The 55,331-nt window shown below is 60.3% G+C and carries 58 protein-coding genes (2 of these 58 only partly in view); 32 read left to right on the top strand and 26 right to left on the bottom strand.

The annotated features are described in order from the left end of the window. A protein-coding gene (locus tag M0412_RS14555; protein ID WP_142841474.1) for an acyl-CoA carboxylase subunit beta crosses the window boundary here: on the bottom strand, positions 1–683 show its 5' end (the start). Its footprint begins 850 nt before the window's first position; only the first 683 of its 1,533 coding nucleotides appear in the window; it begins with the start codon at positions 681–683; its stop codon lies off the left edge, out of view. A gap of 119 nt (positions 684–802) precedes the next feature. On the opposite strand from M0412_RS14555, the gene M0412_RS14550 reads away from it, so the two are divergent. After that, complete coding sequence (locus M0412_RS14550; RefSeq protein WP_142841475.1) at positions 803–2,221, top strand: short-chain fatty acyl-CoA regulator family protein; 1,419 nt, start codon at positions 803–805, stop codon at positions 2,219–2,221. A 14-nt stretch (positions 2,222–2,235) separates the two neighbouring features. Here M0412_RS14550 and M0412_RS14545 read toward each other — a convergent pair whose 3' ends face one another. Continuing rightward, positions 2,236–2,883 (bottom strand): DNA-3-methyladenine glycosylase, encoded by a 648-nt coding sequence (locus M0412_RS14545; RefSeq protein ID WP_142841476.1) that lies wholly within the window; start codon positions 2,881–2,883, stop codon positions 2,236–2,238. A gap of 54 nt (positions 2,884–2,937) precedes the next feature. On the opposite strand from M0412_RS14545, the gene gluQRS reads away from it, so the two are divergent. Next, positions 2,938–3,837, top strand: coding sequence for a tRNA glutamyl-Q(34) synthetase GluQRS (gluQRS, locus tag M0412_RS14540; protein ID WP_269699096.1), 900 nt, complete (start codon positions 2,938–2,940; stop codon positions 3,835–3,837). On the opposite strand, the gene M0412_RS14535 is transcribed toward gluQRS, so the two are convergent. After that, positions 3,805–4,722 (bottom strand): YihY/virulence factor BrkB family protein, encoded by a 918-nt coding sequence (locus M0412_RS14535; RefSeq protein WP_269699095.1) that lies wholly within the window; start codon positions 4,720–4,722, stop codon positions 3,805–3,807. The two genes, gluQRS and M0412_RS14535, sit on opposite strands and share 33 nt — an antisense overlap. A 181-nt stretch (positions 4,723–4,903) precedes the next feature. On the opposite strand from M0412_RS14535, the gene M0412_RS14530 reads away from it, so the two are divergent. From M0412_RS14530 to M0412_RS14500, 7 genes are all read left to right on the top strand, one after another. Next, positions 4,904–5,737 (top strand): SDR family oxidoreductase, encoded by an 834-nt coding sequence (locus M0412_RS14530; RefSeq protein ID WP_269699093.1) that lies wholly within the window; start codon positions 4,904–4,906, stop codon positions 5,735–5,737. A 17-nt stretch (positions 5,738–5,754) separates the two neighbouring features. After that, positions 5,755–5,952, top strand: a complete 198-nt coding sequence (locus M0412_RS14525) for a twin transmembrane helix small protein (RefSeq protein WP_142856156.1) — start codon at positions 5,755–5,757, stop codon at positions 5,950–5,952. A 1-nt stretch (position 5,953) separates the two neighbouring features. Then, entirely contained in the window at positions 5,954–6,532 is a 579-nt protein-coding gene (locus M0412_RS14520; RefSeq protein ID WP_269699091.1) for a cob(I)yrinic acid a,c-diamide adenosyltransferase, read from the top strand. A gap of 35 nt (positions 6,533–6,567) precedes the next feature. Continuing rightward, positions 6,568–7,341 (top strand): rhomboid family intramembrane serine protease, encoded by a 774-nt coding sequence (locus tag M0412_RS14515; RefSeq protein ID WP_269699089.1) that lies wholly within the window; start codon positions 6,568–6,570, stop codon positions 7,339–7,341. A 183-nt stretch (positions 7,342–7,524) separates the two neighbouring features. Then, on the top strand, positions 7,525–8,271 hold the full coding sequence (locus M0412_RS14510) for an electron transfer flavoprotein subunit beta/FixA family protein (RefSeq protein WP_035222604.1): 747 nt from the start codon (positions 7,525–7,527) through the stop codon (positions 8,269–8,271). Between the two features lie 25 nt (positions 8,272–8,296). Then, positions 8,297–9,226, top strand: coding sequence for an electron transfer flavoprotein subunit alpha/FixB family protein (locus tag M0412_RS14505; RefSeq protein WP_142841482.1), 930 nt, complete (start codon positions 8,297–8,299; stop codon positions 9,224–9,226). Between the two features lie 112 nt (positions 9,227–9,338). Then, positions 9,339–10,220, top strand: a complete 882-nt coding sequence (locus M0412_RS14500; protein ID WP_142841483.1) for a 3-hydroxybutyryl-CoA dehydrogenase — start codon at positions 9,339–9,341, stop codon at positions 10,218–10,220. A 51-nt stretch (positions 10,221–10,271) separates the two neighbouring features. Here the strand turns inward: M0412_RS14500 and M0412_RS14495 are convergent, their stop codons facing one another. Continuing rightward, complete coding sequence (locus tag M0412_RS14495; RefSeq protein WP_269699088.1) at positions 10,272–10,940, bottom strand: TlpA disulfide reductase family protein; 669 nt, start codon at positions 10,938–10,940, stop codon at positions 10,272–10,274. A 24-nt stretch (positions 10,941–10,964) separates the two neighbouring features. Between M0412_RS14495 and argH the strand changes: the two genes are divergently transcribed. From argH to M0412_RS14475, 4 genes are all read left to right on the top strand, one after another. After that, on the top strand, positions 10,965–12,365 hold the full coding sequence (argH, locus tag M0412_RS14490) for an argininosuccinate lyase (protein WP_269699087.1): 1,401 nt from the start codon (positions 10,965–10,967) through the stop codon (positions 12,363–12,365). A 223-nt stretch (positions 12,366–12,588) separates the two neighbouring features. Further along, a complete protein-coding gene (locus tag M0412_RS14485; protein ID WP_003497438.1) occupies positions 12,589–12,792 on the top strand; it encodes a lipoprotein in 204 nt (67 codons plus the stop codon). 13 nt (positions 12,793–12,805) lie between these two features. Continuing rightward, a complete protein-coding gene (lysA, locus tag M0412_RS14480) occupies positions 12,806–14,074 on the top strand; it encodes a diaminopimelate decarboxylase (protein WP_269699085.1) in 1,269 nt (422 codons plus the stop codon). Between the two features lie 175 nt (positions 14,075–14,249). Beyond that, positions 14,250–16,958, top strand: coding sequence for a TIGR02302 family protein (locus M0412_RS14475; protein ID WP_269699084.1), 2,709 nt, complete (start codon positions 14,250–14,252; stop codon positions 16,956–16,958). Positions 16,959–17,215: 257 nt separating this feature from the next. Here the strand turns inward: M0412_RS14475 and M0412_RS14470 are convergent, their stop codons facing one another. From M0412_RS14470 to M0412_RS14460, 3 genes are all read right to left on the bottom strand, one after another. Then, complete coding sequence (locus M0412_RS14470) at positions 17,216–17,575, bottom strand: response regulator (protein ID WP_006310388.1); 360 nt, start codon at positions 17,573–17,575, stop codon at positions 17,216–17,218. Positions 17,576–17,715: 140 nt separating this feature from the next. After that, entirely contained in the window at positions 17,716–18,258 is a 543-nt protein-coding gene (gene hpt / locus M0412_RS14465; RefSeq protein WP_003497442.1) for a hypoxanthine phosphoribosyltransferase, read from the bottom strand. Between the two features lie 70 nt (positions 18,259–18,328). Then, positions 18,329–18,997: a hypothetical protein gene (locus M0412_RS14460; RefSeq protein WP_269699080.1), complete on the bottom strand. Its 669-nt coding sequence runs from the start codon at positions 18,995–18,997 to the stop codon at positions 18,329–18,331. A gap of 201 nt (positions 18,998–19,198) precedes the next feature. Here M0412_RS14460 and ftsE point away from each other — a divergent pair, with 201 nt between their 5' ends. The 4 genes from ftsE (at position 19,199) to M0412_RS14440 (ending at position 22,618) form a co-directional block, all read left to right on the top strand. Next, a complete protein-coding gene (ftsE, locus tag M0412_RS14455; protein ID WP_046799830.1) occupies positions 19,199–19,858 on the top strand; it encodes a cell division ATP-binding protein FtsE in 660 nt (219 codons plus the stop codon). Next, positions 19,851–20,858, top strand: a complete 1,008-nt coding sequence (locus M0412_RS14450) for an ABC transporter permease (RefSeq protein ID WP_142841489.1) — start codon at positions 19,851–19,853, stop codon at positions 20,856–20,858. The genes ftsE and M0412_RS14450 overlap by 8 nt, the downstream gene beginning before the upstream one ends. Positions 20,859–20,985: 127 nt before the next feature. Further along, entirely contained in the window at positions 20,986–21,702 is a 717-nt protein-coding gene (locus M0412_RS14445; RefSeq protein WP_161991357.1) for a YdcF family protein, read from the top strand. Positions 21,703–21,817: 115 nt separating this feature from the next. Beyond that, positions 21,818–22,618: a 1-acyl-sn-glycerol-3-phosphate acyltransferase gene (locus M0412_RS14440; protein WP_269699078.1), complete on the top strand. Its 801-nt coding sequence runs from the start codon at positions 21,818–21,820 to the stop codon at positions 22,616–22,618. Here M0412_RS14440 and M0412_RS14435 read toward each other — a convergent pair. Next, a complete protein-coding gene (locus M0412_RS14435; RefSeq protein ID WP_269699077.1) occupies positions 22,588–23,142 on the bottom strand; it encodes a gamma-glutamylcyclotransferase in 555 nt (184 codons plus the stop codon). The two genes, M0412_RS14440 and M0412_RS14435, sit on opposite strands and share 31 nt — an antisense overlap. Before the next feature lie 49 nt (positions 23,143–23,191). Between M0412_RS14435 and M0412_RS14430 the strand changes: the two genes are divergently transcribed. Continuing rightward, the gene (locus tag M0412_RS14430) at positions 23,192–24,193 is read left to right on the top strand and encodes a DUF2125 domain-containing protein (RefSeq protein WP_269699076.1); all 1,002 of its coding nucleotides are present in this window, start codon (positions 23,192–23,194) and stop codon (positions 24,191–24,193) included. Here M0412_RS14430 and M0412_RS14425 read toward each other — a convergent pair. The 4 genes from M0412_RS14425 to M0412_RS14410 all read right to left on the bottom strand — a co-directional run bounded on the left by M0412_RS14425 (position 24,190) and on the right by M0412_RS14410 (position 27,500). Continuing rightward, positions 24,190–24,609 carry a GNAT family N-acetyltransferase gene (locus M0412_RS14425; protein ID WP_269699075.1) on the bottom strand — a complete coding sequence of 140 codons (420 nt, stop codon included), beginning with the start codon at positions 24,607–24,609 and terminating at the stop codon, positions 24,190–24,192. The two genes, M0412_RS14430 and M0412_RS14425, sit on opposite strands and share 4 nt — an antisense overlap. 9 nt (positions 24,610–24,618) lie before the next feature. Then, entirely contained in the window at positions 24,619–25,548 is a 930-nt protein-coding gene (locus tag M0412_RS14420; RefSeq protein ID WP_269699074.1) for a prephenate/arogenate dehydrogenase family protein, read from the bottom strand. Next, a complete protein-coding gene (gene hisC, locus M0412_RS14415) occupies positions 25,548–26,654 on the bottom strand; it encodes a histidinol-phosphate transaminase (RefSeq protein ID WP_135855556.1) in 1,107 nt (368 codons plus the stop codon). Before hisC ends, M0412_RS14420 begins: the two co-directional genes overlap by 1 nt. 84 nt (positions 26,655–26,738) lie before the next feature. Further along, positions 26,739–27,500 (bottom strand): class I SAM-dependent methyltransferase, encoded by a 762-nt coding sequence (locus M0412_RS14410; RefSeq protein ID WP_142841496.1) that lies wholly within the window; start codon positions 27,498–27,500, stop codon positions 26,739–26,741. A 119-nt stretch (positions 27,501–27,619) separates the two neighbouring features. On the opposite strand from M0412_RS14410, the gene gloB reads away from it, so the two are divergent. Continuing rightward, complete coding sequence (gene gloB, locus M0412_RS14405) at positions 27,620–28,390, top strand: hydroxyacylglutathione hydrolase (protein WP_269699072.1); 771 nt, start codon at positions 27,620–27,622, stop codon at positions 28,388–28,390. Beyond that, positions 28,390–28,830, top strand: a complete 441-nt coding sequence (locus M0412_RS14400; protein WP_269699071.1) for a cupin domain-containing protein — start codon at positions 28,390–28,392, stop codon at positions 28,828–28,830. The genes gloB and M0412_RS14400 overlap by 1 nt, the downstream gene beginning before the upstream one ends. Before the next feature lie 209 nt (positions 28,831–29,039). Here M0412_RS14400 and M0412_RS14395 read toward each other — a convergent pair whose 3' ends face one another. Next, a complete protein-coding gene (locus M0412_RS14395) occupies positions 29,040–29,813 on the bottom strand; it encodes a DUF3108 domain-containing protein (protein ID WP_046799841.1) in 774 nt (257 codons plus the stop codon). Between the two features lie 252 nt (positions 29,814–30,065). Here M0412_RS14395 and rpmB point away from each other — a divergent pair, with 252 nt between their 5' ends. The 3 genes from rpmB (at position 30,066) to M0412_RS14380 (ending at position 31,556) form a co-directional block, all read left to right on the top strand. Further along, complete coding sequence (rpmB, locus tag M0412_RS14390; protein WP_003509888.1) at positions 30,066–30,356, top strand: 50S ribosomal protein L28; 291 nt, start codon at positions 30,066–30,068, stop codon at positions 30,354–30,356. 111 nt (positions 30,357–30,467) lie between these two features. Further along, positions 30,468–31,106 (top strand): queuosine precursor transporter, encoded by a 639-nt coding sequence (locus M0412_RS14385; RefSeq protein ID WP_269699066.1) that lies wholly within the window; start codon positions 30,468–30,470, stop codon positions 31,104–31,106. 114 nt (positions 31,107–31,220) lie between these two features. Then, positions 31,221–31,556 carry a pentapeptide repeat-containing protein gene (locus M0412_RS14380; RefSeq protein ID WP_142841499.1) on the top strand — a complete coding sequence of 112 codons (336 nt, stop codon included), beginning with the start codon at positions 31,221–31,223 and terminating at the stop codon, positions 31,554–31,556. A gap of 3 nt (positions 31,557–31,559) precedes the next feature. Here M0412_RS14380 and M0412_RS14375 read toward each other — a convergent pair whose 3' ends face one another. The 4 genes from M0412_RS14375 to M0412_RS14360 form a co-directional block, all read right to left on the bottom strand. Next, positions 31,560–32,585 (bottom strand): esterase-like activity of phytase family protein, encoded by a 1,026-nt coding sequence (locus tag M0412_RS14375; RefSeq protein ID WP_269699064.1) that lies wholly within the window; start codon positions 32,583–32,585, stop codon positions 31,560–31,562. Next, the gene (cobT, locus tag M0412_RS14370; RefSeq protein WP_142841501.1) at positions 32,575–34,479 is read right to left on the bottom strand and encodes a cobaltochelatase subunit CobT; all 1,905 of its coding nucleotides are present in this window, start codon (positions 34,477–34,479) and stop codon (positions 32,575–32,577) included. Before cobT ends, M0412_RS14375 begins: the two co-directional genes overlap by 11 nt. 105 nt (positions 34,480–34,584) lie before the next feature. Next, a complete protein-coding gene (gene cobS / locus M0412_RS14365) occupies positions 34,585–35,574 on the bottom strand; it encodes a cobaltochelatase subunit CobS (RefSeq protein ID WP_003509875.1) in 990 nt (329 codons plus the stop codon). Positions 35,575–35,642: 68 nt separating this feature from the next. Next, the gene (locus tag M0412_RS14360) at positions 35,643–36,278 is read right to left on the bottom strand and encodes a J domain-containing protein (protein WP_142841502.1); all 636 of its coding nucleotides are present in this window, start codon (positions 36,276–36,278) and stop codon (positions 35,643–35,645) included. A gap of 114 nt (positions 36,279–36,392) precedes the next feature. On the opposite strand from M0412_RS14360, the gene M0412_RS14355 reads away from it, so the two are divergent. Then, positions 36,393–36,674, top strand: coding sequence for a BolA family transcriptional regulator (locus M0412_RS14355; protein WP_269699062.1), 282 nt, complete (start codon positions 36,393–36,395; stop codon positions 36,672–36,674). Positions 36,675–36,807: 133 nt separating this feature from the next. Here M0412_RS14355 and aroB read toward each other — a convergent pair whose 3' ends face one another. Further along, positions 36,808–37,941: a 3-dehydroquinate synthase gene (aroB, locus tag M0412_RS14350; RefSeq protein ID WP_269699061.1), complete on the bottom strand. Its 1,134-nt coding sequence runs from the start codon at positions 37,939–37,941 to the stop codon at positions 36,808–36,810. A 5-nt stretch (positions 37,942–37,946) separates the two neighbouring features. After that, entirely contained in the window at positions 37,947–38,528 is a 582-nt protein-coding gene (locus tag M0412_RS14345; RefSeq protein WP_080838076.1) for a shikimate kinase, read from the bottom strand. Positions 38,529–38,717: 189 nt separating this feature from the next. Here M0412_RS14345 and M0412_RS14340 point away from each other — a divergent pair, with 189 nt between their 5' ends. From M0412_RS14340 to M0412_RS14320, 5 genes are all read left to right on the top strand, one after another. Continuing rightward, complete coding sequence (locus M0412_RS14340) at positions 38,718–38,891, top strand: histidine kinase (RefSeq protein WP_082185432.1); 174 nt, start codon at positions 38,718–38,720, stop codon at positions 38,889–38,891. Next, positions 38,888–39,883: a site-specific tyrosine recombinase XerD gene (gene xerD, locus M0412_RS14335; RefSeq protein ID WP_269699060.1), complete on the top strand. Its 996-nt coding sequence runs from the start codon at positions 38,888–38,890 to the stop codon at positions 39,881–39,883. The genes M0412_RS14340 and xerD overlap by 4 nt, the downstream gene beginning before the upstream one ends. 62 nt (positions 39,884–39,945) lie before the next feature. Further along, positions 39,946–40,899, top strand: coding sequence for an acetyl-CoA carboxylase carboxyltransferase subunit alpha (locus tag M0412_RS14330; RefSeq protein WP_035222548.1), 954 nt, complete (start codon positions 39,946–39,948; stop codon positions 40,897–40,899). A 191-nt stretch (positions 40,900–41,090) separates the two neighbouring features. Next, positions 41,091–42,389 carry a L,D-transpeptidase family protein gene (locus M0412_RS14325; protein ID WP_269699055.1) on the top strand — a complete coding sequence of 433 codons (1,299 nt, stop codon included), beginning with the start codon at positions 41,091–41,093 and terminating at the stop codon, positions 42,387–42,389. Next, on the top strand, positions 42,386–42,622 hold the full coding sequence (locus tag M0412_RS14320; RefSeq protein WP_269699053.1) for a sulfurtransferase TusA family protein: 237 nt from the start codon (positions 42,386–42,388) through the stop codon (positions 42,620–42,622). The genes M0412_RS14325 and M0412_RS14320 overlap by 4 nt, the downstream gene beginning before the upstream one ends. Before the next feature lie 227 nt (positions 42,623–42,849). Here the strand turns inward: M0412_RS14320 and M0412_RS14315 are convergent, their stop codons facing one another. After that, on the bottom strand, positions 42,850–44,013 hold the full coding sequence (locus tag M0412_RS14315) for a GTP-binding protein (RefSeq protein ID WP_269699051.1): 1,164 nt from the start codon (positions 44,011–44,013) through the stop codon (positions 42,850–42,852). Between the two features lie 193 nt (positions 44,014–44,206). Beyond that, entirely contained in the window at positions 44,207–45,265 is a 1,059-nt protein-coding gene (locus M0412_RS14310) for a D-alanyl-D-alanine carboxypeptidase family protein (RefSeq protein ID WP_269699523.1), read from the bottom strand. A gap of 224 nt (positions 45,266–45,489) precedes the next feature. Between M0412_RS14310 and M0412_RS14305 the strand changes: the two genes are divergently transcribed. Then, positions 45,490–46,653 carry a M20 aminoacylase family protein gene (locus M0412_RS14305; protein WP_269699050.1) on the top strand — a complete coding sequence of 388 codons (1,164 nt, stop codon included), beginning with the start codon at positions 45,490–45,492 and terminating at the stop codon, positions 46,651–46,653. Between the two features lie 532 nt (positions 46,654–47,185). Here the strand turns inward: M0412_RS14305 and M0412_RS14300 are convergent. The 5 genes from M0412_RS14300 to iolD are packed head-to-tail and all read right to left on the bottom strand — an operon-like array spanning position 47,186 to position 52,987. Beyond that, complete coding sequence (locus M0412_RS14300) at positions 47,186–48,349, bottom strand: Gfo/Idh/MocA family protein (RefSeq protein ID WP_269699049.1); 1,164 nt, start codon at positions 48,347–48,349, stop codon at positions 47,186–47,188. After that, the gene (locus tag M0412_RS14295) at positions 48,346–49,407 is read right to left on the bottom strand and encodes a sugar phosphate isomerase/epimerase (RefSeq protein WP_269699048.1); all 1,062 of its coding nucleotides are present in this window, start codon (positions 49,405–49,407) and stop codon (positions 48,346–48,348) included. Before M0412_RS14295 ends, M0412_RS14300 begins: the two co-directional genes overlap by 4 nt. 4 nt (positions 49,408–49,411) lie before the next feature. Then, positions 49,412–50,224, bottom strand: a complete 813-nt coding sequence (locus M0412_RS14290; protein WP_269699047.1) for an SDR family oxidoreductase — start codon at positions 50,222–50,224, stop codon at positions 49,412–49,414. Beyond that, on the bottom strand, positions 50,221–51,114 hold the full coding sequence (gene iolE / locus M0412_RS14285; RefSeq protein WP_269699046.1) for a myo-inosose-2 dehydratase: 894 nt from the start codon (positions 51,112–51,114) through the stop codon (positions 50,221–50,223). Before iolE ends, M0412_RS14290 begins: the two co-directional genes overlap by 4 nt. 1 nt (position 51,115) lies before the next feature. Next, positions 51,116–52,987, bottom strand: a complete 1,872-nt coding sequence (iolD, locus tag M0412_RS14280; RefSeq protein WP_269699045.1) for a 3D-(3,5/4)-trihydroxycyclohexane-1,2-dione acylhydrolase (decyclizing) — start codon at positions 52,985–52,987, stop codon at positions 51,116–51,118. A gap of 105 nt (positions 52,988–53,092) precedes the next feature. Between iolD and iolG the strand changes: the two genes are divergently transcribed. Together iolG and M0412_RS14270 are read left to right on the top strand one after the other, a co-directional pair. Next, positions 53,093–54,094 (top strand): inositol 2-dehydrogenase, encoded by a 1,002-nt coding sequence (iolG, locus tag M0412_RS14275; protein WP_269699044.1) that lies wholly within the window; start codon positions 53,093–53,095, stop codon positions 54,092–54,094. A 3-nt stretch (positions 54,095–54,097) separates the two neighbouring features. After that, positions 54,098–55,331 carry the 5' portion of an NAD-dependent succinate-semialdehyde dehydrogenase gene (locus M0412_RS14270; RefSeq protein WP_269699043.1) on the top strand. Its footprint extends 197 nt past the window's final position, so the window shows 1,234 of its 1,431 coding nt (coding positions 1–1,234); it begins with the start codon at positions 54,098–54,100; its stop codon lies off the right edge, out of view.

Raw genomic sequence — 55,331 nt, 5'->3', positions numbered from 1 at the left:
TAAGCGCCATCGGCGACAGAGGATTTTTTCGTATGGGTGGAGGCCCCGCCAAGTTCTTCGGCCGTGACGATTTCGTTCGTTACCGTCTTCACCACATCCGGCCCGGTGACGAACATGTAGGAGGTGTCGCGCACCATGAAGATGAAATCTGTCATGGCGGGCGAATAAACGGCACCACCGGCACATGGCCCCATGATGACGGAGATTTGCGGAACGACGCCGGAGGCGACGACATTGCGCTTGAAGACGTCGGCATAACCGCCAAGCGAGGCGACACCCTCCTGAATGCGCGCGCCGCCGCTGTCGTTGAGCCCAATCACCGGCGCGCCGTTCCTGACCGCCATATCCATGATCTTGCAGATTTTCTGGGCGTGGGTTTCCGAGAGCGAACCGCCAAGCACGGTGAAATCCTGGGAAAACACATAGACCTGCCGGCCATTGATGGTGCCCCAGCCGGTAACGACGCCATCGCCGGCGATCTTCTGCCCCGCCATGCCGAAATCCACCGCCCGGTGGGTGACATACATGTCGTATTCTTCGAAGGAACCTTCATCCAAAAGCACGTCGATACGCTCGCGCGCGGTCAGCTTGCCCTTGGCATGCTGCGCCTCGATGCGCTTGACGCCACCGCCGAGCCTTGCCTCTTCCCGCCGCGTTTCCAACTGCTCCAGAATGCCGGGCATGTTTCCTCCATGCGTTGTCATTACGATCCATAGCCCAGAAAATAGTCGTCCAGAAGCCTTGATCGTGCGCGTATGCGTGCCATAAATATTTGCAATATTAAATTTTGCAAAGTTGCAACATGGCGACGGAAAAACTCTTCATCGGCCGCAAGGTTCGCGGCCTTCGCGAAAATGCCCGCGCCACGCAGGCGCAATTTGCCGAACGGCTGGGCATCTCCGCAAGTTACCTGAACCAGATCGAGAACAACCAGCGTCCGGTTTCGGCCAGCGTTCTGGTGACGCTGGTGGAGAAATTTCAGCTCGACATGGCGGAACTGGCGACCGGCGAAAACGACCGGCTGGTTTCCGCCGTGCGCGAGGCGCTGAAAGATCCGCTGTTCATGAATTACGAACCGGGGCTTCAGGAATTGAAGCTGATTGCCCAGAACGCTCCCGGTTTTGCCCATGCACTGCTGCGCGCCCATCAGGCTTACCGGCAGAACAGCGAACAGCTGGTGCAGCTGGACGACCGGCTGGGCCGCGGCACCGCGCAGGTGGAAAGAACCCCCTATGAAGAGGTGCGTGACTTCTTCCACTTCGTCGACAATTACGTCGCCGAAATCGACCTTCTGGCCGAGGAGCTGGCGCAGGAACTGGAGATAGAAGGCGGCGAGACCTACGGCATTCTGGCGGCGCATCTGCGCGGCCGCTACGGCATCCACATCACAAGAACCGAGGCGGCGGGCGGCCTGATACGGCATTTCGACCCTGCCGGCAAAACGCTCGCCCTCAGCTCCTACATGGCAGCGCCGACCCGCAGCTTTCAGCTGGCATTGCAGATCGCCCAGCTTCACGCCGGCGCTTCCGTAGACAGGCTGCTGGCCAGCGCCGGTTTCCGCAATGCCGAAGCCGCGGAAATCTGTCGTATCGGGCTGCACAATTATTTCGCCGCAGCCCTCATCCTGCCCTATGGCCGCTTTCACCGCGCGGCGCAGGAGCTGCGGCATGATCTCGAGCTTCTGGCCGTGCGTTTCGGCGCGAGCCTAGAACAGGTGGCGCATAGGCTCAGCACGCTGCAACGGCCGGGCTTGAAGGGCGTGCCGATCTTCTTTGCCAAGATCGACCGCGCCGGCAACATCACCAAACGCCACAGCGCTACACGACTGCAATTTGCCCGTTTCGGCGCGGCCTGTCCGCTGTGGAACATCCATCAGGCTTTCGAAAGTTCCGACAGGATCGTGCGGCAGCTGGCGGAAACGCCTGACGGCGTGCGCTATCTTTCCATCGCCACCCAGATCGAGAAGGCCGGTGCCGGTTTCAATACCGAGAGGCCGCGTTACGCCATCGCGCTTGGCTGCGAAATTTCCCATGCGCAGAATTTCGTTTATGCCGATACGCTCGATCTCGGCAATTCAGCCTCCTTCAAACCGATCGGCATTTCCTGTCGGGTCTGCGAAAGGGTGGATTGCGTGCAGCGCGCCGTACCGCCGCTGAAACGCAAACTGCAATTCGACCACCTTTCGCGTGGAGCATTGCCCTACAGCATCGCAGATTTTTAGCCTTTGGAGCCCGCTTATGGCAGCGGCACCATGGCGCGACGCATGATATTGGCATAATAACCCCAGAAAAGCCGGGCGGCCACCGAGCGCCACGGCGACCAGAGTGTCGCCCGCTCCGCCAGCCATTTCGCCTCCGGCCTCACTTCCAGATCAAGCGCATGCGCCACTGCCGATCTCAGCGCCACATCGCCGACCGGAAAAATATCCGGATGTCCGCCGCAGAACATCAGATAGACCTCCGCCGTCCATGGGCCGATACCACGAAGCGCGACCAGCTCGGAAAGGGCAGTTCCCGGCTCCTTGCGCACTACGCCGTCCAGATCGACCTGCCCTTCCGTGACGGCACGCGCCAGCCCTTCCAGCGTCGTTGCCTTGGCACGGGAAAGGCCAAAGGTGGCGCGTAACTCCTCCGGTGCGGCGAGATAATTTTCCGCCGTAACCACGCCATCGGTGCCGGCAAGGATTCGCGCCCAGATGGCATTGGCGCTGGCGCGCGACACCATCTGCGAGACGATGATGTGGGCAAGGCCGGCAAAGCCGGGCTCATGAATGCGCAGTTCCAGCGGGCCGGCTTTTTCGATGACGAGGCTGAGCGCGGGATCGAGGCGGGCGAGATGCTCCAGCCCTTCGTTGATATCATCCATTCTGGTAATGATTTTCATCTTCGCATTCCGTATCCGTCCCACACGCAGCCGGCTGGCGGGGTGCTTTAAAACATGGCAGAAGAAACCATGCCTTCGCCTCTCCGTCAAAAACCGGTTTACCGATTTGCGCCAAGCCCTAACGGCCTGTTGCATCTCGGCCATGCGCTTTCCGCCTTCCTGAACCATGATATGGCGCGGGACAATGGCGGCCGCTTTCTGCTGCGTATCGAAGATATCGACCAGACGCGCTGCACACCGGAATTGGAGCAGGCGATCTATGACGATCTCGGCTGGCTGGAGCTAGCCTGGGAAAACCCTGTCCGGCGTCAATCGGATCATTTCGATGCGTATCGCGTGGCGCTGGACAGGCTGATCGACGCGGGCCTTGCCTATCCTGCCTTTCTGAGCCGTGGAGAAACCAAGGCGATCGTCAAAGCCTTCGAGGCCGATGGCGGGCTCTGGCCGCGCGATCCGGATGGCGCGCCGCTCTATCCATCGGTGGACCGCGAAAGGCCCGAGGCGGAACGGGCAATACTCCTCGCCGCCGGTCAGCAACATGCCTGGCGGCTTGATATGGAAAAAGCGATCCGCGCCGCCGGCAGCCCCCTGTTGTGGCAGGAGAGCGGCGATGGCGAGACGGGGAAAATCGAGGCCCAGCCGGCACTCTGGGGTGATGTGGTGCTGTCGCGTTCCGACGCGCCTTCGAGCTATCATCTTTCCGTTGTGGTGGATGATGCGCTGCAGGGCATAACCCATGTGGTGCGCGGCATGGATCTGTTCCACGCAACCACCATTCACCGGCTGCTGCAACACCTGCTGGACCTGCCGCAACCCGTCTATCACCATCACCGGCTGATTTTGGGCGCGGACGGGCGCAAGCTTTCGAAAAGCGAAGGCAGCACCGGGCTTGCCGCCCTTCGCGCCGAAGGGGCGACGCCCTCAGATATCCGCCGGCTTGTCGGCCTCCTCTAGCGCCCGCTCGCGGCGAGCGCCGTTGCCGCCGATATTGCGGCGGATGATCTGCCGCACCTTGTATTTCATGAGTGCGGCATTGACCTCCGCACCCAGCATGAAGATGACGCCGACCATATAAAGAAAAACCAGCACCACCATGACAGAGGCGAGACCCGCATAGGTCGCGGCATAATTGGCGAAGGTGGAGAGGTAGTAGGCAAAGATTGCCGCACCGATGACCCAGAAGATCATCGTCAGCAAAATGCCGGGCCAGACGTCCCAGATGCGCCGCTTGCCGGCAGGAAGCCACAGATGCGCGGCCACCAGCCCCGCCGTCAGCACGACGATGGTGCCGTAAAGACCGAGGTTGGAAATGGTGTTCAGCACATCCGTCAGCCATGGAAACCGCGCTTCGGCAAAGGAGGTGGCGACCGGCACGGCGACGAGCACGATGCTGATGCCGGTAAAGACCACCACCGCGATCAGCACATAAAGCAGGCTGAGCAGACGGGTAATGTACCACCAGCGTGTTTCGGTGACGCGATAGGCGCGGTTCAGCGAAATTCTCAGCGCCTCGACGCCATTGGAGGCAAAATAGGCGGCGGCCAGCACCGAGATCGTCAGCAGTCCGCCGCGCGGAATGGTGAGCACCTGCTGCACCTGCGCCGCAAGCGGCCCGGCAATCGCTTCCGGCCAGGTGTCGAAAATCAGATGCACCGCCGTTTCGGAAAACTGGTCGGCGCCCAGAAAACCGGCCAGAGCCGTGCCGAAGATCAGGAACGGGAAAAGCGCCAGAAGAATGGACAGCGCCATATGGCTCGCCATCGCCCAGCCGTCGTCCTCGGCGAAATGGGAATAGGCATCGAAGGCAACCTTGCCTGCCAGGCGCACTGCGGCAACCATGTCACCTCCATTCATCGGCATTTCATTTGTAACTTCGAGCCGAATATGGGAAATCAGCTTTGCTTTGTACAGCGCGCAAACCCGTCTTTCGGTTCCCGCCGGGGGCACGAATTTTGCGCAATTCAATTTTCGCGGGCCAGACCATCGGGCCAGAACACCATTCGGCTTTCCGGAGCGGCAGATGTCTGAAAAACCCGTCATCATCATCACTGGATGTTCCTCGGGCATCGGCGCTTATTGCGCCGGCGCACTCCAGCGGGACGGCTGGCGGGTCTTTGCCACCGTGCGCCGCATCGTCGACATGGCCGCGCTTGAAAATCAGGGTATCGAAACCCTGATCATGGACTACACCAAACCCGAGACCATTGCCGCGCTGGTGGATACCGTCGCAGCCCGGACCGGCGGCCGCATCGACGCCCTGTTCAACAACGGCGCCTATGGCCAGCCCGGTGCGGTGGAAGATCTGCCGGTGGAGGCGCTGCGGGCACAGTTCGAAACCAATGTCTTCGGCTGGCACGATCTCACACGACGGGTCATTCCCTTCATGCGCAAGCGTGGTTCGGGCCGTATCGTGCATTGCTCCTCCATTCTCGGCCTCGTACCCTATCGGTATCGTGGCGCCTACACCGCGTCGAAATTCGCGATCGAGGGGCTGGGCGTGACCCTGCGCATGGAACTTCAGGGCAGTGGCATCCATGTGAGCCTGATCGAACCCGGTCCGATCACCTCGAAATTCACGGCGACGGCGCTTGCCCATGTCAGGGACAAGATCGATCTCGAAAATTCAGCCCATGCGGTGGAATATAAACGTCAGCTGGCGCGCATGGATGGCTCAGGCCCCGTCAACCGCCACAAGCTTGGCCCCGAGGCCGTTTATGCCGTGCTGAAACACGCCCTGACCGCCGCGAAACCAAAACCGCATTATCCCGTCACCGTTCCAGCCAAACAGGGTCTGTTGCTGAAACGGCTCTTGCCTGCCGGACTGTTCTATCGTCTGCTGCGCAGATTCGATTGAGGAGGAGTAACCCCTAAATGTCCGGCTTCACCAGTGTTCTGGCCCTTATCGTCATGGGCCTTGTCGTCATCGTGCTGATACGTGGCCTTTTCAACATGCTGAAGGGACAGGACGCCAACCGTTCCAACAAGCTGATGCAGCTTCGTCTGCTTTTACAGGCCATCGCCATCGCACTGATCATGCTGACACTCTGGCTCACCGGCGGCGGCCGCTGACATGGTGAAACTGAACAAGATCTACACGCGCACTGGCGACAAGGGCACGACGGCGCTGGTTTCCGGCCCGCGCCGCCTGAAGCACGATCTGCGCGTCGAGGCCTATGGCACGGTGGACGAGACCAATTCGGCCATAGGCATGGTGCGGCTGCACACGAGCGGGCTGGAAAAGCTTGATGCCATGCTGTTCCGCATCCAGAACGACCTCTTCGATCTCGGCGCCGACCTCGCCACGCCTGACAGCGGCGAGCCGCTGTCCTACGAACCACTGCGTATCGTCGAAAGCCAGGTTACCCGGCTCGAAAACGAAATCGATGAACTCAACGCGACGCTCGAACCGCTGACATCTTTCGTGCTGCCGGGTGGCAGTGCCGCAGCGGCCAATCTGCATATGGCGCGCACGATCTGCCGCCGGGCGGAAAGGCTGATGGTGGCCCTTTCAGTCACCGAGAACGAGACCGTCAGCCCAGCGGCCATCAAATACGCCAACCGCCTGTCCGACTTCCTGTTCGTCGCAGCGCGTTTCGCCAATGAAACGGGCAAGGCCGACATTTTATGGGTTCCCGGCAAGAACCGCTAAAAACCTGAGACAATCGCGCAATCAAAGGGCATTCGATGTTCATACCGCTGCACGACGCGAATTCCCTGAAACACATCCGGCTGCAATATGTCACGATCGGCCTGATCGTCGTCAATGTGCTGGTCTGGCTGTTTACCGGCGTGCTTGCCAGCGACACGGAGGCCAATGCCGCCGCACTTGGCCTCGGCTTCATTCCGGCAGTGGTGTTCGATTATGCCTATCTGGAACCGGCCCTGCAGGTGGTGCCTGATGACCTGACTGTCGTCACCTATGCGTTCCTGCACCTCGATTTCTGGCATCTGGCCGGTAACATGCTGTTTCTCTGGGTCTTCGGCGACAATGTCGAGGACGCGCTTGGCCATTTCCAGTTCCTGATCTTCTATCTCGCCTGCGCCATCGCCGGTGCGCTGCTGCACGGTTTTGTCGGCCCGACGTCGGAAGGACCGTTGATCGGCGCGTCGGGTGCGGTTTCCGGTGTCGTCGCGGCGTATTTCCTGCTGCATCCGAAAGTGCGCGTCTGGGTGCTGGTCTTCATGCGTATTCCGCTGCCCCTGCCCGCCTTCATTCCGCTGGCGCTGTGGATTGGCCAGCAGTTCCTGATGCTGGCGCTCGGGCTGGAAGAAAATGTCTCCTGGGGCGCCCATGTGGGCGGCATATTGGCAGGCGCCGTCCTGGTGCTTTTCATGCGCAGGCCGGATGTTCCGCTGTTCGACCGCACCATTGTTCCGCCGAGGGCGGCGCAGTTCAAGAATCCGTCGCAAACGGCAGGGTTGTCGCAAATCGAACGGGGCTATGACGGGGGCGGATAAGCCCGTTCGGAAGAGATAAAGTATTTACGTTAACGTCAACGTAAGATATGCCTTACGTGCATGTGATAATGAACATTGCTCCGTTGTATTTGCGGGAAAAATGCTTATCCATGTCGCCAACCTGTTTTTGGAGGTCCGCGCGGTCTATTCACCAAGCGGACAGGAGTTTGAGGAAAGCCGCCGATGAAAATCCTTGTCCCCGTTAAACGAGTCGTCGATTACAACGTGAAGATCCGCGTGAAATCGGATGGTTCTGGCGTTGAGCTTGCCAATGTGAAGATGTCGATGAACCCGTTCGACGAAATCTCGGTGGAAGAGGCGCTTCGTCTGAAGGAAGCCGGCAAGGCCGAAGAGGTTGTGGTCGTGTCCATCGGCCCGGCCAAAGCGGAAGAAACGCTGCGCACCGCGCTTGCCATGGGTGCTGACCGCGCCATTCTGATCGAGACCGACGAAACGGTCGAGCCGCTTGCCGTTGCCAAGCTTCTGAAGGGCGTGGCAGAGGCTGAACAGCCCGGTCTCGTCATCGTCGGCAAGCAGGCGATCGACGACGATTCGAACCAGACCGGCCAGATGCTCGCAGCGCTTCTCGGCTGGGGCCAGGGCACGTTTGCCTCGAAGGTCGAGCCTTCTGACGGCAAGGTTGCGGTCACCCGCGAAGTTGATGGCGGCCTGCAGACCGTTGAGCTGAAGCTTCCCGCCGTTGTCACCACCGATCTTCGCCTGAACGAGCCGCGTTATGCCTCGCTGCCGAACATCATGAAGGCCAAGAAGAAGCCGCTCGATAAAAAGGCTCCGGCCGATTTCGGCGTCGATGTTTCGCCGCGCCTCAAGGTGCTGAAGACCGAGGAGCCGGCAGGCCGCAAGGCCGGCATCAAGGTCGGCTCGGTTGCCGAGCTGGTCGAAAAGCTCAAAGCCGACGGCGTCCTCTAAGGTTTAGGAAAAGGGAGATATTCTCATGGCCATTCTTCTTCTGGCAGAACACGACAACGCAACCCTTTCCGACCTGACGGCAAAGACGCTGACGGCAGCCACCCAGATCGGCGGCGATGTCCACGTGCTGGTCGCCGGCTCCGGTGCGAAGGGCGCTGCCGATGCGGCTGCGAAACTGTCCGGCGTTTCCAAGGTGCTCCTTGCCGACGACGCCTCCTATGCCAATTCGCTGGCAGAGCCGCTGGCGGCGCTGATCATCTCGCTCGCACCGTCCTATGATGTGATCCTCGCACCAGCCACCGCATCTGCCAAAAACGTGTTGCCGCGTGTGGCAGCGCTTCTCGACGTCGCGCAGGTTTCGGAAATCATCGAGGTCGTCAGCCCGGACACCTTCAAGCGTCCGATCTATGCCGGCAACGCCATCCAGACCGTGCAGGCAACCGACGCCAAGAAGGTCATCACCGTGCGCCCGACTGCTTTTGCGGCAGCAGCGGAAGGCGGTTCGGCAGCGGTTGAAACCATCGGTGCTGCCGAAAACCCCGGCCTCTCCAGCTTCGTTTCCGATGCACTGGCCTCGTCCGACCGTCCGGAACTGACATCTGCGAAGATCATCATCTCGGGTGGCCGCGCACTTGGCTCCTCGGAAAAGTTCAAGGAAGTCATTCTTCCCGTTGCCGACAAGCTGGGGGCCGCCGTCGGCGCAAGCCGCGCCGCAGTGGATGCCGGTTATGCACCCAACGACTGGCAGGTCGGCCAGACCGGCAAGGTGGTTGCTCCGCAGCTTTACATCGCCGCGGGCATTTCGGGCGCCATCCAGCATCTGGCCGGCATGAAGGACTCGAAGGTCATCGTCGCCATCAACAAGGACGAAGAGGCACCGATCTTCCAGGTTGCCGATTACGGCCTCGTCGCCGATCTGTTCGAGGCGCTTCCAGAATTGCAAAAGGCGCTTTGATTTTAACCAGCCAAGCAAGGCGGCGCGTTTTTTGAACGCGCCGCCTTCTCTTTTCCGGCGATATGCGTAACATCGCCGACAATAACGCAGACCAGCCACAGGAGAACAGCATATGACCGCCCCCTTTAAGAATATCGGTGTCATCGGAGCCGGTCAGATGGGGTGCGGCATCGCGCATGTTTCCGCCTTGGCAGGCTACAAGGTTCATATCTACGATCTGTCCAAGGATGGCATCGAAGCCGGCCTTGCCACGATCAATGGCAACCTTGCCCGCCAGGTCACCAACGGCAAGCTTTCCGACGATGCCCGCAAACAGGCACTGGCCCTGATCAGCGGATCGACGGATATAAACGATCTCGCACCGATGGATATCGTCATTGAGGCCGCGACCGAGAACGAGGAGATCAAGCGCAAGATTTATGCGCAGGTCTGCCCGGTCCTGAAACCGGAAGCGCTGCTCGCCACGAATACCTCGTCGCTTTCCATCACCCGTCTTGCATCTGCGACCGACCGTCCCGAACAGTTCATGGGCATTCACTTCATGAACCCGGTGCCCGTAATGAAGCTCGTGGAACTGGTGCGCGGCATCGCCACCAACGAAAAGACCTTCGACGCGGCCAAGGATTATGTGCGCACGCTGGAAAAGGCGATCACCGTCGCCGAGGATTTCCCGGCCTTCATCGTCAACCGCATCCTGCTGCCGATGATCAACGAGGCGATCTATACGCTTTACGAAGGCGTCGGTTCGGTGGAAGCCATCGACACCGCCATGCGGCTTGGCGCAAACCACCCGATGGGACCGCTGCAACTTGCCGACTTCATCGGTCTCGACACCTGTTTGTCGATCATGCAGGTGCTGCATGACGGTCTGGCCGACAGCAAATACCGCCCCTGCCCGCTGCTGGTGAAATATGTCGAGGCCGGCTGGCTCGGCCGCAAATCCGGCCGTGGTTTTTACGACTATCGCGGCGAGACACCGGTTCCGACGCGCTGAGGCGTAAGGATCAGCTGCGGGAGGAAGCACCCTCCCGCGCGACCGGAAAAATTATCTGGCCTTCACCGCCGATACCAGCGCCTTGGCATCTTCGCTATCCCACGCCGCCGGACCATTCATCGCCGCGAGCAGACAGCCGTTTTCGTCAAGCAGCATGGTTGCCGGCAGGCCGAAGGCGAGGCCTTCCTTTTTCAGCGTGTTGAAAACGCCCATGGAACTGTCGCGGTAAAGCTTCAGCGCATCGATCTTGTATTCGTCCATGAAAGCTTTCGGCTTTTCGTCCGCGCCGATGTCGATATTGACGGTGACCACCTCGAAATCATCGCCGCCCTTTTCCTTCTCCAGCGCATTCAGCGCCGGCATTTCCTCCCGGCATGGTACACACCATGTGGCCCATAGGTTGAGAAGGACCGCCTTGCCCTTGAGATCGGTGAGCGTCATATCCTGCGCTTCCGGCCCCTTGAAGGACAGCGGGACGACACGCGGTCTATCCGCGGCCGACATGGCGGCCACCTGGCCCTTCAGAAAGGGTTTCAGCGAGGCGATGCGGTTTGCGGCACCCTCACATAAACCGGCGTCAGCGACCGCTGCCCCTTGAACCGGGCTCTCAGACCCAATATGCCTGAACCAAACCGCGCCCGCGCCGCACAAGACACCGGCAACGGCAGCAATTGCAACCAATTTGGCGGAAGGAAGCCTGAACGGCCTTTTTTCTGTCATCGAATACTCCAGGGCACTGCGAACATGGCTGACGGCACAGATCAGAAATCCTCCAACCAGATGTGGGGCGGGCGTTTTGCCTCCGGTCCATCAGCCATCATGGAAGAAATAAATGCCTCCATCGGCTTCGACAAGAAGCTTTATGCCCAGGACATCCGCGGCTCTATGGCGCATGCCACCATGCTGGCATCTAAAGGCATTATTTCAACGGAAGATAAAGACAAGATCATCGAGGGTCTGAACACGATCCTGTCAGAAATCGAAGCCGGCACCTTCGAATTTTCGCGCAAGCTCGAAGATATTCACATGAACATCGAAGCGCGCCTTGCGACCCTCATCGGCACGGCAGCCGGCCGCTTGCACACCGCACGTTCGCGCAACGACCAGGTGGCGCTCGATTTCCGCCTGTGGGTGAAGGAAGAACTGCAGAAGACAGAAGGCATGTTGACCGCTCTCATCGCCGCCTTCCTCGATCGCGCCGAAGAAAATGCCGATACCGTGATGCCCGGCTTCACCCATTTGCAGACGGCGCAGCCTGTTACTTTCGGCCATCATTGCATGGCTTATGTGGAAATGTTCGGCCGTGACCGCGCCCGCGTGCGCCATGCCATCGAACATCTGGACGAAAGCCCGATCGGCGCCGCAGCACTTGCCGGCACCGGCTACCCGATCGACCGTCATATGACGGCGAAGGCGCTTGGTTTCCGCGAGCCGACCCGCAACTCCATCGATACCGTATCCGACCGCGATTTCGCGCTGGAATTCCTGTCGATCGCTTCCATCTGCGCCACGCATCTGTCGCGTCTCGCCGAAGAAATCGTCATCTGGTCGACGCCGCAATTCGGCTTCATCCGGCTGTCGGATGCCTTCTCGACTGGCTCGTCGATCATGCCGCAGAAGAAGAACCCCGACGCCGCCGAACTGGTGCGCGCCAAGACCGGCCGCATCAACGGTTCGCTGGTAGCGCTTCTGACGGTTATGAAGGGCCTGCCGCTTGCCTATTCCAAGGACATGCAGGAAGACAAGGAACAGGTTTTCGATGCCGCCGAGAGCCTGGAACTGGCGATTGCCGCCATGACCGGCATGATCCGCGACCTTGAAGTGCGCAAGGACCGCATGCGCGCCGCCGCCGGTTCGGGTTACTCCACCGCCACCGATCTTGCCGACTGGCTGGTGCGCGAGGCGGGCCTGCCCTTTCGCGATGCCCACCATGTGACCGGCAATGCCGTGGCGCTGGCGGAAAAGAAGGGCTGCGATCTTGCCGATCTGTCGCTGGAAGAGTTGCAGGCCATCCACCCTGATATCACCAAGGGTGTTTTCGACGTTCTTTCGGTGGAAGCATCGGTCGCCAGCCGCACCAGCTTCGGCGGCACGGCGCCTTCCGAAGTGAAGAAACAGATTGCCTGGTGGCGCGGACGCAACTGATAAGCCGATTTGACGTCGTCACCCCGGACTTGATCCGGGGTCCAGTGCGATCAAGTCTTTGATCGCAGAAGAGTCTTTTCACGTCGCAGACGCGCCGTGGCTGGATGCCGGATCAAGTCCGGCATGACGGAGGAGAGATTTTCGCGCTTTGCCCCAGTCTGAGGGTGCACAAGCGCCCTGTTTTTCGTTATCAGAGAGGCACATATTTCCTTTGGACAGGCTCATGCTTTCAAAAACCGCGCGTAAACTCATCGTTCCCATCGGCATGACACTCGCTGTCAGCCTTGTTCTCAGCGCCTGCGGGCGTAAGGGCGACATCGATCCCCCGAGCACGCCGGTCGAAATGCGCAACAAGCGCAATGCCGACGGAACGGAGACGAAGCCGGCAACGGCGGAACGCCCGTTCATCCTCGACAAGCTTCTCTGACGGGTAAAAAGCCGTGAACCATTTTGGCTATATCGACGGCGTACTGCACGCCGAAAACGTGCCCGTGCCCGAGATCGCCAAGGCGGTCGGCACGCCGTTCTATGTATATTCGACCGCGACGCTGGAGCGCCACTACAAGGTGTTCTCAGGCGCGTTTGCTGATGTGGACGCCATGGTCTGTTATGCCATGAAGGCCAATTCCAACCAGGCGGTGCTGAAAACGCTGGCAAAGCTCGGCGCCGGTATCGACGTCGTTTCCGGCGGCGAATTGCGCCGCGCGCTCGCAGCCGGCGTGCCGGCAAGCCGCATCATGTTCTCCGGCGTCGGCAAAACGGTGGCGGAGATGGATTACGCGCTGGAAGCGGGCATCTACTGTTTCAACATCGAATCCGAGCCGGAACTGGAAGTCCTCAACCTGCGCGCGGTCAAGGCGGGCAAGCGGGCGCATGTCTCCTTCCGCATCAACCCGGATGTGGATGCGCGCACCCACGCGAAGATTTCCACCGGCAAGAAGGAAAACAAGTTCGGCATTTCCTATGAGCGGGCACGGGCGGTCTATGCTCATGCCGCCACTTTGCCCGGCATCGAAGTCACCGGCATCGACATGCATATCGGCAGCCAGATCACCGAATTGCAGCCCTTCGAGGATGCCTTCCGCTTGCTGCGCGAACTCGTGGAAGTGCTGCGCGGGGATGGCCATGCTATCAGCCACGTCGATATTGGCGGTGGTCTTGGCATTCCCTATCGCGAGGATAACAATCCGCCACCGCTGCCGGATGCCTATGCGCATATCGTCAAAAACGAGTTGAAAAGCCTCAACTGCAAGATCGTCACCGAGCCCGGACGCCTGATCGTCGGCAATGCCGGCATTCTGGTGACGGAAGTCATCTATGTAAAGGATGGCGGTGACAAGACCTTCGTCATCGTCGACGGCGCCATGAACGATCTCATCCGCCCCACGCTTTACGAGGCCTATCACGGCATCCGCCCGGTGGTGCAGCCGGCCGAGGACACGCCACGCATCAAGGCCGATATTGTCGGCCCGGTCTGTGAGACCGGCGATTATCTGGCGCTGGATCGCGAGATGGCGACACCTCAGCCGGGCGATCTCATCGCCGTCAGTTCCGCCGGCGCCTATGGTGCCGTACAGGCCGGCACCTATAATTCGCGCCTGCTGGTGCCGGAAGTGCTTGTCAAGGGTGACAAGTTCCACGTCATCCGTCCGCGTGGCACCTATGAGGAGCTGATCGCGCTCGATTCCGTACCTGACTGGCTCGACTGACCGTCTGTCATACGGCTGGTTGATCACAATTGAGCGAAGCTGCCTAAAAAATGGGGGTGAGGGCTGAGGCGCCCTCGTCTTCGCCACAAAGAATGTTATCCTTGCCCCAGTGATATGAACAGCTCGCCGTTCCGGGAATGGCGTTCGACGTGGCCAGAACCGGGAGAACGGATTGATGACCACAGCCGGAGAGGACAGGACAGGCAGAAAGCGCCCGACCGGCGCATTCGCGCAGCGGCCGGACCTTGCACGCCGGGTTGCGGCCAAGCGCTTCTTCGCAAAAATTGTGCTGTTTTCCGAAAAAATGGCCCCGAAGACGTTGTGGCCGCTGTCCATCGCCGCCGTGTTTCTGGCGCTCGCCTGGTTCGGCCTTTACCGGCACATGCCGGATTTTCTGCGCCTCGGCATTGTTTTCGTACTTGTTTTTGGCTTCATCGCCACACTCCTGCCAATCCTGCGGCTGAAATGGCCAACCGACAATGACGCCTCCCGTCTGCTTGAAGACCGCAACGGCATGGCGCACCAGCCGGTCGGCGTTCAGGAAGACGAACCGGCCTTCGATACGCCTTTTTCCCGCACGCTCTGGAAAGAACACCAGATCCGCATGGCCGAGCGCATTGCCGCGCTCAATGCCGGCCTGCCGAAACCCGATATCGCCCGTTATGACCGCCTGGCGCTGCGCGCCGTTCCGGCACTGCTTCTGGTCACCGCCTTCGGTTTTTCCTATTCGAACGGCGCGGGCACGGTTGCAGATGCATTCCGCAGCCGGCCGGCCGTTGGTCCGCTCAACCCCGATATCCGTCTCGATGCCTGGGTCACACCGCCCGCCTATACCGGCCGCGCGCCGATTTTCCTGACCGGACGTGATGCGAGCGGCCGCGACGCGGTTTCAGTACCGCAATCCTCCAGGCTGACGATCCGCATGACCGGCGGCGATGGCGGTGAGGAAGTGACCTTCGAGCCGGAAATGGCCGGCGCATTGCAGAAGCTTGCACCCGAAGCTGTACGCGCCGACAGCGCCAGCGGCGATGTCGCGGTTCAGACGCCGGCACGCTCGACGGATCAGCCCATTGCGCCGCGCACCTTTGCCATGGATGTCACCGAAAGCGGCATGATCAGTGCCAATGGCGAACAATGGGTGTTCAACGTCATTCCTGACCAGCCGCCCAGCATCGCCTTCGACAACATGCCGCGCCGCGCCGTCAACGGTGCGCTGGAAATCGGCTTCACCGCCAAGGACGATTATGGGCTGAAGGAAGCCCATGCCATCATCGAGCCACTCGGTGTAGCGGAAGGCGCGACGGCACTTTACCCACCGCCGGAATTCAAGCTGGATCTGCCGCGGCAGAATAATCGCGAGATCAAGGGCCTGACCAGCCGCAACCTGACCGAACATCCGATGGCCGGCAAACGCGTGCGCATCACGCTGGTGGCAACCGACGGTGCGGGCCAAACGGGCCGCAGCCCTGCGCATGAAATGGTGCTGCCGGGCCGCAATTTCTCCGAACCGCTGGCAGCTTCCATTGCCGAACAGCGGCAGATTTTCTCGCTTGATACACGCCAGATGCCGAAGGCAATCGCCTATAACGAGGCGGTGGGCCTGCGGCCGGAAGAGACCATTCCCAACACCACGCACTATCTGCTGCTGCAATCGGCGCAGACCCGCATGCGGCTTGCCTATAATGACGAAATGCTGAAGAACACGGCGGATTACCTCTGGGAAATCGCGCTCGGCATTGAGGATGGCGATCTTTCGCAGGCGGAAAAGCGTCTGCGCGATGCGCAGACCGCGCTTTCCGAGGCGCTGCAGCGCAATGCCTCGGATGAGGAAGTTGCCAGGCTGATGCAGGATCTGCGCGAGGCGATGCAGCAATTCATGAGCGAGCTTGCGCAGCGCATGCAGAATGCGCCGCAGACCAACATGAATCAACAGGCGCAGAACGTATTGCGCCAGCGCGATCTGGAAAACATGATGAACCAGATCGAGAACCTTGCCCGCTCCGGCAATCGCGACGCGGCGCAGGAAATGCTTTCGCAGCTGCAGCGCATGATGAACAATCTGCAGGCTGGCCGCCCGCAACGTCAGGGCCAGCAGGGGCAGCAGCAGAGCAGCAAGATGCGCCAGCAGATCGACAAGCTGGGCGAAATTCTCCAACAGCAGCAGAAGCTGATGGACGAGACCTTCAAGCTCGACCAGGCTCTTCGAGACCGCATGCAGCGCGGCGACCCCCAGCAGGGCGGCGAAGGCGAAGATGACCAGCAGATGGGCGAAAACGGCCAGCCGCCGCAGCAGGGTCAGCAAGGCCAGCAAGGCGAACAGGGTCAAAATGGTCAGCAGGGTGGACAACAGCCGAGCGACCAGATGACCGCCGAACAGCTGCGCGAGGCGCTGAAAAACCTGCGGGCGCAGCAGGATGCGCTCGGCAAGCAGCTCGGCGAGCTGCAGCAGGGCCTTCGTGATCTCGGCATGGAACCGGGCGAAAACTTCGGCAAGGCGCAGCAGGAAATGCAGGGCGCCGGTGAAGCGCTCGGCAAGGGCCAGGGCGAACAGGCCGTCGAAGGACAGGGCAATGCGCTGAACGCGCTGCGCCAGGGCGCACAGGACATGATGGGCCAGATCATGCAGGCCATGCGCCAGCAGGGCCAGCAACCGGGTCAAGGGCAGGAAGGCATGGCCGGTCAGGGCGGCCAGAACGGCCGCGACCCGCTCGGCCGCCCACGCAGCACCACCGGCCCGGATTTCGGCGATCAGGTGAAGGTGCCTGACGAGATCGACGTGCAGCGCGCCCGCGAAATCCTCGAGGCCATCCGCGAGAAACTCGGCAACAACCCGCCGGGTGAGATCGAGCGGCGTTATCTGGAGCGGTTGCTGGATATTCGGTGAGGGTTGCGCACGGGTAATGGTGCGCCTCGTTACATCCTGTTTCAGAAGCTAAAGTTTCCGTCATGCCGGACTTGATCCGGCATCCAGTTGGCGCGCGTCTGCGCGGCGGAAAGAGTTCCATCAGCCCAAGGACTTGGGCTGGCTGGATTCCGGCTCAAGGCCGGAATGACGGAGGTAGGGAGCTACGCTGAGCCAGGAGCTGACCAACAAAAAGGGCGGCCTAACAGCCACCCTCCCAATCCCTGCGATCCTGTCACTCAGGCCGCCAGCGCCCGCGCCACGGCTTTGCGAATATCCGGAAGCGCAAAGGGTTTGGACACCACGTCCACGATCTTCGTCGCCAGATCATCGGCCCGTTCACGCTGCTCGGCATAACCCGTCATCAGCAAAATGCGCATGGCCGGGAAGCTCTCGGCGGCGCGGTGCGCCAGCTCGATGCCATCCATGACCGGCATGCGGATATCCGAAAGAAGAAGATCGAAACTGGTCTCCTGAAGCTTCTCCAGCCCCTGCTCGCCGTCAGCCGCCTCATGGGTCTCGTGACCGTCGAGACGCAGCGCGCGGGCAACGAAAGCCCGCAATGCATCCTCGTCTTCGGTAATCAGAATTTTCGCCATTAATCATTGCTCCTGGGGCATCTCCAGCCATGAGCAACATCGCAGGCTCCTCTTTTCAAGAGGTAAACACCCAGGCCCTGGCTGGGTGAATGGTTAATGAGGCGTCTCCGCCCTGTGCCGTTCCGGCACGGCAAATATGCTCAGGCGTCGCCTGTGACCACGCCGACGAAAGGCAGTTCGCGGAAAGCATAGGCAACATCCATGCCGTAACCCACGACGAAATAGTCCGGACATTCGAAACCGACATAGTCGGCCTCCAGATCTTCCTTGCGCTTGACCTTCTTGTCGAGCAGCACGGCAATGGTGACGTTGCGCGCGCCGCGCTCATAAAGCAGTTCCTTGGCGAAACGCAGCGTGCGGCCGGATTCGAGAATATCGTCGATGAGAAGGACATCGCGGTCCTTCACGTCGCTGTCGATATCCTTGACGATCCTCACACCTTGCGAGACCGTGCCGGCGCCATAGCTCGACAGCGTGATGAATTCGACTTCGGGAGCAAGACCACTGTCATGCAGCGCCCGGATAAGATCGGCTGCGAAAATAAACGATCCCTTGAGCACGGCAATGACCAGCAAATCCTTGGTCGGGCCACCGGCAATGTGCTTGGCCATATCGCGATTGCGCTCGGCGATCTGCTCGGCGGTGTAGAGCGGCTCGATGTTTTTTCCACGGACGACGGGCATTCTTTCTCCTGTGCTGCGCCTTGCCGATTTTACCTTTCAGTAAAAATACGAAGATCACGCGTTAGCACAGTCAACGTTCGGACGCACCCGCCTCGACGAAGGAAAGCTTGATCTCTGGCGTTTTTCCACCGGGATGGCGCAACTTTGCCGAAAAACCGTGGCTGAAACCGGGCTGCATCTCTCGCACCGGCGGTTCAATGACCATGCTGGCCACCAATTGCCCCTTGGCGGCAAAGAGATCGGCGCGAAGGGCCGGCACCTCTTCCAGATTGCCGCCATTATTCTCCACGATGCCACTGATGAGCAGGATATCCATGCCGCCCGCCTCCTGCGGCGTAACCGTCACGTGAGAAATCGCGAGCGGGTTTGCCGCGGCGACGGCCTGCTTTTCCGGCACGACCACCGAAAGGCCACCGGAGCAGACGAAAACGAAAATGGCGAGCCCCGCAACCAGCGCTGAATAGGCATCCGCCGAGAGGCGCGACAATCTGCGATCCAGCCAGCCGATGAAGGCAAGGCCAAGCGTACCGATGGTGACGGGTGGTTTTGCCATCTGCCGGCGTGCCGCGCCGCGATTGTCGTTTCCGGGCTGACGTGCACGGTTTTCCTTGATGGTGACAAATTCCGCGTCTACCACGTCGTGGATCGGATTTGCCGTCCGCGCCGTGCGGCGCACCGGCGTTTCCGGCATCAGGAGGTCGAAATCGAATGCCGCTTGCCGGCGAGATGAACGGAACATAGCCATAGAATTCCTTGGATGAGGTTTTCCGGCCCGCAAAACTGGGCATTGCAACGAATCCTGCCAAGTTTTAAATTTAATTGGTTAATGCTTCGCAAAAACGGCTCGCGCAGGCCACCGGAACCGGGTTACACCGCGACATCCGGCCCCCAAGCGCCAGCGGTTTGCGAACCACCACGAAACGAAGAGACTGGAAGTCCGTTGATCCATTTCGAAAATGTCGGGTTGCGTTACGGCATGGGACCCGAGATCCTGAGGGACATGACCTTCGATATCCCCAAGGGTTCGTTCCAGTTTCTGACCGGCCCCTCGGGTGCGGGCAAGACCTCACTGCTGCGCATGCTTTTGATGTCGCTGCAGCCCACCCGCGGCAATATTCGCATGTTCAACCGTGATGTATCACGCATTCCGCGCAGCGAACTGCCGATGCTGCGCCGCCGTGTCGGCATCGTCTTTCAGGATTTTCGGCTGCTGGATCATCTGACGACCTATGAGAATGTCGCCCTGCCGCTGCGCGTGCGCGGCAAGGAAGAAAGCGCTTACCGCAACGATGTGATCGAGCTTCTGAAATGGGTCGGGCTTGGCGAACGCATCAATGTGCTGCCGGCCATTCTGTCCGGTGGCGAAAAGCAGCGCGCCGCCATTGCCCGCGCCCTTATGGACCAGCCGGAAATATTGCTGGCCGACGAGCCGACCGGTAACGTCGATCCGCCGATGGCCAAGCGCCTTCTCAACCTCTTCCTGGAACTCAACCGGCTGGGCACGGCTGTTGTCATCGCCACCCATGATTTTGCGCTGATGGACCAGATCGACGCACGCCGGATGATTCTGACTGAAGGGCGGCTCGACATCTATGAATGAGATCACCCGCAAACAGCTGACCCCGGAAGCGGCCCAGCCGAAGCGCCCGCCCATGCGCATCCGCCCGATGGCGCCCATCCTGCCGCCGTCGAACATTCAGGGCAATGCGCTGATGGTGGTGATCGCCATCATGGCCTTTCTCGCCTGCCTGACGCTCGGCGCCGTCTCCATGGTGCGCGCCACCGCCGCCACATGGCAGAGCCAGATTTCCCGTGAGATCACCATCCAGATCAAGCCCGAGGACGGGCTGGACATGAATGCGGCGCTCAACAAGGCGCGCAATCTGGCGCTCACCTTCGTCGGCACGCGGGATGGCACGATCCTTGACGATGCGGCGACATCACGCCTGCTGGAGCCATGGCTCGGCAGCGGTCTTGACCTTTCCGAACTGCCCATACCGCGCCTCGTCGTCATCACCATCGATGAAAACAATCCGCCTGATTTTCAGGCGATGCGGGACATGTTGAAGGCCGAGCTTCCGCAGGCATTTCTGGACGACCACCGCACATGGGTGGACAGGCTTGTCTCCATGGCCAGAACGACGGTCATGATCGGCCTCGGCGTTCTGATCCTCGTTTTCACCGCCATGGTATTGACGGTGGTGTTTGCGACACGCGGAGCGCTTTCCGGTAACCGGCATATCGTCGAGGTGCTGCATTTCGTCGGGGCGGAAAGCAGCTTCGTGGCACGGGAATTCCAGAAACACTTCCTGAAGATCAGCCTAAAAGGGGCGGCGGCGGGCGGCGCGCTCGCGGCCGCGGTTTTCCTTGTTGCCGGTTTCTGGCAATCGAGCACGGTCGCCACGCCGCAGAGCGATCAGGCAAGCGCGCTTTTCGGTTCGTTTTCCGTTGGTCTCGGCGGCTATATCGGCATCGCCACAACGATGATCGTCATAGCACTTCTCACCACCATCACGGCGCGCGTGACCGTCATCCGCACCATCGACGATATCGACCGCGTCCGCTCCGATCCGTCGAAAAGTGATGGCCTCACATCGTGACCTTGCCCCCGAAATCCCATGGCAAACTGAAACCGTCACCATCCGGATGTAACCTGCGGACGGTGGACAAAAATGCCTGTTCCTTGCCTTAATCGGCGAGTATTCAGGAGGAATGTTTGTGAGTCGGATGGACCAGGATCAGACGACCACGCGACCGGCCAAAAAGGGCCTGTTGTCGCGGCGTGGTCCGTTGCGCCGTTTTATTCGCGGTTTTATCCTTCTTTGCGTTGTTCTCCTCGGCGTTTTTTTAGGCGGTTTCCTGTGGTTCGCCGATTCCGTTGCCTCCATGCGCCCGCCGGAGGGCACGAAGGGCGATGCCATCATTGTTCTGACCGGCGGCTATCAACGCATCGAACAGGCGGTCGGCCTGCTGCGTGATGGCGTGGGCAAACGTTTGCTGATTTCCGGCGTCAACCCGGCCACTACCCGCTCGCAGATCCGCAAGATGACGCAAGGCTCATCCGACATGTTTTCCTGCTGCGTGGACATGGGTTACAAAGCCATAGACACGATCGGCAATGCCAATGAAGCCGCAAGCTGGATACGCGATCACAACTACTCCTCGATCGTCGTCGTCACCAACAATTATCATATGCACCGCAGCCTGCATGAATTACGCAGCGCCAGCCCGCAGACGCAATTCATTGCCTATCCCGTCATCAGCGCTGATCTTGCCCGCACGAACTGGTTTGTGGAGCCGGATGTGGTCAGAACCATGCTCTATGAGTATCTAAAATTCGTGGCGGCGGCAGGACGTGATCTCACCGGCTTCGGCAAGGGCGATGGCCTGCGCAAGGCCGCCGCTGACCATTCCACCCCGAAGGTGGCGGCTGCGTCTCCATGAGCGGCAAGAAACGCGCTTGCTGCGGGGCCTTGTTTTCGTGTAGGCGTCTGGCATCGGCATCCGGCATCGAGGCGTATCAACGCTTCGGAACGGCTGCGCCCCGGGAAGGCTGTTGATGCTCAAGCTGCGCTCTTTTCTTTTTAATACGCTGTTTTATCTCAACCTGATCGTCCGCATGATTGTGCTGACACCGATCTATTTCATTCTGCCGCGCAAGATCGCCTTCGAAATTCCCAAGAACTGGGCACGGTCCAACCATTGGCTGATGAAAACCATCGTCGGCACCAACTTCGAGATCGAGGGGCTTGAGAACATTCCCGAAACCGGCTGCATCTTTGCGCCCAAGCATCAATCCTTCTGGGATACCTACGCACTGCTGCCCAATCTGCCGGACCCCGTCTACATTCTGAAACGGGAATTGATGTGGATTCCGCTGTTCGGCTGGTATGTGATGAAACAGCGCATGATCCCGGTCAACCGCGCCGCGCGTGGTAAGGTCATGCTGAAGGTGATGGAGCGGGCGAGAGAAGAAATGGCGGCTGGCCGCGAACTCATTATCTACCCCGAAGGCACACGCCGCCCGCCCGGTGCCGAGCCCGAGTACCGTTACGGTATCGCCCGGCTTTATCGGGATCTGCAGGTGCCGGTCATTCCCGTCGCCATGCATCCCGGCCTCTTCTGGCCACGCCGTTCGACCATGCGTTATCCCGGCCATTTCAAGGTGCGTATCCTGCCGGCTATCGAGCCGGGGTTGGACCCCGACGTGTTTTTCAAGCGGCTGATCGACGTCACGGAAAAGGCGAGCGACGAGTTGTTGCTGGAAACCGTGCGCAACAACCCGCACCTCCCGCTGCCGCCAACCGCCATCAAGCGCATCGCCGAGCTTCAGGGCACGGAAACAACCCCCGCCGGCTGAGCCGCAATCGTGCCGACATTGGCGGCGATGCTTTCCAGCAGGGAGTCGCGAATGCCCATATCCTGTAGATGCTGCACGGTATTAAAAACGTAATCCGTGTTCGGGCCGGACCGACCCGAGGCAGTCGCGACAATGGTGGCCGCTTCGGCCACAGCAAGACCGCCAATGTACTGCTCATGCGCAGGGTCGGCCACATAGGTCACGGCACTGCCGCGCCTGCCATCGGCAAATGCGATGGCAACCACCCGCTCCTTGTAGACATTCGTCACCAGTTCTCGCTCGCGCAGATAAGCCATGACGGGATCATGATCCCTGCCTCGCACGCGAAATGCGACACCGAGGCAGGAGCCACCGCGTTCCAGACCCAGCACGAGACCGGGCTTTTCCGTGGTGCCCCTGTAAAAGTTGGAACTGATGCAGAGCGAGCGCCGATAACCATGCAGCCGCGCCTGCTGCTTCTCCTCAAAGGCAAAGCCGGGGTTCCACATCAACGAACCGTAGCCAAAGACCCAAAAATCGTCCATATCCCAAGCCAAATCAAAATTCCCTGAAGTCTGTTCATCGGAGATCAATATGGCAGCGTCAAGCCAATCCGGCACGGCCAAAAAATTCCTCTGGCTCGCCATCGCCGTCGCGGTGGTCATCGGACTTTATACAGCCGGGTGGTTTTATGCCGCCGACAGGCTGAAGCAGACGGTACTGAACGTCATTGCTCCATCACAGGCGAGGAATGTCAGCGGCGAATGCGGCGATATCGCCTTCCGCGGTTATCCTTTCCGCATCGGCCTCTTCTGCTCAAAGGTGACCGTGGACGACAGCGGGAACGGCGTTTCAGCGTCTTTCGGCGAACTTCGGTCGGCGGCGCAGGTCTATAATCCCGGCCACATCGTCTGGGAACTCGATTCGCCAGCGGAAATCCGCTCCGCCCATGGCCTGAGCGTTTCAGCCTCCTGGCAGAACATGCAGTCGAGCATCGTCACCAAACTGAAGGGCATCGACCGCAGCTCGCTCGTCATCGACGGGCTGAAGGCGCAGGCGGTTTCCTCCGTCACCGGCCAGACGATCGACTTCGATGCCGTCAAGACGGAGATGCACCTGCGCCAGAACGGCGCCGATCTTGACGGCGCGATCACCCTCACCGACTCGGCCACCGTCATCAAGGACTGGCCGCAGGTTCTTCCCCGCCTCGATGCCATCGTCGATGTGACGCTCACCGGCAAGGCGGGCATGGTGGACGGCAGCGATACGTCAGGCCTTTACGGCACGAGCGGCGAGCTTCGGCGGCTGGCGGCCGATATTGGCGACGGCCGCACCATGCGCATCAGCGGTCCCTTCTCCTTTGACAATGAGGGCTATCTCTCCGGTCAGTTCAAGCTGGAAATCGAAAAGCTCGGTGCATGGTCGGACAATGCCAAACAGGCGTTTCCGCAGCTGCAATCCACCATTGATACCGCCCGCAAGCTGCTCGGCGCGCTTGCCGGCGGCGGAGACAGGGCATCCGTCGACCTCGTGGTGGATCGCGGCCGCGCCACTGTCAGCGGCTTTATTCCGCTGGGGAAGATTCCGCCGATCTAAGAGAGAGATTTTGTAAAAAATACCTCAGCGGCATCCTGAAATTTTGAAAGATTCAGGATGCCGGCTTCTTTATATCCATTGCGACGATGCCACGCCTGAGGTTCCTGCTCGTCCTGCTGGCTGGACGTCATCACCAGTGAGGCACCCTGCTCACGCATCAGGGTTTCCCAAAAAGCTGTAAGCGATGCGCCAACGCCAAGCCCGCGAAACTCGGAAACGACGCGGATCATGTCCATGTAGGGAATCTTACCCCAGAACATCGAGAACCGCAGAAAACCGACCAGAATCGTATCTTCTTTCGCGACGAGATATTCGCAGTGTCCGACGCAGCGCCGCAACCAATCCTCATCGATCCATTTGTCTTCCCGCAGCAGCCATTCGATATCGTCATCCGTCGCAGCCGATATCAATATCATGCCAGCGCCCTACTTCTTCTGATCCAGCGCGTGACGCCCGAAGTCAGGCGTATCAACGTCCTGACCGGCCTCGATGATGGAGCGGCGGATGGAGCGTGTGCGGGAAAACAGTTCGAACAGCTTGTCGCCCTCCCCCCAGCGGATCGCCCTCTGCAGCGACGCAAGGTCTTCCGAGAACCGTGCCAGCATTTCAAGGATGGCATCCTTGTTGTGCAGGCAGACATCGCGCCACATGGTCGGATCGGAGGCGGCGAGACGGGTGAAGTCGCGGAAACCGGAAGCGGAATATTTGATGACTTCCGATTCGGTCACTGTCTCCAGATCGTCCGCCGTACCGACGATATTGTAGGCGATGATATGCGGCAGATGCGAGACGATCGCCAGAACCTTGTCGTGATGTTCGGCATCCATTTCATCAACGCGCGAGCCGAGCGCCCGCCAGAAATCCTTCAGCCTTTCCAGCGCCCCGGCATCCGTGCCCGGCAACGGCGTGAAAATGCACCAGCGCTCGCGGAAGAGGCCGGCAAAACCGGCATCCGGACCGGATTTTTCCGTGCCCGCCAGCGGATGGCCGGGAATGAAATGCACATTGTCAGGCATATGCGGGGCCATCTGCGCGATAACAGAAGCCTTGGTGGAGCCGACATCGGTTACGATGGCGCCCGGCTTCAGATGCGGCGCGATCTGCTGCGCCACGCTTTCCGACGCACCGACCGGTACCGAAACGATGACGAGATCGGCATTCTTCACCGCGTCCGCCGCCGAAACGGTGTAATCCGTGCCGAGCGCCAGTTCTTCCGCCCGTTTCAGCGTGTCTTCGCTGCGGGTGGAAATCGTCACATGGCGGGCAAGCCCCAGCTCTTTGATATCACGGGCAATCGACGAGCCGATCAGGCCGATGCCGATCAGCGCGATGCGTTCAAACATGATCTCGCCCATCACGCCTGCCCCATGAACTCGGTAAGTGTGGCGATAACGCCGAGATTGGCCTCTTCCGAGCCGACAGTCATTCTTAGCGCATTCGGGAAGCCGTAACCACGCACTGCACGCAGAATATAACCACGGCGGCTGAGGAATTCGTCCGCATCGGTTGCACGCTTGCCGTCCTGATCCGGGAAATGGATGAGGATGAAATTAGTGACTGAAGGCGTGACGGTGAGGCCGAGGCCGGTAAAGGTCGTGACCAGCTTTTCCATCCACAGCGCATTATGCGCCACAGCCTTTTCAACAAAGGCCTGATCACGGATTGCAGCGGCACCGGCAGCAATCGCCGGCGCGCTCATGTTGAACGGGCCGCGAACGCGGTTCAGTGCATCGATGACGGCGGCCGGACCATACATCCAGCCAACGCGCAGGGCGGCCAGACCGTAAACCTTGGAGAAGGTGCGCGTCATGACGACGTTGCGGTTGCCGGAGACCAGCTCCAGCCCGGCTTCGTAATCATTCTTGCGCACATATTCGGCGTAAGCCGCATCCAGCACCAGAACGACATGCTTCGGCAGGCCGGCCTGCAGCCGGCGGATTTCCGCAACCGGGACATAGGTGCCGGTAGGGTTACCCGGATTGGCGACGAAAACCATCTTCGTCTTCGGCGTCACGGCGGCGAGGATCGCGTCCACGTCGACTGCGCAATCCTTTTCCTTCACCGTCACCGGGGTCGCACCCGCGCCCATGATCTGGATCTTGTAGACGAGGAAACCGTGTTCGGTGATGATCGCCTCATCGCCTGCACCGAGATAAACGTGGCAAAGCAGGCCGAGAAGCTCGTCCGAACCATTGCCGCACAGGATGTTTGCAATGTTGAGACCATGCACATCGGCAATCGCCTGGCGCAGCGCGATCGCCTGGCCGTCCGGATAGATTTCCAGATGGCTGGCGGCAGTGCCGAAAGCTTCGATCGCCTTCGGGCTCGGCCCAAGCGGTGTTTCATTGGAGGAAAGCTTATAAACCTTCGCGACGCCGTCCACATGTTCCTTGCCGGGAACATAAGCGGCGATATCCAGAATACCCGGACGCGGAACAGGTTGGTTAAGCTCTGCACTCATTTGATCGACCTTTGGAAAAACGCCGGAGAACCCGGCAAAAGCAATGCCGGAGGCATTAGACCGGAATGGCCGCTTTGTCGAGGGTCAGCGCGGCTTTCCTTGGCTTGCGGCAGTGCGCGTGGTGGGCACCCCCTGCGGCGCGAGAACCGGCACGAAAACCCGGCGCGAGGCGCGCTGGGTGACCGGCAGCCCCTGATAGAGACGCTTTTGCGCTTCCACCACGATGACACCCGAAAACAGCGGCCAAAGCCTGCGGCCGGTATGTTCGAGGTAACGACGGAATTTCAGCACCGGGCGGCTCGTGGTGGGTGGAAAGAACAGCGCCTCGGCGGTGGCGCCCGGGGTGAAATTGGTTTCGCGCAAAAGCGCCGTCAGCTGCCCGCGCGAATAGGGCCGGCCGGAACCAAAAGGCGTATGTTCCATGCGCGCCCAGACGCCACGTCGGTTCGGCACCACAATCACCAGGCGGCCGCCCGGCGCCAGCACCCGCCACAGTTCCTTTAAACTCTCACGCGGATTTTCAGCAAATTCCAGCGCATGCACCATAAGGACCCGGTCTATCGACGAATCGGGCAGCGGCAATTCCTCGTCAAACACCAGCGCGGTGGAGGAAAGCTCACCCGCCGGCCAGTTCACCGCCCCCTGCCCCGCCGGCATGAAGGCGAAGGTGCGCTCCGTATCATGGCGGAACCGCTCCAGAAACGGCACGGCATAACCGAGGCCAACCAGCCGTTCCTCCGGCAAGGGTGGCCACAGCGTCGAAAGCGCCATGGTGATCGCCTGCTCGGCCGAGCGGCCAAGCGGAGAATGATAGAATTCGCGCAGATCGACGATATCGGTATTCATGGGCGAGAATGTAGCATCAGGCGGTTGGACTTCAAGGCGTCTGCCCTTACATTGGAAGTCAGTTGGGAAAGTCAGGCGGGCGAATGCGCCGGTTTCGGCCGGCAAATGGAGAGGATACGATGAAACCTTTGGAAATAGACGTCTTTCTTTGCCGCAGCGATAATTTCGGAGTGCTCCTGCACGATCCCGAAAGCGGGGCGACGGCGGCCATCGACGCGCCGGAGGAAGGGCCGATCCTGCGCGCCCTCGACGGCCACGGCTGGAAACTGACCCATATCTTCACCACCCACCACCATCAGGACCATGTGGAAGCCAATCTGGCGCTGAAGGACAAGTTCCGCTGCGAGGTATACGGCCCCTATGACGAGGCGATTGCGATACCGGGTCTCGATCGCTCGCAGGCCGATGGTGATGAGTTCGAATTTGCCGGACGCCGCGTTCAGATCATAGCCACACCCGGCCACACGGCGGGTCATATCTGTTATTATCTACCGGATGACGGCCTGCTGTTTGCCGCCGATACGCTGTTTGCCATGGGTTGCGGCCGACTGTTCGAACGCCCTGCGGCGGACATGTGGCACTCCTTCCAGAAGCTGATGGCCCTGCCGGATGAGACGCGCGTCTATTTCGGTCACGAATATACGCTTTCGAATGCCCGTTTTGCGCTGACCGTCGACCCTGACAATGCCGTATTGAGCGAACGCGCAGCACGTGTCGAGACGGCGCGGAAGGCCAATGAGTTCACCATTCCCACCACCATCGGGCTCGAAAAGCAGACCAATCCCTATATGCGCGTGGCAGATGCCGGCATCCGCAGACATCTCGGTCTTGAAGGGGCCGCCGATGCCGACGTCTTTGCGGAAATCCGCACACGCAAGGATAATTTCTGATGAGCGCCGATCTGTCTGCGGAAGAGATCATTCGCGAACTGGGGCTGGAACCGCATCCGGAAGGTGGTTTTTACCACCAGACTTTTCGCGACAGGGCGGGTGGCGAGCGTGGCCATTCGACGGCGATTTATTATCTGCTGGAAAAGGGCGTGCGCTCGCACTGGCATCGGGTCACCGACGCGGTGGAGGTCTGGCACTATTATGCCGGCGCGCCAATAGCACTGCATCTTTCTCAGGACGGCCGGGAGGTGCAGACCTTCACGCTCGGCCCAGCCATTCTCGAAGGCGAGCGCCCGCAGGTGATCGTGCCGGCCAATTGCTGGCAATCGGCGGAAAGTCTTGGCGATTTTACCCTTGTCGGCTGCACCGTCTCACCAGGTTTCGCTTTTACGAGCTTCGTCATGGCCGAACCCGGCTGGTCGCCTGGGGATGGGCCGTAATTTTCAGGGCAATGCCTGTGGAATGAGCGGATGCCACTTGTTGCTTCTCCCCGTGGGGGAGAAGTCCGCGGCAGCGGGATGAGGGGGCTGGCTCTCCGCATATTGCTGGCGTTGCCCCCCTCATCCGACCCTTCGGGCCACCTTCTCCCCGGCGGGGAGAAGAAACATGGGGTGCCGCCGAGCATCACCTGCCCTGCTATAAATCCCGGTCAGCCGCCGTATTTCGTAGCCGTAATATAGACCTGACCCACCCGCGTCGGAATGATCGCATAAACAGGCGCATAGACATCCATATTGTTCGACTTGGCGAACCAGATCTCCATCGAGATGGATTTCAGATATTCGATATCCTTGCGCCCCTGCCGGTAGCCCGACTTCGGCACGTAACGCGCCTTGCAGACGATGGCATCACCGTTAAAACCGTTGGTCTTGAACGGCTTGGTGCCGCTGGAGCTCAAAACGAGGTCGAGTCGCGATTCGCCGTCATAGATCGGCAGGCGCGTCGGGCAGATGCGGCCGCCTGAGGGAATGATCAGACCGGAAATCGGATCGAGAACCGAGCGCAGGTCGCGGTCCTTCACGTCAACCCAGTTGTCCGGCCGGGCCTTGGGTTCGGGTTTCACCGTCGTCGAGGTGACATTGCCGTTGCGGTAGACGACGTCATAGGTGCGTACCCGCTTGCCGTCCTTGTAGACCAGCGAATATTCGTTCGCCTGCAGCCGGTGACCGCGCTTGGCGCCGGAAACCGTTGTCTTGCCGGAAATGTCCTTGAGGATGCTGGCAAGGCCGGCGGCACTGAAGGAACCGGAGATCGAATAATTCGGTCCATCCATGCGAGTCGAAAAACTTGCCCGTGCAATCGGCAAAATGCCCAGATTGATGCTGTATTCGCTAGTGTGGCGTGCTTCGGCGGCGAGCGAGGGGGAGACGCCCGCAAACGCCATCGTCACGGCCATGAAAATGCTTTTTCCTCTGGCAATCATTTCGATATCACCTTAAAAGAGGCGCGGAAGCGGCCTTATCGGGCGATGATATACGCTGACTTGTGGCAATAAAAAAGCGGACGACGGTTGAAAACGCCGGAATTTCCTTTCATTTGATCGCGAGCGGCTTGACTGTTAAGTCTCGTCTGACTATAGAACCGCAACTTTCCAATCATGGCCAGTTGGATTGCCACCCCGGTTTTGCCGGTGGCGAGCCAGTGGTGAAACAGACGAAACGAAATAGGTGTACCCATGTCCCGTGTATGCGAATTGACCGGCAAGGGCGTCCAGACGGGCAACAACGTCAGCCACGCCAACAACAAGACCAAGCGCCGGTTCCTTCCGAACCTCTGCCAGGTCACGTTGATCTCCGATGCTCTCGGCCAGCGCTTCCGCCTGCGTGTTTCCGCAGCAGCTCTGCGCTCCGTTGAACACCGTGGCGGCCTCGATGCTTTCCTTCTGAAGTCCGGCGAAAACGAACTGAGCATGCGCGCTCGTCTCCTGCGCCGCCAGATCGCCAAGAAGACGGCCGAAGCTGCTTAATAGCGGTTTCGACATCATCGATATTCAGAGGGCTTGAATGGCTTTTGCCGCTCAAGCCTTTTGTTTTATTTCAGTTCAGCTCCAACTGGTGGCATCACCCAGGATAAAAAAATGCTGACCCTGCGCTATACGCTGATCTACATTCCCCTGATGACACTGGTGGTCGTCGCCTCCAATATTCTGGTTCAGTATCCGCTTTCCGGATCGCTGTTCGGCGTCAATCTCGGCGATCTGTTGACCTGGGGTGCCTTTACCTATCCGGTCGCCTTCCTCGTCACCGATCTGACAAACCGCCAGTTTGGGCCCTCCATCGCACGCCGCGTCGTGCTTGCGGGCTTTGTCGTCGGCGTTACGCTGTCGTTCTGGACATCCATCCCGCGTATCGCTGTCGCTTCCGGCACCGCCTATCTCATCGGCCAGCTGCTCGATATTTCGGTCTTCAACCGCCTGCGCCGCCAGCGCTGGTGGCATGCGCCACTTGCCGGCTCGATGCTGGGTTCCGTGCTGGATACGGCGCTGTTCTTCTCCATCGCTTTTGCTGCAAGCTTCGCCTTCATCGGCCCCAACGATGCCTTCGCCATCGAAACCGCGCCCATACTTGGCGTACTTACACTTGAGGCGCCACGCTGGATCTCCTGGGCGCTGGGCGATCTTTCGGTAAAAATTCTCGTCGGCCTCGTCATGTTGCTGCCTTACGGCGCGCTGATGAATACGCTGAAGCCGATGCCGGGCGCGGTCAAACCAAGCTGACATTATCCGCCAGCCGCGTTTGAAGCTGTGCAAGGCGTGGATCAAATCGCGCTTGCAAACCCACGGGCGGCGTTGCAATCTGCCGTCCGTGGCAAGGCTCGGAGGCGGATCGGCATGCAGATCAAGGATGTTATCGACATTGTGGATGCGACAAGCGCCACGCTTTCAGGCTCCAGCTTTGACGATGTCAATCTGTCGGGAACGGCCTTCAACAATGTCAATCTGGCCGGCACACGTTTCAACGACATCAATTTTTCCGGTGCCTCGTTTACGGACAGCAACATGTCCGGCTGGTCGATCGATGACGTCAATTTTACCGGACTGAAGCTGAGCAACACGAACCTGTCCGGCGCGCAGATAACGGCATGCCGAATGACTGGCATGAAGATCGACGGCATTCCGGTCGAGGATCTCCTCGCTGCCTACAAGGCAGTACAGGAAAAGGCCTGATATTCACTCCACCAGCTTGAATTCCAGCATCAGGTTGCGCTGGAGGAACGAGTGGTTGTCATCAGACACGATGATGAGGCGCGTCGAGCCATCCGGCCCCTTCACCACATCCATGCCTTCCATATTGTCGATCTGGTAGGCCATGCCCGCTTCCATGAGGATTTCGCCATCCACCACGGCACCCGGCCGGATATCGGCCCCGCGGATGCGGCGGATGCGCATGCCGACGCCTTCGGCGAAATTGAAGCGCCGTTCAAGAAGCAGCAGATCGCCGTTCGGCAGGAAAGCGCCATCAGTCACATCGAATGACGGATGATGGGTGACAGCGAATGTACCCTTCAGCGGGCCTTCCAATATGGCCGCAAGCAGATTGCCGTCCGCATCGATACTCTTTTCAGCCACCACGACAAGAGCGCCAGCGAGCGGCGAACTGGCCGGCGAAACCGCCAGGGCCTCCATGCCGCCATTATGGCGCAGTTCATTATTGGGGATGAGATGTGGCAGGCGGCTGAGTGGCTTTGCTGTTGCAAAACCCGGATCCGGATAGATATCGATCCTGTGCCGCTGCTCGTAGCTGACGAACACCTGGCCGTCGCGCAGCGCCAGCCCTTCCGCATCCATTTCCATCTTGCGCGGCGGTTCGCGGCCACTCATGTCCAGCATGGGGGTGATGCGGGCATCGGCAAGCCCCGACAGCGCGCCGGCAGCACCACGCGTAATCCTGCCCGTCAGCCAGTGGCCGGTATCCAGCACAGCGATAAATTCCTCACCATCGGGGCGGAAGCGGATGGAGGATATCGCCCCGAACAGCTTTTCCGGGGCGCTCATCACCATGCCGCCGATAAATTCCAGCTTGCCGAAACGTTTTGCGCTGGTGCCGACTTCGAAACCCGACAGCAGGCGAACGCTCACCGGTACATCGATGGTCGATGCGCCGATGGGAATGGGAAACAGCGAAGCCGCCGCAAGCACAGCAGCGACCGCCAGAGACTTGCAGGAAAAGGCTACCCGGCCCCGCTTATCCGGCACGGCGGACCCTGCGGGACGAACCGGAGGCACTGCTCGTATCTTCGAAGAGAGCAGCAAGCTGCTCGGTCATCGCGCCGGCAAGCTCATCCGCATCAACGATGGTCACGGCACGGCGGTAATAACGGGTCACGTCATGGCCGATACCGATTGCCAGCAGTTCCACCGGCGAGCGCGTCTCGATCTGCTCGATGACCGCGCGCAGGTGCCGCTCCAGATAGTTGCCCGGATTAACCGACAGGGTCGAATCATCCACCGGCGCGCCGTCGGAGATCATCATCATGATCTTGCGCTGCTCGGGGCGGCCGATCAGGCGGTTATGCGCCCACATCAGCGCTTCACCGTCGATATTTTCCTTGAGAAGTCCCTCGCGCATCATCAGGCCGAGATTGCGCCGGGCGCGCCGCCACGGGGCATCCGCCGACTTATAGATGATGTGGCGCAGATCATTGAGACGACCCGGCGAAGCGGGCTTGCCATTGGCGAGCCACTGTTCGCGCGATTGTCCGCCCTTCCAAGCCTTGGTGGTGAAGCCGAGAATTTCGACCTTCACACCCGAACGTTCCAGCGTGCGCGCCAGAATGTCGGCGCAGGTGGCTGCGACCGTGATCGGACGGCCGCGCATCGAGCCGGAATTGTCGATGACCAGCGAAACCACGGTATCGCGGAATTTGGTGTCGCGTTCCTTCTTGAAGGAGAGCGGCTGCATGGGATCGATGATGAGCCGGACGAGGCGCGCCGGATCTAGATAACCCTCTTCCAGATCGAAATCCCAGGAGCGGTTCTGCTGCGCCATCAGGCGGCGCTGCAGACGGTTCGCCAGGCGTCCGACCGCACCCTGAAGATGCGCGAGTTGCTTGTCGAGAAAGGCGCGCAGCCGGTCAAGCTCGGCCTCGTCACACAGTTCCTCGGCGCGGATTTCCTCGTCGAATTCCTCGGTGAAGATGCGGTAGTCGACCTTCTCGTTAAAATCATCGAAGGGGCTGTTGGGGCGGCGGGTCTCACCGGGCGTTTCGGAGTCCTCGTCGAGATCGTCGGACATTTCTTCGTCCGACATCTCGGCGCCGTCCATCTCGCCTTCTTCCATTTCCTCCTGCGAGGCCTCGTTTTCATCGGCGGGCGTCGCATCGGAGCCGGCCTCTTCCTCGACCTGCTCTTCCTCGGTCTCGTTGGTGCGCGGCTGGTCCTCATTGGATTCCGCTTCCTGGCTTTCCGGCTCGTTATCCTCGTCGCCGAAATCTTCCGCCATCTGCATGGAGGTCAACATCTTGCGCACCAGCCGCGAGAACGCCTTCTGGTCGGTAATGACGCGGGAAAGGTCGTTGAGGTCGCCTGCGGCCTTGTCTTCGATGAAGTCGCGCCAGAGATCGAGAACCTTGCCGGCGCTCGCCGGCGGCTTTTCGCCGGTCAGTTTCTCGCGCACCAGAAGCGCCACAGCCTCGGCGAGCGGTGCGTCATCCTTATTGTTGATGCCGGAGAAATTGGCCTTGGCGTATTTTTCCGTATTCATGGCCTTGATATTGGAGGCCATGCCCGGCATGCGCAGCGCGCCGATGGATTCCACCCGCGCCTGTTCGACGGCATCGAAAACCAGCTGCGCTTCGGCGCCATGCGGCGACATCATCGCATGCGTGTCCGCATCGTGGCAGGCGAGACGCAGCGCCATGGAATCGCCGAGACCACGCGTGATGGCGATCTCCTGCGCCGTGGGTTTCTTGGAAATTTCCGGCAGGCGCATGCGCTCACCGGCAAGGCCCGGCCGCTCATTGGCGAAGACGACCTCGACCTCGGCATCACCGGCAACGGATCGCACGCATCCGGCAATCGCCTGACGCAACGGCTCCGTATCGACCGCCGTACCCGGTTTCGCTCTGGAATTGTCGCCGCGCCCTGCCATTGTCTTTCCTGTCAGTTGCCGACGCCTGCGGCCCACCCATCAGAGGATGCGCGGCCGCCGGCGTCTTCAAGTCATCGGTGATCTTCTCCGGAAAACCGGGGATGATCAGGCGCTGAGAACGATGTTCGCGGCGCTTTCTTTGAGCTCAACGCCAAAGGCACGCTGATACTGCTCGGCTACCAGGGTACGCTCAAGCTCGTCACACTTGTTGAGGAAGGTCACACGGAAGGCAAAGGCGAGATCGCCGAAGATTTCCGCATTTTCCGCCCAGGTGATGACGGTACGCGGGCTCATCACCGTGGAAAGGTCGCCATTAACAAAGGCCGAACGGGTCAGATCCGCCACGCGCACCATCTTGGAGACGGTTTCGCGACCCTTCGGATTGTCGAGGCTCTTCACCTTGGCGGCAATGATGTTCACTTCCTGCTCATGCGGCAGGTAGTTCAGCGTGGTGACGATGGACCAGCGGTCCATCTGCGCCTGGTTGATCTGCTGCGTGCCGTGGTAGAGGCCGGTCGTATCACCAAGGCCGACAGTGTTGGCGGTCGCGAAAATGCGGAAGGCGGGGTGAGGACGGATGACACGGCTCTGGTCGAGCAGGGTCAGGCGGCCGGAGGATTCCAGTACGCGCTGGATGACGAACATCACGTCCGGGCGGCCGGCATCATATTCATCGAAGACCAGCGCGACATTGTGCTGGTAGGCCCAGGGCAGAATGCCGTCCTTGAATTCGGTAACCTGCTTGCCGTCCTTCAGGACGATGGCGTCCTTGCCGACGAGGTCGATACGGCTGACATGGCTGTCGAGGTTGACGCGCACGCAGGGCCAGTTGAGGCGGGCAGCCACCTGCTCGATATGGGTGGACTTGCCGGTGCCGTGGAAACCGGAAACCATGACACGTCGGTTATGAGCAAAACCGGCTAGGATCGCGAGGGTCGTATCGCGGTCGAAAAGATAGTCGGGATCGAGGTCCGGCACATAGGCGTCGCCCTGGGAATAGGCGGGAACCCGCAGATCCGTATCAATGCCGAAAACCTCCCGCACGGACACAGTCGTGTCGGGCAGGTTGGAAATATCAAGGTCGATTTTGCTCATCACGTCTCCAAGGCGGGCGGCAGCCACCCGGCCACATCATCAATCAGGCGGTAAACACGTAAGTTGGCTTAGCAGAAACCTGACTGCTTTAACAATTGATATGCTTGAACAACAGCCCGAAAACGTTCTTCCGAACCACGATCGCCACCATTAGCATCAGGATGGTGCTTTTTGACAAGCTCCTTATAGCGCCTTTTTATCTCTTCCTGCTTCGCACTGGCAGAAAGACCGAGCGTATCGAAGGCTTTCGCCTCCAGCGTCTTCAGCTTGCGGTCCTGCTGCATGCGCTGTCCACCGGCCTTTGCGCCACCCGCAAAACCGCCGGCGAAGCCGAAGGGATCGCGAATGCGGGCATTGCCGCTCGCGGTGCCGGATCGAAGTGTGGAATGCAAAGGGCTGTCGCGCGCCGTCTTGTTGACGCCCACCGTCCAGGTCGGACGGTGACCGGTGATCGCCTCCTTCTGGTAACGGGCGATCTCGCCGTCTGAGAGGCCGGAGAAGTAATTATAGCCCTTGTTGTATTCCTTCACATGCTCAAAACAGAACAGGAAGAATTGCCCCTCGGCATTGCGGCCGACAGGTGCGCGGTGAACGCCCGGTTTATCGCATCCGTCCCACTGGCAGGTAGGAGCCTGAACCTCAGGTTCCCGCTCCCTTTTCCGGCGCGTGCGGATGCGGTCGAAATATTTCGAATCCAGTTTCATGATGCCCTGATTATGGAGTGCGAAAAGCCGCACAACAAGAATTGACAAAGCGGAATGTTGCTGGCTTTTAGGTAACCCCCTTCAAGACCAGCCAACAGGAATGGAGCCCTTCGCATGTCCCTGCGAGAACGTATAGAAACGAAGCTCCGTGAGAGCTTTTCACCAGAGCGCCTGAAAGTCGTCGATGAAAGCCAGATGCATGCGGGCCACCAGCCGGATATAACCGGCACGGGCGAAACACATCTGCGTGTTCAGATAGTGTCGGAAAGCTTCTCCGGCAAGTCTCGCGTCGAACGCCACCGGGCGATCAATGCCGTTTTGAAGCCCGAGCTCGACGCGGGCCTGCATGCGCTCGCGATCGAGGTGGCGGCACCGGGGGAAACGGTGCGGTTTTGATTGGGGCTGCCATCAAGACCGAGAGCAAGCCCCCTCCATCCGGCCCTTCGGGCCACCTTCTCCCCGGCCGGGGAGAAGTGCCGGAGCGAAGCGAGGCGATGAGGGGGGCCTCACCGTACTCCTCGGTGCCAGCTCACCCCGGATGCTTCTCCGACAGGAACGACTGCACCTCCGACGACGCCACATCATCCGCCACAAAAGACTGGCCAATGCCGTGGGTGAGGATGAAGGTGAGCTTGCCGCCCTTGACCTTCTTGTCCTGCGCGATCGCCGTCATCAGCGTCTCGACCGGCGGCAATTCGCCCGGAATATCCTTCATCGTTGTCGGCAGGCCGACCGCCTTCAGATGGGCTTCGACGCGCGCCGCATCATCAGGGCTTGCAAGGTTCATGCGAGCGGAGAACTGGTGCGCCAGCACCATGCCGATCGCCACACCTTCACCGTGCACCAGCCGCTTGCTGTCGTAATTGGTCGCCGCCTCCAGCGCGTGGCCGAATGTATGGCCGAGGTTCAAAAGGGCGCGCACGCCGTTTTCCTTCTCGTCGGCCACAACAACATCGGCCTTGGCCTGGCAGCTGGTCGCAATCGCCTCTATGCGGGCGGGGCCGCCGGTTCGGATTTCATCCCAATTCTTTTCGAGCCAGAAGAAGAAATCCGGCTTGTCGATCAGCCCGTATTTAACCACTTCGGCATAACCGGCGCGGAATTCGCGCGGGCTCAGCGTATCCAGCACCGCCGTATCCGCCAGCACCAGATCCGGCTGGTGGAAAACGCCGATGAGGTTCTTGCCGTGGCGGCTGTTGATGCCGGTCTTGCCGCCAACCGAGGAATCAACCTGCGCCAGAAGCGAGGTCGGTATCTGCACGAAGCGCACGCCCCGGCGCACGATGCCCGCTGCAAAACCGGCGAGATCACCGATCACGCCGCCGCCGAGCGCGATCACCGCATCGTTGCGCTCCACCCTTGCCGCCAGAACCGCATCGCAAACGGTGACCAGATGTTCGAAGCTCTTGGTCTTTTCGCCGGCCGGCAGGGTCAGCGAGACGGCCTCGATGCCATCCGTCTGCAGCCCGTCCATCAGGCCTTCGAGGTAAAGCGGCGCGACATGTTCATCGGTGATGATGGCCGCGCGCCGGCCCTTCAGCCGCGCCGAAATCTCGCCGCCCGCCCGGCCGATCAGGCCCGGCCCGATCAGAATGTCATAGGCGCGCTCGCCGAGCGGCACATGGACGAGACGTTCATCGGCGTGGATTTCGGAAGGCGTCATGGGGATCAGTCTTTCTGTTCGATGCCTGCAATGGCGGCCAGCACTTCTGTCACGATGATTTCCTTGCGGACATCGCGGGATTCGATGGTCAGATCCGCTTCGGCATAGATCGGATAGCGCTTCTCCATCAGGGCCGCGAGCGTGGCCTTGGGGTTTTCGGTCTTGAGAAGCGGGCGGTGGTCGCGCTTGTTGACCCTCTCCCACAAAACCTCGAGATCGGCCTTCAGCCACAATGAAATGCCGCCGCGCGTGATGTGCCGGCGGGTGTTGTCGTTGATGAAGGCGCCGCCGCCGGTGGAGATGACCTTGGGGCCGCCGCGCAGCAGCCGCTTGATGACCCGTGTTTCCAGCGCCCGGAATTCCTCCTCGCCATAAGTGGCGAAAAGTTCGGCTATCGTCATGCGCGAAACCCGCTCGATTTCGACATCCGTATCGATGAAGGAGACCTTGAGCTGCTGGGCGACCATGCGGCCTATCGCGGATTTTCCAGCCCCCATCAGCCCGACAAAGACGATGTTGCGCCGTCCGAGCTTTGCCCGCGCTTGTTCCCCGAGTGTGGCCGGGACGGATAAATTCGTTTCATTCATAAATTTGAAAGCCCGTTTGGCATGGATATCTGCAAATGTTTACGAAGCGTCAAGCCAAATTGCTGACTGAATTGCGTTGAATCACAATCAACGCCGCATGCGGCGCGGAGTAGACGTCGGCTTTTTGATCTTGCTGCCGCTATCGCCGCACCGCATATAAGTTTCGACCGCCACCTTCACGGAGCCGCCATGCCCACCCTCTTCCGCTTCACGATGATACTGGCGACCATTGCGGGGCTGATCTATGGCGGCATGGTGCTGCTTGTCATGTTCGTTCAGCCGCGCGACCGCGAAGTGACGGTGCGCATTCCTTCCGAGCGGCTGAACCCGCCGGCGGCTGAGCCGGCCAGGCGCACCCCATGAACGCTCAGGCGGCAGGAGGGCGCGATGGCGCGCGGCTGGAAAGCTTTCTGGAAATGATGAGCGCCGAGCGCGGCGCCGCCACAAACACACTCTCTTCCTATGAGCACGATCTTTCCGATCTGCGCGAATTTCTCGGCCAGCGCGGCCAGTCTTTGACGGAAGCGGGCACCCCGGACCTTTCCGCCTATCTGACCCATCTTTCCGCTCAGGGCTTTGCCGCCACTTCACAGGCAAGACGCCTGTCCTCCATGCGGCAATTCTATCGTTTTCTCTATTCGGAAGGGCTGCGCAGTGACGATCCGACCGGCATCATCGACGCCCCGAAAAAAGGCCTCACCCTGCCGAAAACAATGAGCGTCGACGATGTGAACAGGCTTCTTGCCCTTGCCGCGCAGGAAGCCGCCACATCCGGTCCCGGCCAGCTTGCCCGCATCCGCATGCATCTGCTGCTCGAGCTTCTTTATGCCACCGGCATGCGTGTCAGCGAACTCGTCTCGCTGCCGGTTAAGGTGCTGCGTCAGGAAGGCCGCTTCCTGATGATCCGCGGCAAGGGCAACAAGGACCGCATGGTTCTTCTTTCCCGCGCCGCCATCGAGGCGATGGAAAAATACGAGGCTGCCAGAAAGGCGCTCGCGCCGGAGAAAAGCAGGGCGGCCGCTTCGCAGAAAAAACCGGAGACACAGGAGAGCCCGTGGCTGTTTCCTTCGAACAGCAAGGAAGGTCACCTGCCCCGCCAGGTCTTTGCCCGCGACCTCAAGGATATTGCCATTCGTGCGGGTCTGATCCCATCTGCGGTATCACCGCACGTCCTGCGTCATGCCTTTGCCAGCCACCTTTTGCAGAACGGCGCTGACTTGCGCGCCGTGCAGGAACTGCTGGGCCATTCCGACATTTCCACGACACAAATCTATACACATGTGCTGGAAGAACGCCTGCAAGAGCTGGTACAAACACATCACCCCCTTGCCAAACAGGGCAAAAACCTTGATTAGAGCGACCGGAACCGCCGGATAATCCGGTCAAACCTTGCGCAAAACGATCGGAAACGGATCTCATGCACAATTATCTCGACTTCGAAAAACCTATCTCGGACCTTGAGGGCAAGATCATCGAGCTGAAGAAGCTTGCCGATGAAGACGAGAGCATAGACACCTCGGAGGAGATCAACCGCCTGGAATCGCGCGTCAACGATGCGATGCAGGACATCTATTCCAAGCTGAACGCCTGGCAGAAAACGCAGGTCGCGCGCCATCCGCAGCGCCCGCATTTCGTCGATTACGCCAAGGCGCTGTTCACCGATTTCACGCCGCTTGCCGGCGACCGCAAATTTTCCGAGGACGCGGCTATTCAGGCGGGCCTTGCCCGCTTCAACGGTCAGCCCGTCGCCATCATCGGCCAGGAAAAGGGCAACGACACCAAAAGCCGCCTGAAGCACAATTTCGGCAGCCCGCGCCCGGAAGGTTACCGCAAGGCGATCCGCGTGCTGGAACTGGCTGACCGTTTCTCGCTGCCGGTCATAACCCTAATCGATACGGCAGGCGCCTATCCGGGCGTCGGCGCGGAAGAGCGCGGCCAGGCCGAAGCCATCGCCCGCTCGACGGAAATGTGCCTCAACGTCAAGGTGCCGATCGTCTCCGTCGTCATCGGCGAAGGTGGTTCGGGCGGCGCAATCGCGATTGCCACCGGCAACCGCGTCTACATGCTCGAACATGCGATCTATTCGGTGATCTCGCCAGAAGGTGCAGCCTCCATTCTCTGGCGCGATTCGACCCGCGCCAAGGAAGCTGCAACCAATATGAAGATCACCTCGGAAGATCTGAAATCGCTTGGCGTTATCGACGGAATCATTCCCGAACCGATCGGCGGCGCACACCGTGCTCCGGAAACCGTGATCGGTGCGACCGGCGATGTGATCGCCAAGGCGCTGGCCGATCTGTCCCAGCGTTCCGGTACACAGCTGCGCGCTGAACGCCGCCAGAAGTTCCTGGATATTGGCCGGAATCTCTAACGCCGGCCTTATTTTCCTTGAATATCGCCCCAACTCGGCCATAGTCCGGTCACATCAAAAGATGTATCGGCGGCCGCGGGGCGGGTCCGATTTGAGTTAAGAAGATGTAAACGGTTAATACCGTATTTAAAATACACACGTGCTGGTGTAAAACTTGCGCCGCTTCGTGCCATCGTCTTTCGGATCAGATCATGCGTTTGACACATTTTGCCCTTCTCGCCTGCACCGCGCTCATTCTCACCGGTTGCAACGATACGCTCGAAACCGTGGAACGCGACGTTTCCCACGTCAAGAACAAGGTCGATTACCCGCTGTCTCCGTCCATTCTGGCCGAGATCGACAAAAGGGGCATGGACCGCACCTCGCCGATCATGATCCGCATCTTCAAGGAAGAAGGCGCCTTGGAAATCTGGAAGGCCAGACGCGACAACCGCTTCGAGAAGATCGCCGGTTACGAGATTTGCGCATGGTCCGGAAAACTCGGCCCGAAGGTGAAGGAAGGCGACCGGCAGGCGCCGGAAGGTTTCTACAACCTGACGCCCGCGCACCTTAATCCAAACTCGAAATATTATCTTGCCATCAATACCGGCTTCCCGAACCGCTACGATGCCGCCAATGGCCGCAACGGCACCAATCTGATGATCCATGGCGCCTGCTCATCGTCAGGCTGTTATTCGATGACGGATGCGCAGATTCTTGAAATCTACGGTTTTGCCCGTGACGCCTTCAAGGGCGGCCAGAAGACCGTGCAGCTGCAGGCCTTCCCGTTCCGCATGACGGCGGAGAACATGGCCCGCCATCGCCAGAGCGAGCATCTCGAATTCTGGAAGATGCTGAAGGTCGGTTACGACAATTTCGAAGTCACCAAGCGCCCGCCGGAGGTGAATGTCTGCGAGAAGAAATATGTCTTCAACCAGCAGACGGCAGGCGGCAGCTTCAACGCCTCCGCGCAGTGCCCGGGCATGAGCACGCCGCCCGCACTGGTCAGCGCGCTTTCGAGCTACGAAAAGACCTATGATCTCGCCTATGAAAAGGCGATGAAGAAATATGACGGCATGGCCTGGTACGACCCGAGCGAGGCGGAGCGCAAGGCGCTGGTCGCCGAAAAGCGCAAGGGACGCGAACCCGCCTATGCCCCGACCGGCTCGGCACTGAAGGCCGGCAAGCTGATGAAGGAAACGGAATTTGCCGCGCTGATGGAGAAGAAGCCGCAGCAGGTGACGTCGTCCTCCCCGGCAACCGCAGCCACCGCCTCATCCCTGCGTGGCCCACGCACCTCGACGCCCCAGCCAACCGCCCCACAGTCGAACCCGGCGCCTGCCGCTCCGACCATGGTTGCCACAGCCACCCCCGCGCCTTCGGCCAACGGCCAGAGCGGTGCGGCCGCACAGGGCATCCCGGTTCCAGCCCTCAACCCGCTTGCCTATTCCGCACCGGCACCGGAAGCGCCGGAGAAGAAGCCCTTCTGGAAGTTCTGGGCCAAGGAATGAGCAACGCGACCGAGATAATTTACGATTTGAGGGGGCTTAAATGCCCCCTTCCGGTTTTAAGAAGCCGCAAGAAGCTTGCTGCGCTGAAAGCGGGCGATGTTTTGACTGTCGAAACGACGGACCCGCTGGCTGTCATCGATATTGCGCATATGTGCAATGAGGATGGGCATAGTCTGGTTGAGACCGTGGCAGTGGGTAACGGGCATCGGTTTCGGATTGTGAAGGGGGCGTAGAGCGCTCACTGCGGAGGTTACCCCCCTCTGTCCTGCCGGACATCTCCCCCTCAAGGGGGGAGATCGGGTGAGGCCGCCCCCATTCCCTCGCAAGTCTGTCACATGGCTTGAGATGCAGATAGAGTTCGGAGCAAGCCGCTTGTCGATCTCCCCCCTTGAGGGGGAGATGCCCGGCAGGGCAGAGGGGGGTAAACCCCACCCACAAACTTACCCGCCGCCTTTTACCCCTAAAACCGCATCCCCGAAATCGCCAGCGGGTTATCCGTCATCGCCTGCCTGTCCGGACGATCGATACCCGGCGCGCCGGTAAATGCGGCAAACAGGTCCTGCACGAAAGCCTCCGGCAAGTCCTTGGTAATCAGCACCATGCGCGTGCGCTGATCAGACGGGTCAGGCCAGGCCGCAAGGCGCTCCGGCCTGTGGAAAATGTTCTGCACCCCATGCAGCACCAGCGGCCGGTCGGGATTGTCCGAGAGCTTGACGACGGCCTTCATGCGCAACAGCTTTTCACCATGCGCCGAGCGCAGCAGATCCACAAACATATCGATCGCCATCGGCTCGATCGGCTTGTCATGAATGATCGAGAAGGAACGGATCGACGCATCGTGCCGGTTCACATCGTGATGGTGATGGCCATGGTCGCCACGGTGGTGGTGGTGGTGCCCATGGTCATGGTCATGGTCGTGGTCGTGGTCGTGGTCGTGGTCGTGATGATCATGGGCCGCCTCTTCGCCCAGCCAGCGGCCAACATCGGCATTTTTGCTGCCGGCATCATAAAGACCGTTGTCGAGAAGCGCCGAGGCACTCCAGTCCGGCTTGTCGCCATCCTCGATCGTTGCGCGCGGGTTGAGCGTCTGCAGGCGCGCCGTCAGTGCAGCAATTGTGGAAGCGTCGGCGAGCGCTCGCTTGGTCATCACCAACCGGTCGGCAACGGCCGCCTGCTTCACGGCTTCTTCGTGGTTGTCGAGCGTGGAGAGGCCGTTCACGGCATCCACCACCGTAATCATGCCGTTGAGCACGAAATTCTGCGCGATCACCGGATTGCCCATGATCGATTGCATGACCGGGGCAGGATCGGCAAGGCCGGTGGTCTCGATCACCACCCGCTTCACCGGCTTCAGCTTGCCGATCTGGATACCATCCATCAGCTCCGCCAGCGTATCCACCAGTTCCCCGCGCACCGTGCAGCAGAGGCAACCTTCCGCCAGTTCGATGATGCCCTCGCCGGCACTTTCAACCAGCATATGATCGATGCTGACATCACCAAATTCATTGATGATGATTGCGGCGTCACTCATCTCGGGGTCTTTGAGGAGCCGGTTGAGCAGCGTCGATTTTCCGGCGCCGAGAAATCCGGTGATGATGGAGACCGGTATACGCTCGCGAGACATGCCTTGCCTGTATGGTTGAGGGCCGCTCCGGCAGATCGTTGAACGATGTTCGAGCCGGAACCGCGCGATAAAACAGAAATCGCCCAAGGCCTGAAGGCAATGGGCGAGACTGTAATATCATAACAGATCAGAGCTGCGAATAGCCAATCCGCAGGCGCACTCGCCCTTCATCACTGAAGAGCGATCAAGCCAATCAGAATGTCGGGCGTGGGATCGGGATCGGCACGTTGGCCAGTTCGCCCTTGGCCGCAGCCCCCTTGGTCGTGTTGACAGCCACGGTCTCGCTGCCCGGGATAAGACCGGCGAAGGAATATTCCGGCGGGCGGGTCATCTCCGTCACATAAGGCGAATGGATGACCATACGGCCGGCTTCATCGCGGCCCTCGCTACGCACCTTTGCAGCCTTCGGATTGCAGATTTCGGCGCTGACATCGTTCACATCGCCGGTATCGCCATAGGGCGCCAGCGAAGCAAGCGAAACGCCCTGCCCGGAAGGCGCCGTCAGCCCCATCTGCAGCAGGTCTGCAGACTGGTCGGTTCGTCCGGCAAGGCTGTCCGCGCCCAGTACTACGGTGATGACGGAGCGGCCGTTGCGCACGGCAGACGACACCTGGTTAAAACCGGAGGCACAGATGAAGCCGGTCTTCATGCCGTCAGCGCCATCAAAGCGGCCGACCAGCATATTGAAGTTGGCATAATTCTTCTTGCCGGTGGTGACGCCTTCCAGCGAGAAATAGTGGGCATATTCCGGGAATTCGCGCTTGATGATCAGCGCCAGCAGCGCCAGATCCCGCGCGGTCGTATATTGCCCCTTGCCGGGCAGGCCGTTGGCATTCACGTAATGGGTGGAGCTCATGCCCAGCCGCTGCGCCTGTGCATTCATCTGCGCCACAAAATTATCGGACGTGCCACCGATCGTCTCGGCAATCGCCACGGCAATATCATTGGCGGATTTGATCAGCAGCAGCTTCAGCGCGCTGTCCATCGTCAGCTTCTGGCCGGGCTTAAAATACATTTTCGAGGCCGGCTGGTCGGCGGCCTTCTTGCTCATCACCACTTCCGTCTGCGGGCTGAGCTTGCCGGCCTTCATCTGCGAAAAGGCGATATAGGCGGTCATCAGCTTGGTCAGCGACGCCGGATACCACTTGCGGAAGGCTTCCTGATGGGAAATCACCTTGCCGGTTTTAACATCCACCACCATTTTCGGATTGGCATTGGCCACGGGTGCTGCGGCAACGAGGCCTACGGTCATGATGGCAACGGCTGCGGAGAGCCGCCGGGCGGCGTTTGGCGATTTAACTGTCTGTGGCAAGGCTTGTCCTCGAATTCCCGTCTTCGGTCGGGGAATGGCAATATTCACCATATATGTCCTAGCAATGGCAAAGTACATTGATTACGTCAATTATGCGGCGCACTATCCACCATGGAGGATGGCTTTTACCACACGCCGCACCGATGAACCCAGGAATGAACGAAATGCCGATTTTGAACAGAGCCGCCGAACTTCAACAGGAAGTCAGCGAATGGCGGCGTCACCTGCACGAAAATCCTGAGATTTTGTATGATGTCGACAACACCGCAGCCTTCGTTGCGGACAAGCTGAAATCTTTCGGCGTTGACGAAATTGTGACCGGTCTTGGCCGCACGGGTGTGGTCGGCATCATCAGGGGCAATCTTGCCGGTGAACGCACCATCGGCTTTCGCGCGGATATGGACGCCTTGCCCATTCTCGAGGAAACCGGCAAGCCCTGGGCATCGAAAACAGCAGGTGCGATGCATGCCTGCGGCCATGACGGCCATACCGCCATGCTGCTCGGCGCAGCCAAATATCTCACCGAGACCCGCAACTTCGCCGGCTCGATCGCCGTCATCTTCCAGCCCGCCGAAGAAGGTGGCGCTGGCGCGCTCGCCATGGTCGAGGACGGCTTGATGGAGCGTTTCGGCATTAACGAGGTCTATGGCATGCACAATATGCCGGGCATTCCTCTCGGCGCCTTCGCCATCCGCAAGGGCGGCATCATGGCGGCACCGGACAAGTTCTCCATCACCGTCAAGGGCCGGGGCGGCCATGCGGCACAGCCGCACCGCACCATCGACCCCATCACCATCGGCGCACAGATTGTCGGCAACCTGCAGATGATCGCTTCGCGCAATGCCGATCCGATCCGTTCGGTCGTCGTGTCCGTCACCCGCTTTCACGCCGGCTCCAGCCACAACATCATCCCCAACGAGGCGCTGATTGCCGGCACGGTGCGCAGCCTCGACGAAACGGTGCGCGATCTCGCGCAGGACCGCATCAAGCAGATGGCGGAAGGCATAGCCCTTGCCAATGGCGCCGAAGCCGAAGTCGTCTATGAGCGTTATTGCCCGGTGACCTTCAACCACGCCGCCGAGACCGACCACGCCATCCGCGTCGCCCGCGATGTGGCGGGAGACCACAATGTCGATCCCGATGTCGATCCCTCCATGGCCGGCGAAGATTTTTCCTTCATGCTGAAGGAAAGGCCGGGCGCCTTCATCTTCCTCGGCAATGGCGATTCGGCCGGGCTTCATAATCCCGGCTACGATTTTAACGACGACGCCATCGCCTACGGCATTTCCTACTGGGTGAAGCTGGCTGAACAGCGTCTCACGAGCTGATTGCCGGCGAGCGCAAAGAAAGCCGAGGAACAGATCAACCGCGATAAAGAACGCGGTTGATCCGCAGGCATCGTCAGGTTAAAGAGCAATTCAGTGTCCACGTAGCTCAGCAGGATAGAGCACAGGATTCCTAGTTGATAATTGGGGGCTGCGGTCCGAAAGGCTGTAGTCGATCTGCTCAAATTCGGGGAACGCTTAGCTGGGCTTCCAGCATGCCAATCCCGAGCCAAGCTTCAGGCGAAAGCCTGTTGAAGGTGTAGAGACTGGTAGGGCAGCGCCTAAAGGCCGCAAGGTCCATGGTGAAGGGACAGTCCAGACCACGAACGCCCTGCCTATTTTCGGCGGGACGGCGGTTAAAGCCGAAGTGGTATGAATCCTGGGGTCGGAGGTTCGAATCCTCTCGTGGACACCATTTTCCTGTTTTATCCGCCGTTAAGATACAGACCCTGCTCTGCAATCAGAACGGCCAAAACCTCTCGGACCGACATGGCCTGTCCGAAAGGTCGATTTCCAGCACGGTCTGCCGCGCGTTTTACACCGCCACCGGCGTGATCCAGCGCGGAGCGGCGCTTTCGGCACTATCCACAACCGCTTCCACAAAGGCCACACCCTTCAGCCCGTCATAGGCAAGCGGAATGTTGCGGCCAATCGCACCCGTCTCACGGCCCGCCTTGCGGGCACGGATGGCTTCCGCGAAACCGGCATAGAGGTTGGCGAAGGCCTCCAGATATCCCTCCGGGTGGCCGGGCGGAGTGCGGGTTCGAACCTTCGCATCTTCGGAAAGATCGTCCGCGCCGCGCTTGATGGTCTGCACACGCCCGTTAAGCGGCGTATAGACGAGTTCGTTCGGCTGTTCCTGAAACCATTGCAACGAACCGGTCGCGCCGAAAACCCGCAGACGCACGCCGTTGGAATTGCCGAGCGCCACCTGCGACGACCAGAGGAGCCCCCGCGCGCCGCCCTCATAACGCATCATCACATGGGCATTGTCATCCAGCGCCCGCCCCACCACGAAAGTGGCGAGATCGGCGGTGAGCGACTGCAGTTTCAGCCCGGTCACGAAGCCGGCCAGATGATAGGCATGGGTGCCGATATCGCCGATGGAGCCGCCGCGGCCGTTCTTCTTCGGGTCGGTGCGCCATGCCGCCTGGGCATTGCCCTGCTGTTCGATGGCCGTTGCCATCCATTCCAGCGGATATTCCACCTGCACGGTGCGAACCTCGCCGATCTCACCCGCCGCGACGCGCGCACGCGCTTCATGCACCATCGGATAGCCGGAATAGGTGTAGGTCACCCCAACGAAGCGGCCGCTTTCCCGCGACAGCTTTTCCAGAGCGATGGCATCCTCCAGCGTCGCGGTCAGCGGCTTTTCGCAGATCACGTCGAAACCTGCCTCGATCAGCGCCTTCGCGATCGGATAGTGGGTGAAATTCGGTGTGCAGATCGCAACCGCATCGACACGATCCTCACGGGCAGCCTCGCCGGTAATCAGCTCCTGATAGCTGCCGTAACTGCGGGCCGGGTCAAGCCCTTCATTGATCGCAAAGGCGCGGCCCCTTTCGGGATCGACATCAAAGGCCCCGGTCACAAGCACCCATTTGCCGTCAAGGCGTGCGGCAAGACGGTGGATATTGCCGATATAGGCTCCCTGGCCGCCGCCGATCATGCCCAGACGAAGTGGTCTTTCGATAGTCATTGTTCCTCCAGCCCCAGCATGGTGCGGTTGGCATTGCGGTTCGCGCCGGATTTGACGAAATCGTCAAAGGCGCGGTCCGAAACACGGATGATGTGATCGGCGATGAAACGTGCGCCTTCAGACGCACCGTCCTCGGGGTTCTTGACGAAACATTCCCACTCCAGCACCGCCCAGCCATCAAAGCCGTAGGTCGTCAGCTTGGTGAAGATCGCCCCGAAATCAACCTGCCCGTCGCCGGGGCTGCGGAAGCGCCCGGCCCTTTTTGACCATGGCTGATAACCGCCATAGGCGCCCGATTTTCCGTCTGGACGAAACTCGGCATCCTTGACGTGGAAGGTTTTTATCCGCTGGTGGTAATGGTCGATGAAGGCGAGATAATCCATTCCCTGCAGAACGAGATGCGAGGGATCATACATCAGGTTCGCCCGGGGATGTTCCTTGACCTTGTCGAGAAACATCTCCCAGCTGTGGCCGTCATGCAGGTCTTCGCTCGGATGGATTTCATAGCAGACATCCACGCCATGGGCGTCGAAATCATCAAGAATCGGCGTCCAGCGGCGGGCAAGCTCGTCAAAGCCTTCCTCCACCAGCCCTTCCGGCCATTGCGGATAGGGATAAAGATACGGCCATAAAAGCGCCCCGGGGAAGGTCACATGGCGGTCGATGCCGAGGCGCTTTGAGGCGCGGGCGGCAAAGCGCAGTTGTTCCTCGGCCCATGCCCGACGCTTTGCGGGATTGCCGCGCACATGTTCCGGTGCAAAACTGTCCATGATCGCATCATGGGCGGGGTGCACCGCCACAAGCTGCCCGGTGATGTGCGAGGCGAGTTCGGTGATCTCCAGCCCATGCTCGCCGAGCATGCCCTTCAGATCACCGCAATAGGCATCGCTTTCCGCCGCCTGTTTCATGTCGATCAGGCGCGTATCCCAGGTGGGAATCTGCACGCCCTTGAAGCCCTTCGCCGAGGCCCACGCCGCCAGCGAGGCAAGCGAATTATAGGGCGCCTCATCGGCCGCGAACTGTGCCAGAAAGACACCCGGCCCCTTGATGGTTCGCATAGGCTTATTCCTCCAGCTTTTTCGCCGGCACCGGCGCGTCGTCGTAACCGCCATAGACCGACTGATCGAAGGGGATCACCGCGCCCGTCATCATGCCGCTGTCTTCGGAGGACATCCACAGGATGGCGCGGGCCACTTCGCGCGGATCGAGGATGCGCCCGAACGGCTTGGCCGCCGCCGCGCGGTCGATGAAATCGGGATCGCCGGTCTCGGAAAGGACAAGCTTGCGCTCGTGATCGGAATTCATCCAGCCGATATCGAGCTGGTTCACATGGATACGGTGGCGCATCAGCGAAAAGCCGGCATGGCGGGTGACGGTGGCAAGCGCGCCCTTGGACGCCGCATAGGGCGCAAGGAAAGGCTGGCCTGTCAGACCCGACATTGATCCGACATTAACGACCCGACCCTCGATCCCCTCGCGGATCATCACCTTTGCCGCATCCTGAATGAGAAAGAATGGCGCACGCGTGTTGACCGCGAACATCCGGTCGAAAAGCTCGGGCGTTGTGTTGAGCATGTTGCCGCGATCCGTCAGGCCCGCCGCGTTAACGAGGATATCGACCCGACCGAAGCGTTTGTCCGTCGCCGGAATGATGCTGCGGACATCATCGATATCGCCGAGATCGGCCGCCACCATCTCAACCGGCACGCCTGATTTCTGCGTGATGGCATCCGCGACAGCCTGTCCTTTTTCCACACCGCGCCCGACAATGACGATCCCCGCCGCGCCCGCCTGCGCAAACACCTGCGCAACCGCTGCGCCCAGACCCTGGGTTCCGCCGGTAACAACGGCGATCTTTCCTTCAATACGGTTCATTTCACGACCTCATATCCAGCGGCGTCCATCACGCGCAGCAATTCCCTGTGCCCCTTTCGGGCCATGTCCAGCGGCGGGTTCCTGATCGGGTCCTGCTCCGCCTCGACCACGAACCAGCCCTCGTAACCTTTCGACGCCAGCGCCTTGACGATCGCCCCGAAATCCAGGCTGCCATCACCCGGCACGGTAAAGGCGCCCTTGATGACGGCATCGAGGAAACTCTCCCGGCTCCTGTCCAGCCCGTCGACAACCTCACGCCGGATATCCTTGGTGTGGACATGGGTAACGCGTGCATGGTGGTTTTCGATGACACGCATGACATCGCCGCCCGCAAAGGCCATGTGCCCGGCATCAAACAGCAGGGGCACGGAGGAGTGCTTCATGAAGAAATCAAGTTCCGGCTCGGTCTCCACCACGGCCGCCATATGGTGATGGTAGGAAATCGGCATGCCCTTCGCCGCGCACCAGTCGGCAAAGTCGGACATCTTGCGGCCATAGGCCGCCATGCCCGCCTCGTCGAGCCGGGGCTTCGTGGCAAGTGGTGCGGAGCGCACGCCCTGAATGGAGCGCGCCGTTTCACCATAAACGATGCAGGGCGCGCCGGCGGCGATGAAGAATTCCATCTGCTGCGCGATGCGGTCTTTCTCCGCCTCGATGTCACCATCCAGCAGCAGGCCGGAAAACCAGCCGCCGCATACCGATATGCCGTAACGGTCGAGGATCGGCCCAAGCTCCGCCATATCCATCGGAAACCGGCGCCCGGTCTCCATTCCGGTAAAGCCGGCTTCGCTTGCCTGCCGCAGGCATTCCTGAAGGCTCACATCATCGGAAAGCTCGGCAAGATCATCATTCCACCAGGCGATCGGCGCGATACCAAGTCTTGCTTTCATCTCAGACCCCCACTCGCTGCGCCTTGCGGATGTTTTCCTGCGCAGCGCGGGCGGCACGCACTGTCTCGAAACTGGAGACGGAGGGAACACCGACATCCCAGTCGGCATCGCCCGGCACCCATTTCCAGGCATCGGAAACGATGGAGATGACGGTCACGCCGTCATTGCCCTGCGCCCAGATCATCGCGTCTTCAAGATCGGCAAGGCTCTCGGCCCTGCGCGCATGGGCGCCCATGGCTTCCGCATGCTTGACGAAATCGACATGCAGCGGATTTTCCCTGTCCCTGACGCGGCAATCTGCCAGCAGATTGTTGAAGCCGGGAACGCCCTTGGCCTGCTGCAAACGGTTGATGACGGCATAGCCGCCATTATCGCAGACCACCACGATCATCCGGTGCCCGGTAAGCGCGGCTGAATAGATATCCGAGTTCATCATCATGTAGGTGCCGTCCCCCAGCATGACGATTGGAACGCCGCCGGTACCGCCCGGCCCTTCCTGCGCCATGGAGCAGCCCCAGCCGGCAGCGATTTCATAACCCATGCAGGAAAACCCGAATTCGCAATCGAACGTATTCGGGTTCTTGACCCGCCAGCCCTTGGTCACCTCACCCGGCGTTCCGCCCGCCGCCGCAATCAGCGTATCTTCGGGCCGCGCAACCCGGTTCAGCACGCCAACCACCTGCGCATAGGAAGGAACCGGCGCATTGGTGATGCGCTGGTGTTCGTCGAGCAGATTGTCCCATTCGGCAAACAGCGTTTTGGCCCGCTGCATATGGGTGGCATCGGCCTTATAGGCGCCGAGCGCGTGGTCCAGCTCGTCGATCGTCTCAAGCGCATCGCCGACCACGGAAAGCGCCCGGTGTTTCACCGCATCGAAGCGGGCGGCGTTAACGGAAATGAACTGCGCATCGCGGGAGAAAGCCGTCCAGGAACCCGTGGTGAAATCCTGAAGCCGGGTACCGATCGCCAGCACGACATCCGCATCCTTGGCCAGCGCATTCGCCGAAGTTGATCCGACGATGCCGATCGGCCCGGCATGGACCGGATGGTGATGGGTGAGCGCGCCCTTGCCGGCGATGGTTTCGACCACGGGAATGCCGCGCTTTGCAGCGAAATCGGCAAGGCGCTCTTCCGCCAGCGAATAACGCACGCCACCGCCGGAAATGATGAGCGGACGTTTCGCCTGCGCCAGCAGCCGGGCGGCGGCCGCCGCAGCGTCACGGTCAGGACGCGGCCGAGGAATTTTCCAGACTTTCGGTTCAAAGAAGACCGCCGGATAATCGAAAGCGATTTCCTGCGTATCCTGCGCAAGACCGATAAAGGCCGGGCCGCAATCGGCCGGATCGAGCATGGTGGCGACCGCCTGCGGCAGCGATTGCAGCAATTGTTCCGGCAGCACGATCCTGTCCCAGTAACGCACCACGGATTTGAACGCGTCATTAACGGTGAGTGTCGGATCGCCGAAATGCTCGACCTGCTGCAGAACCGGGTCCGGCAGGCGGCTTGCGAAAGTATCACCTGCAAGGAGGAGAACGGGCAGCCGGTTGGCCATGGCGACGCCGGCGGCAGTGACCATGTTCAACGCCCCCGGCCCGATCGAAGTCGCAGCGACCATGATCTGCCTGCGCCGCTTTGCCTTGGCAAAGCCGATTGCGGCAAGCGCCATGGATTGTTCATTCTGCCCGCGCCAGGTCGGCAACTGGTCCTGCACCGTCTCCAGAGCTTCGGAAAGGCATGTGACATTGCCGTGCCCGAAAATGGCGAACACGCCCGCGAACAAAGGAACGCGCTCTCCGTCGATCTCGGTAAACTGGTTGCACAGGTAACGTACTAGCGCCTGGGCCATGGTCAGGCGTAAGGTCTTCGCGGTCATCTCGCCTCCTCCTGCGGATGGTTGTTGATATGTTTTTGGAATACATATTGACAAATTCGGTACTTTGCAATGATTATTGCCAAATACCTCGGGAGGAAAATTTCAATGCTGAGAATTGCAGTGCTTGGCGTGGGCCGTATCGGCCGCATGCATGCGGAAAACATCGTCGCTCATCCACGCGCGACATTGGCTGGTATCTTTGATGTATACGAGCCCTCGGCGAAAGAAGTTGCCGAAAAGCTGACACGATTTGAGTCGGCCGAGGCGGTTTTTGCCTCGCCTGAGGTCGACGCCGTGCTGATCGCAACCTCAACGCCCACCCATGCGGATCTGCTGGAAAAGGCGGTTGCCGCCGGAAAACCGGTGCTTTGCGAAAAGCCCATCGATCTCTCCCTCGACCGCGTCAACGCCTGTGCAACAAAAATTGCCGGCAGCGATGTACCGATCATGCTCGGCTTCGTCCGGCGTTTTGACAGCGGACACCGCGCCGTGCGTGAGGCCGTCGAAAACGGAACGATAGGCGATCTGCATCAGGTCGTCATCACCTCGCGCGACCCCGGCATGGCTCCCGCCGCCTATATCGAAATGTCGGGCGGCATTTTCCGCGACATGACGATCCATGATTTCGACATGGCCCGCTTCATTCTGGGTGAAGAGATCAGCCAAGTCTCGGCCACCGGTTCGCGGCTGGTCGACCCGGCGCTGATGGAAAAATGCGACGACTACGACACCGTGACCGTGGTGCTGAAAACCGCTTCGGGCAAACAATGCACGATCAGCAACTCTCGGCGCGCGGTATATGGCTACGATCAGCGGGTGGAAGCCTTCGGAAGTGCCGGCATGGCGATTTCCGAAAACCGGACGCTCAATCACCTGCGTCTCCACACCGAAACCGGTACCGACCGGGCAGCACCGCTGATGAACTTCTTCATCGACCGTTATGCCGATGCTTTCGCAGCGGAAATCAGCGCCTTCGTCGATGCGGTGGAACAGGGCAAGGCACCGGAGGTCGGCTTCGAAGACGGCCGGCTGGCATTGCTTCTGGCCGAAGCGGCGATCCGCTCTGTCGCCGAGGGGCGCACCGTCAACACAAGCGAGATCGGGTAAACCATGTACGCGAATTTTGGACTTTTCATAGATGGACGCTGGCTTGCCGGTGCCGCAACCGGCGAGGTTGTCTCTCCAGTCACCGGCGCTGCGCTCGGCAAGGTGACGCTTGCCAACGCCGATCAAACCCGCGATGCGATCGACGCGGCGGCAGCCGCCCTTCCGAAACTGCGCGCCATGGGCGGCTTCGCACGCGCCGAGGCGCTACACCGGGCCGCCGACGAAATGCTGCGCCGTGCTGACGAAGGCGCAACGATGATCTCGCTGGAGACCGGCAAACCGATTGCCCAGGCGGGTCGCGAATGGACGCTTTCCTGCGACCAGTTCCGCTGGTTCGCCGAAGAAGCACGCCGCATTTATGGCCGCATCGTCGACAGCCGGGTGCCCGGTGGTCGATTTGAGGTGACCCGCGAAGCAGTCGGCATCGTCGGCGCTTTCACCGCCTGGAATTTTCCGGCCGCCCTTCCGGCCCGCAAGCTCGCCCCCGCGCTCGCCGCCGGATGCCCCGTCGTGCTGCGCCCCTCATCCCAGACGCCCGGTGTCGCCATGGTCATGGTCGACTGCCTGAGGGCCGCCGGCTTTCCCGATGGCGCCGTCAATCTGGTTGTCGGTTCGACCGCCGATACCTATGGCCCGATCATGGCGGACAAGCGGGTGCGCAAGGTGTCGCTGACCGGCTCCACCCGCGTCGGCCAGCAAATGATCCGTGACGCCGCTGAGACCGTGAAGAAGGTCTCTATGGAACTGGGCGGCAATGCGCCCCTCATCATTTATGACGATGCGGATCTCGACAACGCGCTCGACCTTGCCGTGCCCACCAAATTCGCCAATTGCGGCCAGGTCTGCGTCACGCCGGATCGCATCTTCGTCCACGAGAGCCTGCACGACGCCTTTGTCGACGGTTTCGTGGCCCGCGCGGCGAAGATCAGGCTTGGTGACGGGCTTGATGCCGATACCGGAATGGGTCCGCTCATCAATGCCGGTCGCCTTGAGGACATCGAGGCGGTAGTCGCCGACGCCGTGCGCGCCGGTGCAAAAATCGCCCATGGCGGCAAACGCCCCTCACACCTGAACCACGGTTTCTTTTTCGAGCCCACCGTGCTGACCGGCGTGACGGACACGATGAAGGTTTTTGCCGAAGAAAATTTCGGTCCGATTGCCGCAATCACCCGCTTCAGCACCGAGGACGAGGTTCTGGAGCGGGCCAACGCCTCCGACATGGGCCTTTCCGCCTATG

The sequence above is a fragment of the Agrobacterium sp. O3.4 genome (genome assembly GCF_041414895.1).
GTDB classification, from domain to species: domain Bacteria; phylum Pseudomonadota; class Alphaproteobacteria; order Rhizobiales; family Rhizobiaceae; genus Agrobacterium; species Agrobacterium cucumeris.
The sequence above is the reverse complement of the archived record's forward strand: the minus strand, read 5'-3'. Positions and strand labels throughout refer to the sequence as shown.

What these genes read in the sequence shown, in the direction of transcription:
- M0412_RS14545 (WP_142841476.1), bottom strand. Translation starts at nt 2,883, where the DNA reads ATGAAAATCATTACCAGAATGGATGATATCAACGAAGGGCTGGAGCAT.
- cobS (WP_003509875.1), bottom strand. Translation starts at nt 35,574, where the DNA reads ATGAGCAAAATCGACCTTGATATTTCCAACCTGCCCGACACGACTGTG.
- M0412_RS14345 (WP_080838076.1), bottom strand. Translation starts at nt 38,528, where the DNA reads ATGAATGAAACGAATTTATCCGTCCCGGCCACACTCGGGGAACAAGCG.
- M0412_RS14495 (WP_269699088.1), bottom strand. Translation starts at nt 10,940, where the DNA reads ATGACAGAAAAAAGGCCGTTCAGGCTTCCTTCCGCCAAATTGGTTGCA.
- cobT (WP_142841501.1), bottom strand. Translation starts at nt 34,479, where the DNA reads ATGGCAGGGCGCGGCGACAATTCCAGAGCGAAACCGGGTACGGCGGTC.
- M0412_RS14310 (WP_269699523.1), bottom strand. Translation starts at nt 45,265, where the DNA reads ATGACCGTAGGCCTCGTTGCCGCAGCACCCGTGGCCAATGCCAATCCG.
- iolE (WP_269699046.1), bottom strand. Translation starts at nt 51,114, where the DNA reads ATGAAAGCAAGACTTGGTATCGCGCCGATCGCCTGGTGGAATGATGAT.
- M0412_RS14445 (WP_161991357.1), top strand. Translation starts at nt 20,986, where the DNA reads ATGGACCAGGATCAGACGACCACGCGACCGGCCAAAAAGGGCCTGTTG.
- iolD (WP_269699045.1), bottom strand. Translation starts at nt 52,987, where the DNA reads ATGACCGCGAAGACCTTACGCCTGACCATGGCCCAGGCGCTAGTACGT.
- M0412_RS14305 (WP_269699050.1), top strand. Translation starts at nt 45,490, where the DNA reads ATGCCGATTTTGAACAGAGCCGCCGAACTTCAACAGGAAGTCAGCGAA.
- M0412_RS14395 (WP_046799841.1), bottom strand. Translation starts at nt 29,813, where the DNA reads ATGATTGCCAGAGGAAAAAGCATTTTCATGGCCGTGACGATGGCGTTT.
- M0412_RS14355 (WP_269699062.1), top strand. Translation starts at nt 36,393, where the DNA reads ATGTCCCTGCGAGAACGTATAGAAACGAAGCTCCGTGAGAGCTTTTCA.
- M0412_RS14460 (WP_269699080.1), bottom strand. Translation starts at nt 18,997, where the DNA reads ATGTTCCGTTCATCTCGCCGGCAAGCGGCATTCGATTTCGACCTCCTG.
- M0412_RS14535 (WP_269699095.1), bottom strand. Translation starts at nt 4,722, where the DNA reads ATGGTTGCCGCAGTGCGCCTGGCAGGCAAGGTTGCCTTCGATGCCTAT.
- M0412_RS14325 (WP_269699055.1), top strand. Translation starts at nt 41,091, where the DNA reads ATGCGTTTGACACATTTTGCCCTTCTCGCCTGCACCGCGCTCATTCTC.
- gloB (WP_269699072.1), top strand. Translation starts at nt 27,620, where the DNA reads ATGAAACCTTTGGAAATAGACGTCTTTCTTTGCCGCAGCGATAATTTC.
- M0412_RS14450 (WP_142841489.1), top strand. Translation starts at nt 19,851, where the DNA reads ATGAATGAGATCACCCGCAAACAGCTGACCCCGGAAGCGGCCCAGCCG.
- M0412_RS14320 (WP_269699053.1), top strand. Translation starts at nt 42,386, where the DNA reads ATGAGCAACGCGACCGAGATAATTTACGATTTGAGGGGGCTTAAATGC.
- gluQRS (WP_269699096.1), top strand. Translation starts at nt 2,938, where the DNA reads ATGGCAGAAGAAACCATGCCTTCGCCTCTCCGTCAAAAACCGGTTTAC.
- M0412_RS14525 (WP_142856156.1), top strand. Translation starts at nt 5,755, where the DNA reads ATGTCCGGCTTCACCAGTGTTCTGGCCCTTATCGTCATGGGCCTTGTC.
- hpt (WP_003497442.1), bottom strand. Translation starts at nt 18,258, where the DNA reads ATGCCCGTCGTCCGTGGAAAAAACATCGAGCCGCTCTACACCGCCGAG.
- M0412_RS14430 (WP_269699076.1), top strand. Translation starts at nt 23,192, where the DNA reads ATGGCAGCGTCAAGCCAATCCGGCACGGCCAAAAAATTCCTCTGGCTC.
- M0412_RS14470 (WP_006310388.1), bottom strand. Translation starts at nt 17,575, where the DNA reads ATGGCGAAAATTCTGATTACCGAAGACGAGGATGCATTGCGGGCTTTC.
- xerD (WP_269699060.1), top strand. Translation starts at nt 38,888, where the DNA reads ATGAACGCTCAGGCGGCAGGAGGGCGCGATGGCGCGCGGCTGGAAAGC.
- M0412_RS14315 (WP_269699051.1), bottom strand. Translation starts at nt 44,013, where the DNA reads ATGTCTCGCGAGCGTATACCGGTCTCCATCATCACCGGATTTCTCGGC.
- M0412_RS14435 (WP_269699077.1), bottom strand. Translation starts at nt 23,142, where the DNA reads ATGGACGATTTTTGGGTCTTTGGCTACGGTTCGTTGATGTGGAACCCC.
- M0412_RS14420 (WP_269699074.1), bottom strand. Translation starts at nt 25,548, where the DNA reads ATGGGCGAGATCATGTTTGAACGCATCGCGCTGATCGGCATCGGCCTG.
- M0412_RS14425 (WP_269699075.1), bottom strand. Translation starts at nt 24,609, where the DNA reads ATGATATTGATATCGGCTGCGACGGATGACGATATCGAATGGCTGCTG.
- M0412_RS14550 (WP_142841475.1), top strand. Translation starts at nt 803, where the DNA reads ATGGCGACGGAAAAACTCTTCATCGGCCGCAAGGTTCGCGGCCTTCGC.
- M0412_RS14330 (WP_035222548.1), top strand. Translation starts at nt 39,946, where the DNA reads ATGCACAATTATCTCGACTTCGAAAAACCTATCTCGGACCTTGAGGGC.
- M0412_RS14360 (WP_142841502.1), bottom strand. Translation starts at nt 36,278, where the DNA reads ATGAAACTGGATTCGAAATATTTCGACCGCATCCGCACGCGCCGGAAA.
- M0412_RS14385 (WP_269699066.1), top strand. Translation starts at nt 30,468, where the DNA reads ATGCTGACCCTGCGCTATACGCTGATCTACATTCCCCTGATGACACTG.
- aroB (WP_269699061.1), bottom strand. Translation starts at nt 37,941, where the DNA reads ATGACGCCTTCCGAAATCCACGCCGATGAACGTCTCGTCCATGTGCCG.
- M0412_RS14340 (WP_082185432.1), top strand. Translation starts at nt 38,718, where the DNA reads ATGCCCACCCTCTTCCGCTTCACGATGATACTGGCGACCATTGCGGGG.
- hisC (WP_135855556.1), bottom strand. Translation starts at nt 26,654, where the DNA reads ATGAGTGCAGAGCTTAACCAACCTGTTCCGCGTCCGGGTATTCTGGAT.
- M0412_RS14290 (WP_269699047.1), bottom strand. Translation starts at nt 50,224, where the DNA reads ATGAACCGTATTGAAGGAAAGATCGCCGTTGTTACCGGCGGAACCCAG.
- M0412_RS14410 (WP_142841496.1), bottom strand. Translation starts at nt 27,500, where the DNA reads ATGAATACCGATATCGTCGATCTGCGCGAATTCTATCATTCTCCGCTT.
- rpmB (WP_003509888.1), top strand. Translation starts at nt 30,066, where the DNA reads ATGTCCCGTGTATGCGAATTGACCGGCAAGGGCGTCCAGACGGGCAAC.
- M0412_RS14295 (WP_269699048.1), bottom strand. Translation starts at nt 49,407, where the DNA reads ATGCGAACCATCAAGGGGCCGGGTGTCTTTCTGGCACAGTTCGCGGCC.
- M0412_RS14520 (WP_269699091.1), top strand. Translation starts at nt 5,954, where the DNA reads ATGGTGAAACTGAACAAGATCTACACGCGCACTGGCGACAAGGGCACG.
- M0412_RS14505 (WP_142841482.1), top strand. Translation starts at nt 8,297, where the DNA reads ATGGCCATTCTTCTTCTGGCAGAACACGACAACGCAACCCTTTCCGAC.
- M0412_RS14300 (WP_269699049.1), bottom strand. Translation starts at nt 48,349, where the DNA reads ATGACTATCGAAAGACCACTTCGTCTGGGCATGATCGGCGGCGGCCAG.
- M0412_RS14515 (WP_269699089.1), top strand. Translation starts at nt 6,568, where the DNA reads ATGTTCATACCGCTGCACGACGCGAATTCCCTGAAACACATCCGGCTG.
- M0412_RS14485 (WP_003497438.1), top strand. Translation starts at nt 12,589, where the DNA reads ATGCTTTCAAAAACCGCGCGTAAACTCATCGTTCCCATCGGCATGACA.
- M0412_RS14500 (WP_142841483.1), top strand. Translation starts at nt 9,339, where the DNA reads ATGACCGCCCCCTTTAAGAATATCGGTGTCATCGGAGCCGGTCAGATG.
- M0412_RS14475 (WP_269699084.1), top strand. Translation starts at nt 14,250, where the DNA reads ATGACCACAGCCGGAGAGGACAGGACAGGCAGAAAGCGCCCGACCGGC.
- M0412_RS14380 (WP_142841499.1), top strand. Translation starts at nt 31,221, where the DNA reads ATGCAGATCAAGGATGTTATCGACATTGTGGATGCGACAAGCGCCACG.
- M0412_RS14440 (WP_269699078.1), top strand. Translation starts at nt 21,818, where the DNA reads ATGCTCAAGCTGCGCTCTTTTCTTTTTAATACGCTGTTTTATCTCAAC.
- M0412_RS14530 (WP_269699093.1), top strand. Translation starts at nt 4,904, where the DNA reads ATGTCTGAAAAACCCGTCATCATCATCACTGGATGTTCCTCGGGCATC.
- iolG (WP_269699044.1), top strand. Translation starts at nt 53,093, where the DNA reads ATGCTGAGAATTGCAGTGCTTGGCGTGGGCCGTATCGGCCGCATGCAT.
- M0412_RS14510 (WP_035222604.1), top strand. Translation starts at nt 7,525, where the DNA reads ATGAAAATCCTTGTCCCCGTTAAACGAGTCGTCGATTACAACGTGAAG.
- M0412_RS14400 (WP_269699071.1), top strand. Translation starts at nt 28,390, where the DNA reads ATGAGCGCCGATCTGTCTGCGGAAGAGATCATTCGCGAACTGGGGCTG.
- argH (WP_269699087.1), top strand. Translation starts at nt 10,965, where the DNA reads ATGGCTGACGGCACAGATCAGAAATCCTCCAACCAGATGTGGGGCGGG.